The sequence below is a fragment of the Companilactobacillus huachuanensis genome (assembly GCF_005404815.1).
GTDB lineage: Bacteria > Bacillota > Bacilli > Lactobacillales > Lactobacillaceae > Companilactobacillus > Companilactobacillus huachuanensis.
In genome coordinates this window covers 115,769-156,320 of record NZ_BJDF01000005.1, presented here as the reverse complement: position 1 = coordinate 156,320, position 40,552 = coordinate 115,769, and the positions used below count along the sequence as shown (strand labels likewise).

The 40,552-nt window shown below is 36.1% G+C and carries 33 protein-coding genes; 20 read left to right on the top strand and 13 right to left on the bottom strand.

Annotation, left to right across the window (positions count from 1 at the left end; translation table 11 throughout):
* Positions 1–491 precede the first annotated feature (491 nt).
* From FFM71_RS04465 to FFM71_RS04445, 5 genes are read left to right on the top strand one after another with little or no spacing between them, the layout of a single operon-like run.
* Entirely contained in the window at positions 492–1,094 is a 603-nt protein-coding gene (locus FFM71_RS04465; RefSeq protein WP_137610987.1) for a DUF624 domain-containing protein, read from the top strand.
* 26 nt (positions 1,095–1,120) lie between these two features.
* A complete protein-coding gene (locus FFM71_RS04460; protein ID WP_137610986.1) occupies positions 1,121–2,821 on the top strand; it encodes a sensor histidine kinase in 1,701 nt (566 codons plus the stop codon).
* A gap of 3 nt (positions 2,822–2,824) precedes the next feature.
* Complete coding sequence (locus FFM71_RS04455; protein ID WP_137610985.1) at positions 2,825–4,294, top strand: response regulator transcription factor; 1,470 nt, start codon at positions 2,825–2,827, stop codon at positions 4,292–4,294.
* Positions 4,295–4,305: 11 nt separating this feature from the next.
* Positions 4,306–5,691 (top strand): glycoside hydrolase family 1 protein, encoded by a 1,386-nt coding sequence (locus FFM71_RS04450; protein ID WP_137610984.1) that lies wholly within the window; start codon positions 4,306–4,308, stop codon positions 5,689–5,691.
* A 1-nt stretch (position 5,692) separates the two neighbouring features.
* On the top strand, positions 5,693–6,562 hold the full coding sequence (locus tag FFM71_RS04445; RefSeq protein WP_137610983.1) for an ROK family protein: 870 nt from the start codon (positions 5,693–5,695) through the stop codon (positions 6,560–6,562).
* Positions 6,563–6,984: 422 nt separating this feature from the next.
* On the opposite strand, the gene FFM71_RS04440 is transcribed toward FFM71_RS04445, so the two are convergent.
* From FFM71_RS04440 to FFM71_RS04420, 5 genes are all read right to left on the bottom strand, one after another.
* Positions 6,985–8,907: an MBG domain-containing protein gene (locus tag FFM71_RS04440; RefSeq protein ID WP_137610982.1), complete on the bottom strand. Its 1,923-nt coding sequence runs from the start codon at positions 8,905–8,907 to the stop codon at positions 6,985–6,987.
* Positions 8,908–9,360: 453 nt separating this feature from the next.
* Complete coding sequence (gene scrK, locus FFM71_RS04435; RefSeq protein ID WP_137610981.1) at positions 9,361–10,233, bottom strand: fructokinase ScrK; 873 nt, start codon at positions 10,231–10,233, stop codon at positions 9,361–9,363.
* Between the two features lie 588 nt (positions 10,234–10,821).
* On the bottom strand, positions 10,822–11,313 hold the full coding sequence (locus tag FFM71_RS04430) for a GNAT family N-acetyltransferase (RefSeq protein ID WP_137610980.1): 492 nt from the start codon (positions 11,311–11,313) through the stop codon (positions 10,822–10,824).
* Between the two features lies 1 nt (position 11,314).
* Positions 11,315–12,712, bottom strand: a complete 1,398-nt coding sequence (brnQ, locus tag FFM71_RS04425; protein ID WP_137610979.1) for a branched-chain amino acid transport system II carrier protein — start codon at positions 12,710–12,712, stop codon at positions 11,315–11,317.
* A 461-nt stretch (positions 12,713–13,173) separates the two neighbouring features.
* Positions 13,174–14,892: a DUF6792 domain-containing protein gene (locus FFM71_RS04420; RefSeq protein ID WP_137610978.1), complete on the bottom strand. Its 1,719-nt coding sequence runs from the start codon at positions 14,890–14,892 to the stop codon at positions 13,174–13,176.
* A 514-nt stretch (positions 14,893–15,406) separates the two neighbouring features.
* On the opposite strand from FFM71_RS04420, the gene FFM71_RS04415 reads away from it, so the two are divergent.
* From FFM71_RS04415 to FFM71_RS04405, 3 genes are all read left to right on the top strand, one after another.
* Positions 15,407–15,628, top strand: a complete 222-nt coding sequence (locus FFM71_RS04415) for a hypothetical protein (RefSeq protein ID WP_041499243.1) — start codon at positions 15,407–15,409, stop codon at positions 15,626–15,628.
* Positions 15,629–15,640: 12 nt separating this feature from the next.
* A complete protein-coding gene (locus tag FFM71_RS04410) occupies positions 15,641–17,734 on the top strand; it encodes an AAA family ATPase (RefSeq protein ID WP_137610977.1) in 2,094 nt (697 codons plus the stop codon).
* Positions 17,735–18,219: 485 nt separating this feature from the next.
* Positions 18,220–19,962, top strand: a complete 1,743-nt coding sequence (locus FFM71_RS04405) for an SLAP domain-containing protein (RefSeq protein WP_137610976.1) — start codon at positions 18,220–18,222, stop codon at positions 19,960–19,962.
* 178 nt (positions 19,963–20,140) lie between these two features.
* On the opposite strand, the gene FFM71_RS04400 is transcribed toward FFM71_RS04405, so the two are convergent.
* From FFM71_RS04400 to FFM71_RS04385, 4 genes are all read right to left on the bottom strand, one after another.
* A complete protein-coding gene (locus tag FFM71_RS04400) occupies positions 20,141–21,004 on the bottom strand; it encodes an aldo/keto reductase (protein ID WP_137610975.1) in 864 nt (287 codons plus the stop codon).
* 16 nt (positions 21,005–21,020) lie between these two features.
* Entirely contained in the window at positions 21,021–21,878 is an 858-nt protein-coding gene (locus FFM71_RS04395; protein ID WP_137610974.1) for an aldo/keto reductase, read from the bottom strand.
* Positions 21,879–21,880: 2 nt separating this feature from the next.
* Entirely contained in the window at positions 21,881–22,207 is a 327-nt protein-coding gene (locus FFM71_RS04390) for a MerR family transcriptional regulator (protein WP_137610973.1), read from the bottom strand.
* A 492-nt stretch (positions 22,208–22,699) separates the two neighbouring features.
* Positions 22,700–23,566 (bottom strand): LysR family transcriptional regulator, encoded by an 867-nt coding sequence (locus tag FFM71_RS04385; RefSeq protein WP_137610972.1) that lies wholly within the window; start codon positions 23,564–23,566, stop codon positions 22,700–22,702.
* 512 nt (positions 23,567–24,078) lie between these two features.
* Here FFM71_RS04385 and FFM71_RS04380 point away from each other — a divergent pair.
* Positions 24,079–24,720: an NAD(P)-dependent oxidoreductase gene (locus FFM71_RS04380; protein ID WP_137610971.1), complete on the top strand. Its 642-nt coding sequence runs from the start codon at positions 24,079–24,081 to the stop codon at positions 24,718–24,720.
* A 24-nt stretch (positions 24,721–24,744) separates the two neighbouring features.
* Positions 24,745–25,566 carry an aldo/keto reductase gene (locus tag FFM71_RS04375; protein WP_137610970.1) on the top strand — a complete coding sequence of 274 codons (822 nt, stop codon included), beginning with the start codon at positions 24,745–24,747 and terminating at the stop codon, positions 25,564–25,566.
* Between the two features lie 197 nt (positions 25,567–25,763).
* Here the strand turns inward: FFM71_RS04375 and FFM71_RS04370 are convergent, their stop codons facing one another.
* Positions 25,764–27,443, bottom strand: coding sequence for an ABC transporter transmembrane domain-containing protein (locus FFM71_RS04370; RefSeq protein ID WP_137610969.1), 1,680 nt, complete (start codon positions 27,441–27,443; stop codon positions 25,764–25,766).
* A gap of 460 nt (positions 27,444–27,903) precedes the next feature.
* On the opposite strand from FFM71_RS04370, the gene FFM71_RS04365 reads away from it, so the two are divergent.
* Positions 27,904–29,268 carry an NCS2 family permease gene (locus tag FFM71_RS04365; RefSeq protein WP_373278787.1) on the top strand — a complete coding sequence of 455 codons (1,365 nt, stop codon included), beginning with the start codon at positions 27,904–27,906 and terminating at the stop codon, positions 29,266–29,268.
* Between the two features lie 66 nt (positions 29,269–29,334).
* Here the strand turns inward: FFM71_RS04365 and FFM71_RS04360 are convergent, their stop codons facing one another.
* The gene (locus FFM71_RS04360) at positions 29,335–30,162 is read right to left on the bottom strand and encodes a MurR/RpiR family transcriptional regulator (RefSeq protein ID WP_137610967.1); all 828 of its coding nucleotides are present in this window, start codon (positions 30,160–30,162) and stop codon (positions 29,335–29,337) included.
* A 155-nt stretch (positions 30,163–30,317) separates the two neighbouring features.
* Here FFM71_RS04360 and FFM71_RS04355 point away from each other — a divergent pair, with 155 nt between their 5' ends.
* From FFM71_RS04355 to FFM71_RS04330, 6 genes are all read left to right on the top strand, one after another.
* Positions 30,318–31,007, top strand: a complete 690-nt coding sequence (locus FFM71_RS04355) for an N-acetylmannosamine-6-phosphate 2-epimerase (RefSeq protein WP_137610966.1) — start codon at positions 30,318–30,320, stop codon at positions 31,005–31,007.
* Positions 31,008–31,027: 20 nt separating this feature from the next.
* Positions 31,028–32,551: a PTS transporter subunit EIIC gene (locus FFM71_RS04350; RefSeq protein ID WP_137610965.1), complete on the top strand. Its 1,524-nt coding sequence runs from the start codon at positions 31,028–31,030 to the stop codon at positions 32,549–32,551.
* 471 nt (positions 32,552–33,022) lie between these two features.
* Positions 33,023–34,015: a dihydroxyacetone kinase subunit DhaK gene (gene dhaK, locus FFM71_RS04345; protein ID WP_137610964.1), complete on the top strand. Its 993-nt coding sequence runs from the start codon at positions 33,023–33,025 to the stop codon at positions 34,013–34,015.
* Positions 34,016–34,028: 13 nt separating this feature from the next.
* Positions 34,029–34,616, top strand: coding sequence for a dihydroxyacetone kinase subunit DhaL (dhaL, locus tag FFM71_RS04340; RefSeq protein WP_137610963.1), 588 nt, complete (start codon positions 34,029–34,031; stop codon positions 34,614–34,616).
* A gap of 2 nt (positions 34,617–34,618) precedes the next feature.
* The gene (gene dhaM / locus FFM71_RS04335) at positions 34,619–34,987 is read left to right on the top strand and encodes a dihydroxyacetone kinase phosphoryl donor subunit DhaM (RefSeq protein WP_137610962.1); all 369 of its coding nucleotides are present in this window, start codon (positions 34,619–34,621) and stop codon (positions 34,985–34,987) included.
* Positions 34,988–35,074: 87 nt separating this feature from the next.
* Positions 35,075–35,863, top strand: coding sequence for a DUF2238 domain-containing protein (locus FFM71_RS04330; RefSeq protein WP_171000469.1), 789 nt, complete (start codon positions 35,075–35,077; stop codon positions 35,861–35,863).
* 821 nt (positions 35,864–36,684) lie between these two features.
* Here the strand turns inward: FFM71_RS04330 and FFM71_RS04325 are convergent.
* On the bottom strand, positions 36,685–37,065 hold the full coding sequence (locus FFM71_RS04325; RefSeq protein WP_137610961.1) for a DUF4430 domain-containing protein: 381 nt from the start codon (positions 37,063–37,065) through the stop codon (positions 36,685–36,687).
* Positions 37,066–37,237: 172 nt separating this feature from the next.
* Here FFM71_RS04325 and FFM71_RS04320 point away from each other — a divergent pair, with 172 nt between their 5' ends.
* Genes FFM71_RS04320 through FFM71_RS04310 form a run of 3 tightly spaced genes read left to right on the top strand, consistent with a single transcriptional unit; the run spans position 37,238 to position 40,345 of the window.
* The gene (locus FFM71_RS04320) at positions 37,238–38,167 is read left to right on the top strand and encodes an energy-coupling factor transporter transmembrane component T (protein WP_137610960.1); all 930 of its coding nucleotides are present in this window, start codon (positions 37,238–37,240) and stop codon (positions 38,165–38,167) included.
* Complete coding sequence (locus FFM71_RS04315) at positions 38,101–39,684, top strand: ABC transporter ATP-binding protein (RefSeq protein WP_137610959.1); 1,584 nt, start codon at positions 38,101–38,103, stop codon at positions 39,682–39,684. Before FFM71_RS04320 ends, FFM71_RS04315 begins: the two co-directional genes overlap by 67 nt.
* Positions 39,674–40,345, top strand: a complete 672-nt coding sequence (locus FFM71_RS04310; protein WP_137610958.1) for an ECF transporter S component — start codon at positions 39,674–39,676, stop codon at positions 40,343–40,345. The genes FFM71_RS04315 and FFM71_RS04310 overlap by 11 nt, the downstream gene beginning before the upstream one ends.
* Positions 40,346–40,354: 9 nt before the next feature.
* On the opposite strand, the gene FFM71_RS13600 is transcribed toward FFM71_RS04310, so the two are convergent.
* A partial coding sequence (locus FFM71_RS13600) for a hypothetical protein (RefSeq protein ID WP_223876477.1) occupies positions 40,355–40,552 on the bottom strand: 198 nt, incomplete at its 5' end.

Genomic DNA, 40,552 nt, shown 5'->3' with positions numbered 1-40,552 from the left:
AACTCATTTACTATTTTGACTTTGAAATCCAGATTGTACTTAATCATAGTGAACCCCTCCAGGTTTGGATCATGTGTCCAACCTCATGGGTTCACTCCACACGCCCGGTGGTGTAATTGCTAAAGCAATAACGCCACTTTCGCTGCAAATGAATACTCTCAGCTCTTCCAACTAGTTTATTTTTTTTAATGGCAGGAATAATAAAACGAAGACCCCTGATTATTTGAATAAATTAGTCATAAATTTAAAAGTTTAACAAAAATGAAGTGAAAAAATATCCTAGCCGGAGGTTGTCAGAAATATAGTCAGCAGTGAAGGTGGTGTTATGGCTTTAGCCATTACACCACAGGACGAGTTTTGAAATTCGCGGACTGTGCGAAGTTCAAAATCGAGGTTCGAGACCGTACTTTGGCTCGAACCGGTCCTCACAGCAGACTATATTTCTGACAACTGGAGGCGGCATACTTAATGAAGAAGACAGAGGTAGAGATATGGTTTCCCAAGCTGTTCAACAATTGTTTATTAAAGCGTATACGATCATTAAATTAAATCTATTGTTCTGGGCACTGAGCTTTGCCGGAGGACTCATTTTAGGAGTTGGACCGAGCCTAATGGTTATAAATGAGCTGTTCTATGATTATGGATATAATTATAGTCAAATGACTTGGAAAAAGGCGTGGGTAATGTTTAAACAGAAGTTTACCATCGGAAATAAGTTATTCTACTCATTTTTCACGGTAGCATTTATACTTAGTTATAGTTTGTTCTTATCAGTTCAAGTACCTGGTTTACCATTTCTAGTAATCGACTTCATCATTGGAATTGTGCTGTTAGCTATCATCTGTATTTATGGATACACATTGAATATTAAAGCTGGGTTTGATATCAATGTTATCAACAGTTTCAAATTGGCATGTGCTCATTATTTCTTCAATTTTTTCGACAACTTGAAACAAATCATTGGCTTGGTAGTTATTTTAGGGATCACTTACAAATTTCTGGGATTGATTCTCTTTGCAACGGTCAGTCTGATAGTAATTTATACACAATTTGTTGGTCAAAACTGGATTAAGCATGTGGATGAACTGAATTAATAGGGGAATTAATTGGGGTCTTAAATATGATTGATAATCATTACAATCTTCAAAAGTTAATGACGTTTTACATTAAGGTAATGGTGATCACCATTACCTTATTTGCGATTTTGATGTCAGCCTTTCGAATTGTCGATATTTATGTTGAAAAGGATCAAACGTTGAATGAAGGTATCAATCGAAGTTCATCTATTGTTGAGTCCCAACAAAACCAAGTTGATAATTTAACCAAGAATATCAATCAGAGTCAGGATCGTGTTGCTAACTTAGAGGCGTTTTTCCGAATGGATCCTGAAGCCTATCTGGATTATAGTCAGAGTCATTCTAGCAGCAGTTACTTCTACTATTTACCCAATCAAGTAGCTGACTTTCTGAGAAATAGTAAGGCTACCAAAGTGACTTTATCACTAAATCAGGAGTCAGAGTCAATCAGCATGAATCCCCAGAATCTCAGTGGCAGTCGGATCTCTGCAAAAAAAGTAGAATCCAAAGGTTTATATTATGGGACCTCTCTGATCAACGATTCAACTTATCAACCTTATGGTTCGGTCATTGTTAATTTCAGTCCAGAAAGATTAAATGCTTCATTGAAACAGGCACATAATAGTCAAGGAATGCAGATTTTCGTAGTCACGAGTGTTGGAAGAATTAGATATAGTTATAACTCCAACCTTATGCCAGTAGCGAAAAGGAGTCTGATTAATAATCCCAAGCAAGGTAAGAGCTTGATACATTCTTTAGAAAATGAGTATTTTGTGAAAACACAAAAAGCTGATAATCAGGATGATATTGTCGCTTTAGTCCCCAAGTTTGTGGTCTATCGAAAGATAGTTTTAACAATTTTATTCTTCATATTATTGGCGGCCGTGGTTGATACATTCTTGTGGTGGACATTGAAGTATGTTTTCCACAACTACACTTTACATTTGGAATCTATGACCAAGGCTATGGAAAAGGTTTCCGGTGGAGACTTGAAAACGAGAATACCCGTTCCCAGTGAAGAAGGGGAACTCAATACCTTGGCTACAGGAATCAACGATATGCTAGATGCTATTGATCAATATGTTTTGCAGATCTATCAATTGGAATTGGCGCAAAAAGATGCCAATATGAAGGCATTGCAATCACAAATAAATCCGCATTTCTTATATAATACACTTGAGTATATCCGCATGTATGCAATTAATGAGGGCCAGACGGAACTGGCCGATGTTGTGTTTAGTTTTGCTAGTTTGTTGAGGAATAATATCAGTCAGGAAAGTACGGTTACTCTGGAAAAAGAGTTTGAGTTTGCGGAAAAGTATATCTATCTTTACCAAATGCGTTTCCCAGATCAATTGGGATATCAGTTTAATTTGGCTGACGATTTGAAAGATTTGAGTGTCCCCAAATTTATCGTTCAACCATTGGTAGAAAATTATTTTAAGCATGGGATTGATTTGGAACGTTTCGACAATGCCATTCATATTAAGGCCAGAAAAAAAGCTAATACTGTAATTATTTCAGTATCCGATAACGGTACACCGTTAAGTGATGAGCAACTTGAGAAGTTGAATGATAAATTGTCTGCCCAAGGAAGCGGTCTCGTAAAAGGTGATGTATCAATTGGCTTGATGAATGTTAAGGCCAGAATGACAGGTGCATTTGGAAATGATTTTGAAATGAAAGTTATGAATAACAATTTTGGTGGGGTCACAGTAACGATGCAGATAATTTTGGAGGGATAAATTATGTACTCGATTCTGATTGTTGACGATGAATATATGATTTTAAAGGGATTGGAAAAAATCATTAAATGGTCGGATTATGGATTTAAGATTGTTAAGTCAGCTCGAAATTCGAAACAGGCTTTGGAGTTTTTAGAGGATAACGACGTTGATCTGATCATAACCGACGTTAATATGCCGAGAATTAGTGGACTGGATTTAATTAAAATGGCTCAGGAGTCAGGTAAAAAATTCGAATTTATGATTCTCTCTGGATATCAGGAGTTTGACTATGTGAGAACTGGATTGCAGCTCGGAGCGATTGATTATATTTTGAAACCGATTGATTCTAAGGCATTAGTCGCGTCATTAGCTAAAGTTAAGAATATTTTGGATTCACATAAGGCCATTCAAAAAGCTTCGGTAGTCTCGTTAAACGTCCAAATTCAGCGGTTATTTGAAAGCGATATTGATCAAGCAGATTTAAGTTTGCTATTTCATCAATTACGTATTACGCCCGATATTATAAAAAGTGGCATGACAGTTATTGCTTGTAATCGTCTCAATGATTTTTCGAAAGTCGAACAGCTATGCCAACAATATGGTCAAGTATTGAGTTTTGAGCATGATCGACATTTATTTATTGGATTCATTGGTGGTCGAGGTTTATTACTCAAGTTTGTTAGAGAGCTTGAGGATAAAGGGTATATCAATGGTGAGTCATTTATCACAGTTGGAGAAACGGTCTACGATTGGCAAAATATTAGTCAGAGTTATGAACAGGCTGCCCGGCTTGCAAAGATATATAAATTTTATGAAAAGAGCAATAAATTTAGTAATAATAACCTTCGTGTCGATTGGTTGAAACAGGCCACATTACCAAAAGTATCCCTAGTAAAAATAAAACAAGCGATTGCTTTGGGGGAATACGAGCAATTAATTGAGGAGTTGAAAAATATCTTTACTGATTTGACCAAACGAGGCGCCAGTCCATCATATGTTCGTCAAATTGCTTTTCTTATCTATTCGGAAGTGAATGTAAAAATAAATTTCGACGCCCAGACATATCAAGAATATGTAACTAGAATCAATAATGCTACTGATTTACAAAGTCTCATGGATATTTCTACAGAAGTAATCGAACAATTATCCAACAAAGTCGATGATCAGAAATATTCGGAAAATATTAAACAAGTTATGTCGCTGATTCATCGTGATTTTAATAACGATTTGAGTTTAAAAATTGTTTCCGACGAATTACATTTGAACCCAGATTACTTAGGTCAGCTATTTAAAAAAGAAGTTAAGATGAGCTTTTCAAAGTATCTCAATGAATATCGTATTCAACAAGCCCAAGAGTTTTTACGAAATAATAATCAAAGCATTGCTGAGATTGCAAATAATGTGGGCTATACAACAACGGCCTACTTCTATCGTAATTTCAAATCTATTTGTGGATTGTCACCAAAAGAGTATCGAAATAAATACATTTAAAGGAAAATATTATGCTGAAATTTCCCAAGGAATTCCTCTGGGGGGCTGCTGCCTCCGCTCCTCAGACTGAAGGACATAGTTTGATGAATGGCAAATCTGCTACAACGTGGGACAAGTGGTTTGAAATAAGTCCCGAAAAATTCAATGATAAACAAGGGCCTAGTGATACGTCTAATACGTATGAGTTGTATCGTGAAGATGTTGCAAATATGAAAAAAATTGGTATGAATTCATATCGAACCTCAATTTCATGGGCTCGTTTGTTACCAGACGGACAGCATCTAAATAATGAAGCTGTAGAATTTTATCGAGCATATTTCCAAGAAATGTTAGACAATGGAATTAAACCGATTATTAATCTTTTTCATTTCGATATGCCTTGGTGGCTAATGGAAAAAGGTGGCTGGGAAAATCGCGAATCCGTTGATGATTTTGCATTCTATGCTAAAACTGCTTTTGAACAGTTTGGCGACTTGATCACTGAGTGGACGACATTTAACGAACCAATGGTTCATATTGAGTGTGGCTATTTGTACAAATTCCATTATCCAGCAGTGGTCGATATGAAACGTGCGGTTCAAGTTGGATATCATACGCTGATGGCACATGTTTTAGCTGTGAAGGAATTCCGTAATAGTGGAATCAACGGTCGAATTGGTATTATTTTAAATGTTTTGCCAGCGTATGGTCGTAGCGATGAGAGTGCCGATCTGCAAGCTAAGAAGGCATCCGATTTAATTAATACGCAGAGTTTTTTGGATCCAGCAGTGTTGGGCAAAATACCTGCAGGATTGATTGAACTATTTAGACAAAATAATTTATTGCCAGTAACTGAAGTGGAAGATACCGAATTAATTAAAATGAACACAGTTGATTTTATCGGTATCAATTACTATCAACCAAGGCGTGTGAAGGCACCAACCAATCCCAAGGTTCCGGCAGAAATGCCCGAGGATCTGTATGAACCATATGATTGGCCAGATAAGAAAATCAATCCATATCGAGGCTGGGAGATTTATCCGCGTGCTTTATTCGATATTGCCATGATGATGAAGGACAAATATCGCAATATTCCATGGTATGTTAGTGAGAATGGCATGGGAGTTGCAGATGAGTCACGTTTTAAAGATGATTCTGGTATGATTAAGGATCAGTATCGAATTGATTTCATCAAGGAACATTTGGAACAATTACATCGTGGTATTGAAGCCGGCAGCAATTGCTTTGGCTATCATATGTGGACTTTTGTGGACTGTTGGTCATGGTTAAATGGCTATCGAAATCGTTATGGCTTTTACAGCGTTGATTTAGATAATAATTATCAACGAACAGTTAAGAAAAGTGGCTTGTGGTTTAAAGAATTAACAAAAAATAATGGCTTTGAACTGGAGAAATAGCATGGAACAAATAATATCGATCGACGTAGGTGGTACGAGTATCAAATATGGGCTTTGGAATGAGACCCAACAATTATTGACCTCAAAGGGAAAAGTCGCTACTCCTAAAAACTTAGCTGGATTTTACGATGCCATTCAAAACATTGTAGAAAAATTTGAGTCTGAACAGGTTGATGGTGTTGGATTTAGCATTCCTGGTGCTGTTAATCAGGAAACTGGTGTAATTGGTGGTATCAGTGCTCTGCCATATATTCATAATTTTCCGATTCAAGCAGAATTAGCAAGAATCTTGAATCTGACAGTAACGATGGAAAATGATGCTAATTGTGCTGCACTTGCCGAAGTTGCCGTCGGTGCGGCCTCAGATATGAGCGATGTTATTTTCATTATTATTGGAACGGGTATTGGTGGTGCGGTTGTTCTAAATCGTCAAGTTATTCATGGCAAACACTTGTTGGGCGGTGAATTTGGGATGATTCTTGATGACAAGAATGAACGTCTCAGTCTAAGAGGAACGGCAGTGCATATGGCTGAACGTTATAGCGCTGATTCAAGTCATAAATTTACTGGTCAAGAAGTTTTGGAATTAGCTGAGCAGGGTGATCCGGTGGCTCAACGATATACGGATGATATTTATCAAAATTTAGCACGGGCTATTTATAATTTACAATTTGTAGTTGATCCTGAAGCAGTTATTATTGGTGGCGGGGTGTCAGCTAACAGTGAATTCATTCAAAGACTTGATTCTGAAATTAAGAATTTGGTTAATGATGTTGATGATATAAAGATTGTTCCAACCTTGGTTGCAGCAGAATATCACAATGATGCTAACTTAATTGGTTCTGCTTATAACTTTTTTAATAGGAAGTAGGTGGGGTCGCCTCTGGTCATCAGTAATATAGTCCTGCTGTGGGGACCGGTCCGAGCCGAAGTGCGGTCTCGAACCTCGCTTTTGAGCCGGAAATCGCGTCTCAAAAGTCGTCCGGTGGTGTAAGAGCTAAAGCTCTAACGCCACCTCCACTGCTGGACTATATTACTGATGACCTCCGGCTGGTTTATTTTAAATATAAAAAATGGAAAAAGCTTTCAAATCTACATTTGAACATATAGATTTGAAAGCTTTTTTGAGTGAAATAATTAATGGATTTTTCAACATTTAATCAAATTTTTGAAAAATTTAAAAAAGGATTGTCTAGTGGCATTATCGATCCACTAGATAATCCTGCATATTAAAAATCGACGATCAAACATTTTTTAAATTGAATAAGTTAACGAATATTTTCCGCTTTATAATTAATGATTAACGTCAACATCTGAAGATTTAACGAATTCATCAGTTGCCACACGGTAATATTTGTCGCCGTTAATATAAGTAATACTATCGGTTTTCCAACTAGTATCGTTTCTCAAAGCTCTATTGTTAACTAGTTGACCTTTAGCGTTGTAAATGTTTGCGTAGGTATTAGAGTTGACAGTTACGATTAAACTAACGGGGGAGTACACATAAACATCATTGGCACTGACAAATTCATTGGTTGCAACGCGATAGTACTTAGAGTTGTTGATAACATAAGTTTTTCGGTCGGTGATCCAACTGCTACTTGGAGCCAATATTCTGTTAGCAATCAACTCATCCTCGGCTTTATAAAGCTCTTTTTCAGAATCATTGTAGGTTCTAATGTAAAGATTAAGGTCTTCATATGGATAAGCCTGACTCATTTTTGCCCACTCATTAGTAGCGACACGATAATAACCGACGTCATCAATCATCATAGTAGCATCGTTAAACCAGTCAGTTCCGGGAGCCAAGACACGGTTAGTAATAACTGACATGATGTTGTCGTTACTTAGTTTGTAAAGATCAACTGTTGGTTTATCAGCGTAAGTGGAGATTGTCTGATTCTTATAATTAATTTTGCTATTGTCCTTATTAGAATCTTTGGTACTGGAACCAGAACTACGATTAGTTGTCCATTGAGCATAAAGTTGAGTATTAGCCGATACTGTATAATCAGATCCTACTTTATATTCAACGCCGCTACCATCAGGATTTGTGTTCCAACCAATTAGTCTATAACCAGGTCGGGAGAATCCAGATTTAGGAAGGGTAATGAAACTTCCGACTGCGGCGTCTTGGTCCTTGGTAATTCCATTTCCATTAAAAGTTAAATTATTAGGTTTAATAGTAAAAATTCCATCAACAGTTTTAATAGAATAGTTTGGATTGTCGCCCAAAACTATCGAAATCTTATAGGTACCAGGTGTTTCGGCAGGTTCCCGTTTTAAAGTATAGTTGAGGGCCGCTTCATGGGTTTTATCGGTTGAATAATCAACTTTGGCAGTGAATTCTGGATCTTTTTCCCCCTCAAATTTTGAATTAGGGTTAGCAGTGATGGTTACAGGTTGTTTTGCAATGGTAAACGTTCCTAATTGAACCTTTGATGGGTCTATAGATAGATTCTGTGCATGTTCGTTGAAAGCTGTAATAAATTCTGAATTCATATATATTTGATAGGTACCGGCGTCAGTTCCGGGAGCACGAACTAATGCTAATGCTGGCATTTGGCTCTGATTTATGTATTGATCCTCGGTTTGGTAGAAATTCTTCCCTAAACCAGTATGTATTTCAGCTGAGTAGATATCACCATTGTTAAACGTCTTGACGATAAATACTACTTCATCATTTAACATTTCTTCTTCAATGGTTGAGTAATGAGTTGCATCAGGAGCTTGGGTATTTGTAATGGTGCCATCAGAATTAGTTGGAAGAGTATGAACCGACGTAGTATCCTTCGGATCAGTTTGATCTGAGTTATTTGCATCTAAAGCAGTAGTATCACCTTGAGAATCACCCTCAGTACTGCCACCCGTAACAGCGTTAAAATTGCCAGTTGAAGTACCGCCATCACCAGCAGCAGTAGAATAACCAGTTGAATTGCTGTCATTACCAACAGCTGAGGAACCACTACCATTTTGGATTAAAGGTCCAGATATACCTTTATTGTCAGTATTACTGCTAGTAGATTCAGTAACTGCATTTGAGTTGCTGCCATCTTCAGTTGAAGATTTACTATAAACAGATACTTCCTCAGTCGTATCTGCTAGGGCTGTTTTTTCCTGAACGGCCAGTAAGGCACCACTAATAGATACTGCAGAAATAATGGTGTACATCAGTTTCCTATTGTATTTATGTTGCTTATACTTTCTTAATTTCAATTTCAAATCCCCCCTAAATTAAGTCGGATTTCAATTATTTATTGAAATTCATGAAAACTTTCCTCAATAATCCAATAGTTCAATTGAAATATTTAAAAGAAACATTTCCAAATTTGAGTTTAGCACTTATATTTATATTTAATTATTATTTTAATAAAAAAATTAATAATATTCCGGATTTATTCATTAATTTCAATATGTTCACATAAATAGTTAAAGGTTAAATAACATACAATAGACATGGATGACTCATATATTCTCGGATTATAGATGAATTTTACCTGATATTACATTCGTTGATAAAACCGATAAATGGTTCAGTTGATAATTTCTGACAAATTAAAAAAAGGATTACCTGGTGGCCTTGTTGGGCTACCGGATAATCCTTCATATTGAAAAAAGACTAACTTTTTCACCACAATACAAGTGGCTCAAGAGATATGATTTAATTTCCTATTTTTGTAATTCTTCAATTGCCAAGGCAAAATTACCTAATGTTGCTGAGCCATTGTTTTTGACTACTGGCATTTGAATGTACTTCTCTAAATTTGGTACTTCGACGTAATCATTTAGTAATTCCTTGAATTGTTGTCTAACTTTTACTAAGAATGATTCACTCACGACGCCACCGCCAAAGACTATTTTATCTGGACGGAGGATCAATGTGGCTTGGATGGCTGCTTGAGCAACATAATAAGCCATGATGTCCCAGGTATGGTCGGATAACGGAACGTCTTTGCCTTTTTTGCCTAAGCGAGCATCAAATGTTGGTCCGGCTACTAATCCTTCCAAACAATCTTCGTGATATGGGCAAATGCCTTTAAAGGCTAGGTCATCTGGGTGGCGACGTAAAAATGTGTGTCCCATTTCGGGATGTCCAAGATCGCCAATAAATTTACCGTCCGAGATTGCTCCTGCACCGACTCCAGTACCAATCGTGTAATAAGTTAATGAGTTGATTTTTTCGTTGGCGAGGGTCGACATAACATACTCGCCATAGGCTGAGCCATTAACGTCAGTTGTCCAAAATATGGGAATATTGAAAGATTTTTTCATTTCACCTAGAAAATCAGTGTCATGCCAATTAGGCTTTGGTGTTGATGTGATGTAGCCATATTTGGATGAATTTTTTCTCAACTCAATCGGTCCAAACGAGGCAATACTTAAGGCTTTAATATCAAATTTTTTGAAGTAATCAATTGCCATTTGAATCGTTTCTTCTGGGGTGGTTGTTGGAAATTGTGTGAAATCTTGAATTCGATAATCTTCGTCCCCAATTGCACAGACAAATTTAGTTCCACCAGCTTCTATACTTCCTACTAACACATTCATCTCTCCTTAATTTTAAAAGTAATCGTTTTCAGAATTAAAGATTACTATCAAATTAGATGGTCTTCAATTTCGATATGTACAAAAAAATATCAATAATTTGGTCAATGTATATGAAGTTAACGTTACTAACTGAAGGTTTATTGAAGGATGCCGTTTCCAGAGCTGAGAGTATTCATCTGCTGCGCGGAACGGTCCGAGCCTGGGAAGCGGTCTCGAACCTCGGTTTGAAGCCTTACCAAAAATCGGTAAGGCTCCAAACACGTCCGGTGGTGTAATTTAAAGCACTAACGCCACTTTCGCTGCATATGAATACTCTCAGCTCTTCCAACTATTTTATTTTTTATAGTCTGAATAATTCAATTAGGACCGCTGATTGTTTAAATAAACTATATAAAATCCGTTAAATAAAAGACAATTAGTCGTAATAATTGGAAAATATTTGTGGGATACTTCGTACGATCTTCGAATTTTTGGCAGCTCTGGAGTTGAAATATTTAACTAGCACAACGTATAAAGTTAACATCAAAAGAGCCAAGAATATTTACCGCTAGATTAATCGGTGAACATCCTTGACTCTTTTTATTAATTTCTGATGTAAACAACTTCATGCAACATGCCATACTCTGTTTGATCGGCAATGAAATCTTCGGTAGCTTCAAAGTCAAACAGTTCATAAAAAGCACGTGAAGTGAAATTATTTTTTAAAACAATTAAATAAATGTTATCAAATTTTTTCTGCAAGATATCTAAAGCTGCTTGGAAAAGTTTTTGCCCGATACCTTGATGTTGAAATTGCGGCAATACGTATAATGAATATATTTCTCCGTAACCAAGGTATTTTTTTCTTCTGGCGGGTCCGTACGTGCAGACGCCGACGATTTGTTGATCTTTTGTTAATGCTACCAAAGTGTTGTTGATTCGATTTTCTGGATGCCAAGTGGTTTTTAAGTTGATATTATCCAACAAGGCTTGTGGTACGAGGCCAACATATGAGTAAGTCCATGTCTGATAGTAAACTTGACGGATACTGTCAAAATCAGTCTGTGAGTCAGTTTTAATTATTTGACAATCCATATTAATCACGACTTTCGACGGCTTCGTTGGCACTGGCAAAAACTCCGAGTTTGCTCAACAGCAATCCTAAGAAGAAACCAACAAATGTAGGTACGACCCAACCAAGTCCCATGCTAGCTAGAGGAACGTATTGATGATAGGCAGCTAACACTGTTTTGACGAAATTCACACTTGTAACGGCAGCTGGTGAGGCATTTAACATATCGAAGATAGCTGGCAATACAGTGAATGCAATGGTCATTTTATAAACAAGTCCCGCATATGGTTTGGCATGGACGGTCAATGAAACGAGGATTAAAGCAAGTGATAGTGGATAAAGTAGCATCAAAACTGGCAATGACCAAGCGATGATGTTGTCTAACCCAGCATTAGCAACGACGAATGACAAAGTGGTTGTTGTTCTTAACCAAGCTAAGTAGCTGATCTTGGGGAATAACTTGTGAAAGTCTTGTGAAAATGATGCAACTAATCCTAACGCAGTAGTGAAAACGCCTAGAGTAACCAAAACGCCTAAGAAAGCTGCACCAAATCTACCGAAGTAGAAATTGACGATTTGTGAAAGTGCCACACCACCATTAGCTGATAAGGTTAGTTTGCTTAAACTGAAAGCACCTAATAAAACTAATCCAAAGTAGACTAAGACTTCTAGGGCAATACTCAATGAACCGGCTTTAGCGGTTAAAACTGATAATTCACGATCCTTGTAACCAAGTCCTTTAACGGCATGAACGAATGTAACGCTCAGAGCAAGTAAGGCTACGGCATCGACAGTGTTATATCCTTCAAGTAAACCACTGACGGTTGAATTAGTTTGATATGCTTGAGTTGGCATATGGTTCAAGCCACCCATTGGATGTAAGAAAGCAACGACGAATACGACGGCTAATAATACCAAAAAGATAGTGTTGAGATATTTCCCAACGTATTTTAATAATTGATTTTGATGAACAGTTAAAGTATATGCGAGGCCAAAGAATACTGCGGTGAACAACAACATCCCGACGGTGTCATATTTTGCAGGTAAAAATGGTTGGACAGCCATTTGAAAAGCTGTTGCAGCAGTACGTGGGGTACCAAACAAGGGTCCAATCGTGAGGTGGACCAAAACTAGGAATAAGGCAGCGTAGAATTTGCCGACTGGACGAGCAAGGTCATATAAACCATCACTCTTAGTTACAACAACGGCCATGATTGCTAGTAATGGAAAGAGGGAACCGGAAATCGCGAAGCCAAATGCTGCTGATAGCCAATTGTTACCAGCTAATTGTCCTAAGTGGACTGGAAAAATCAAGTTACCAGAGCCAAAGAACATTCCAAAAATTAAGGAACTGACTACGAGTAAATGTAAAACTTTCTTTTTATTGTTTTTTTCTCCTGTTAATTCTAAATCGTCTTTCATAAGTAAATTTCCTCCTAAAAATGTTGTTTCTAATCTGTGTTGGGCCCTTAATACCACTAATGTCAGAATCCATTTTTACCACCTCTTTTTTTAATTAAAAACCGCTCTTAAGCAATTTTTATACAAACAACGTTGTTTTGGGTACAAAAAAAGCCCTCTTCCAGCTAAGGAAAAGGGCTCAAATAGAACGGTACCACCTTTTTTGGGTATTTGAAGAATACTCACTTTATTAACGGACTTATGATATCCGCTAGCCAAATAATGGTGGCAACCACGATAACCTACATATCGGCATCGAACTCAGAAATGATTTTCGAAATTCTCTTGACGGTCACTTTGCACTAAACATGACTCACTAAGCGTACTTGAGATTTCTACTTTTTTCTTCAACGTTTTGTTGGTTTGTATTATAGTCACCTAAAATTTGAATAGCAAGTATTTTTTTAATGAAATTATAATTTTTATAATTTATGTGGCGTGCGATTAAGGAAATGCTTGGCACCATCTATAACGTGGAAATAGGTTGCTAAGCTGAACATATCAGGGTTTAGACTCCGTAAGAAAGGCCACTCGCGTAACGAACCACGGAATAATGAGTTATTCTGTTCGATGAATTTTTTTCCGACTTTTTGTGGTTGGTCCGCAAATAATCCAGATTGATAAAGATAATTAGAATAATCAAAGAAATACTTTGCCGTTTTTTGTTCACCAATTGTTTCACGAAGGATTTTGGTCCGTGCGTTGATAAATCCCAAGCTGTTGCGGACCACTTGACGACTGTTATCTGAGTTTGATAAATAATTAAATAATTCTTCAAAAAACTTTTGGTAGGCATGGATCTCACCGCTGGATAAATAGGCACGGGGATGATTTTTGAAGGGGTACTTCCAATTACTGAGATTGTATTCCCACTTTTGCCCAATCCAGATGGTGAACGGCAATTCATAAAAGACCTGTGTCATATCTTGTTCAAAATATTCATTAATAATTTCTGAATAGTCTTTTGGCAGAAGTCTTCTGATTTCGTTATTCAATTCCGGGGTAATGAATTTGGTTCCATCAGCATCATCAGTTAGTTGCATGATTCTTTCCCATTTTTCAGGACTAAGCAGATCAGGCTTAATATTTTTAACTAATTTTAAGTTGATAGGAGCCGAATTTAACGTATATCCGGCATCAAAACTATTATCCATTAATTGTAATGTTTGAACGAAATGACCACCTAAAGAATGACCAATGCCATAAATCAATGATTGTGAAGCAATTTGACTGTGCAAGTAGCGGATAAAGTCACGCGCAACTAGCAGCTGACGGTTTTCTTTAGTACTACCAATCAAAATTGAGTTAACGTTATAATCCCAGTCGTTATAATTTTCAAGAATAGATTTTTCAAACCGCTTACTTCTTGATTTAATTGTTTGGTCCACATTGGCTTCAGTCCCTTTGAAGGTGACGTAGCACTCCTTTACACCATCAATAACTATTTCATAGGCAATACTTGAAAAACCACAGTCGGCTGCTTCAGGATTGATGTCACGAACGTCGTATGAACGAATGTAATCAGGCAAACGGTTAGTAAGGCTGTAAATCAAAAATTTTAAATAGTTTTCTGGACGAAATTCTTGATAAAGGTAACGATCATAATCGAATTGCAATAGTTTAGTTCGAAAGTCAGGGTTATGTAGTAGTTCACCGGCATGATATGGTTCTGAACGGATCTCTAGAGGCATCAAATCATTTAAAAGCAGAATGACATAGATTTGGTTCAGATAACCCCGGCAAGGATTAATTTGTTCATCTTCAATCATTGAAATCAATTGTTTTAGTTTATTGATTTTTCGATTACGTGATGGCAGTGAAAAATTGTTTTCACGATGAAGTTGATCAAGATTTTTAAGACGCAGAGCTTTGTCGATCAATTGAGGGTGAATAGTGGAATCGTTACTAAATTGGGAAACACGGAGATCAATAACTTGGTTTAATACTAAATTGGTCAGACGTGTTTTTTCTTTGTTCAAATAGGAGTAGCTAAAGTACAGACGCTTATTTTGTGGCAGCAACTGTTTGCTGTCTTCTTTGTTAAATGTTAAAGGAAAATTTTGATGAGCTCGAAAATTAAGCAAGTCGAGTTGATCATAAATGTGATTTAAACGATTTAGGTTTGTTAATAGTTCCCTCATAGGATCACCTCTCATTTATTATATTCTAACAAATTGTTGATATATAAGTAACGTATGGTGCTATTTAAATATGCCATCTACAGAGCTGGGAAATATTCACTGGCTGTGCGGAACGGTCCGAGCCTGGGAAGCGGACTCGAGCCTCGGTTTGAAGCCTTGACATAGTTCGTCAAGTCTCCAAACACGCCCGGTGTTGTAATGGCTAAAGCCATAACAACACTTCCACGGCACATAGATATTTCCCAGCTCTTCCGACTAGTTAATCGTTATTGATCGAATGTAAAAATATTCAACTGTTTTTATATACTTCCCGTTTTAAATTCCAAAATTTAATTTGGAAAATATAAATGATGCTAATATTTGTAATAAATTAACAACTAGCACTAGAGATGGCCGATTTTTTAATCAAGTTTAAGAAAGAACTATTTATTTTAATATAGTTCACAAAAGTGATACTCCACACTTGTACTATGTTACAAACGTGCTATACTATAAGTGTGGAGGTTGGAGAAAGATGCGAATAGATATTAAATCATACTTAGAAGATAACGGATTAACAATATATGTAATAGCAAAGAAAAGCGGGTATGGTTATACGACTCTGCATAAATCTTTCAACAAAAAACAATCTTCCGCCACATCAATAAATTTGCGCGATATAGAGGCAATTGCCAAAGCGCAGGATATCGAAATGTGGAGAGTTCTGCGTGAATTGGAGTTGCATTATCTAAAGTGAGGAGGTCTTTATATGGCAAGATCATTTTGGGATGAAGATCCATTTAACAACAATATGGACGAAATTTTTAATAGGTTAATGAGTCAACAAAAAGGTGATTCACAAGCTAAGTATTATGTGAATGGTCAAGAATTGACTCCAGAAGAATTAGCTAAATATCAAGAAGCTAGAACTGCTGGTCAAAATATTCCGGTTAGTGATAGCACTAAACAAAAAAATGGCACTATATTAGAGAAACTAGGACGTAACTTAACTCAAGAGGCTAAAGATGGCTTACTTGATCCAGTTATTGGCCGTGATAAAGAGATTCAAGAAACGGCTGAAGTTTTGAGCCGGAGAACGAAGAACAATCCTATTCTAGTAGGTGATGCTGGTGTTGGTAAGACTGCGGTTGTTGAGGGGTTAGCCCAAGCTATTGTCAAAGGCAACGTACCTGAAGCAATCAAAGACAAGCAAATAATTTCAATTGATTTGTCAGCGCTTGAAGCCGGAACACAGTATCGTGGTTCCTTTGAAGAGAATATTCAAAATTTGCTCAAAGAAGTCAAAAAGGCCGGCAATGTAGTACTATTCTTCGATGAGATTCATCAAATTATTGGTGCTGGATCATCTGGTTCAGACTCAGGTAGTAAAGGTTTAGCTGATATTATTAAACCTGCATTGAGTCGTGGTGAAATTTCAGTTATCGGTGCCACAACTCAGGATGAGTACCGTAATACGATTATGAAAGATGCTGCTTTAGCAAGAAGATTCAATGATGTAACAATTAACGAACCTAGTAAAGAAGCTACCTTGGCAATCTTGAAGGGCTTACGTAAGGCTTATGAAAATCACCATCACGTCGAATTACCTGATGATGTTTTGAAAGCGGCTGTTGATTATTCAGTTCAATATATCCCTCAGAGATCATTACCTGACAAGGCAATTGATTTGATCGACATGACAGCTGCTCACTTAGCTGCTAAAAATCCTGTAACTGATAAAGTTAGTTTGGAAAAGGATTTGAAACAGGCTGAAAAAAATAAAGCTACTGCCGCTGCTAAAGAAGACTATGAAAAAGCTGCTGATTTGAAACAGCAAATTGAAACTATTCAGACAAAATTAAATAAAGACGACACGACAACTGATGAGCCAGTCGCAACGATTAATGATATTGCCGAATCAGTCCAAAGATTAACTGGCGTTCCAGTTTCTCAAATGGGTGCTAGTGATATTGAAAGACTCAAGACAATGGGCAAGCGATTGAAGGACAAGGTCATTGGTCAAAATGAGGCTGTTGACATGGTTGTTCGGGCTATTCGTCGGAACCGGGCTGGCTTCGATGAAGGCAATCGTCCAATTGGTAGTTTCTTATTTGTAGGACCAACTGGTGTTGGTAAGACAGAGTTAGTGAAACAATTAGCCCAAGATATGTTTGGATCTAAAGATTCAATCATTCGTTTGGACATGAGTGAGTATTCTGATTTAACTGCGGTTTCTAAATTGATTGGTACTTCAGCTGGTTATGTTGGCTATGAAGATAACGGCAATACTTTGACTGAAAAAGTTCGTCGTAATCCATATTCCATCGTTCTACTTGATGAAATTGAAAAGGCTAATCCACAAGTTTTGACCTTGTTATTACAAGTAATGGATGATGGACGTTTGACCGATGGTCAAGGTAACGTAGTTGACTTCAAGAATACGATCATCATCGCTACATCAAATGCCGGATTTGGTCATGGCAACAAAGATGAGAAATTAATGGATAAATTAGCACCATACTTTACTCCAGAATTTCTGAATAGATTCAATGGTATCGTTGAATTTACACATCTATCTAAGAAAGACTTGAATCAAATCGTTGAATTGATGTTAAATGACGTCAACCGTAACTTAGCTAAGAAGGGTATTACTTTGGAAGTAACGCCTGAGGCAAAGGAATGGTTGATCGATGAAGGTTATGATGAAGCGATGGGTGCTAGACCATTACGTAGAATCATTGAACAACAAATTAGAGATAAAGTTGCTGAATTCTATCTTGATAATATTAAGGTCAAGAATTTGAAGGCCAATGTTGTTGATGGAACAATTAAAATTTCTGATAATTCAGTTGTAACAAATTAAGAATAATAAAAAATCCTAGAGAATAAAAAATTTCTCTAGGATTTTTTTGTTTAACTAAAGGTTGAAGGTTGAAGTAAGTATGACGTTTCCAGAGCTGAGAGTATTCAATTGCTGCGCGGAACGGCTCGAGCCTGAGGTGCGGTCTCGACCTTCGGTTGAAGCCTCGCAAAACCCGCGAGGCTTCAACACCCGGCGGTGTAAGGACTAAAGTCCTAACGCCACTTTCGCTGCAAATGAATACTCTCAGCTCTTCCAACTAGTTTATTTTTTTTGGCGGAAATAATAAAATTTGCCATAAAATTGTGATTTCTGATTACTTAAATAAATTAGCTCTAGGTCTGTAATAACGATAGGCAGACTAATTTTTCGACTTTCAACTTTTAGTTGTTTAAATTAAAAATCATTTTATTAAATTTTTAATTTTCTAATTTGACTCATACAGCTTCTTTGATATAATTATAACTGTAAATTGAGGGGTGTTTGATATGAAGAAGAGAACGGTGCTAATTGTTGCGGGATTATCTGCTGGAATGGCTTTGATGAGTTCGAATATTAATGTACCAACGTTACATGCTGCTACTGAAGATAGCAATAGTATGACAAAGGATACAAATGATATTTCAGACAGTTTAAAGACGATTGTAGCAACAAAAAATGGGGTATCTAAAGATGATGTCACACCAAAATATTTGGCAACATTAACAAGTTTAGATTTATCAAATTCTAATCTGACATATGAGGAGTTGTCCGGTCTAGAATATGCCACTTCCCTAACAAGTCTGAATTTAAGTGGAAATAAAATTGATCAAATGGGTGATTTATTAGTGAACATGCTTGATTTGGCTGATCTCAATTTAAGCAATAATAAAATTAACGATATAAGTTTTATTGGGTTGAATGGTGATGGTGAAGGAAATGATTTTGAGAACTTAACAACTTTAGATTTATCTGGAAACATGATAAGTAACTTCTCACCAATAGATCGACTAGTCAGTGTGAGTCCTGAGACTGTAAATCTTAAAAATCAGATAAGAAAATTAGGTCCTGGGACATTATCTTCTAATGATACTTCGCTAAATTTAAACAATATTGTAGGTGGTAGTAATATTTCAAATATTAAAGTAACAAGTGCTAAGATGCTTAATAGTACTACTACGAAGTTTGATTATTCTGACTTACCAAAGGTAACTATATCAGGCATAGATGCTGATGATACTGCTCTGATAGATGTAGATTTTACGTATACAACTAGTGATGGTTCCAAATATCAAGTTAGTAGCGTGCTGCAACAACCATTTGTAATAAACTTGCCAACGTTAGTTTTAAAAGAGGACCAAGTAACATTAAAACAAGGCGATACATGGGATTCCAAACAACTTGTTACTGGAATTACCTCTCCAAGTTCATTAGGAAGCTTAACGACTGATTGGGATAGTGCCGATGTACAGAAATCGATTGATGATAAATCACTTACAATTTCAGGAGATGTTGATACTTCTAAACCAGGTACATACAAGGTGGTCTACACATATACTAACCAAACCTTTACGCGTAAACAAACAGTCACGGTTACAGTAAAACCAAAATCAACTGGTTCAGGGTCAGGCGGCTCTAGTTCAAGTTCCTCAAATATTTCAACAATTGCTGAAAAAAACTTGTTAACCAAAAAAGCAGAGACAATTGCCATTTATAATCAAAATGGTCAAAAAACCTCAGAAAAAATATTAAACGAACTGACTGATTACAAAACGAATAAGAAAAATGTAATTGGTGATACAACTTATTACGAAATAGCTGATGGCCAATGGGTTAAAGCTAATGATGTGCGGGAATATACCGCTGAGTCAGGAGTGCTACAAACTAAATCAGATTCGTATAAGCGACTATTAAATTTGAATGGAGTAATTATATCAAATCGAGCTTTATCCCAGACTACGGATTGGTTGTATAGTGGTTATGCGGATTTTAATGGCACAAAATATTATCGTGTCGCAACTGATGAATGGATAAAAGCTGATGATGTTCTGGTGTTTACTAGAATAAACAATGGTATATTGACTGTAAATACACAAGCACAATTATATAATGACACTGGTTCGAAAGTGAACATTGCTTTAGCAAAAGATTCAAAATTCCGTACTGATAGGTTTGCAACAATTAATGGTGAAAAAATGTACCGTGTTGCTACAAATGAGTGGGTAAAAGCAAATGATGTCACTTTAGATTAAATAGGTTTCTGTTTTTAGTGTCAAAATATGTTATAAAAATAGACCAGATGAATTTCGTATAAATTTATCTGGTCTATTTTTGTAAGTTAAATCTATAACAAGAATTTATAATAAATTAGAGTTAGGCCTTTTAATACAATCAAGCTAGTTATATGTTGTTCAAAATTATTTATTGTAATTATGATTTTGCCGTGTCGGGATCAAATTGGAATCCACCACTATAGGGTGCCTTGTCAATTGTAGCTAGTTCACTATTAGTTAACTTAAAATCGAAATCACTGAGATTATCTTGCATATGACCGATACTTGTTGACTTAGTTAAGGGTATAATCTGTTTTTGAATCAGCCAGCGAAGAATTACTTGTGAAGGTTGTTTGCCATACTTTTTCGCAATTTTGTTAACAGTCACGTCCTTTAAAACATCACTTCCAGGTCCGCCAAAGGGACTCCAAGCTTCGACCTGAATATCTTGAGCTTGTGAGTATTCTGCTGCTTCTGTTTGGGCAAACCCGGGATGATATTCGATTTGATTGAGCATTGGTTTGATTGTACTATCTTCAACTAAGGCCTTTAAGTGGTGTGCTAAGAAGTTGGATACACCAATGGCTTTAATTTTACCAGCTTTATACAGGTCCTCCAAAGCTCGCCAAGTATCAGCATTTAATTCACGCCAATCATCATGCCACTTAGCATTAGCAGGCCAGTGAATCAAATAAATATCAACATAGTCTAGTCCAAGCTTTCTTAATGACTCATTGAAGGCGGCAGTTGTTTTTTCATAACCACGATGAGTATACCAAGCCTTGGTACTTACTAGGATGTCATCACGTTTAAGGTTGTTTTCGACCATAGCCTCCCGAATTCCTTGACCAACACTGATTTCATTGCCATAAATTTCAGCAGTGTCAATTAAACGATAGCCGCTCTTGATTGCATCTTTTACAGCTGAAACTGTTTGTTCTCCATCGGGAATAATTGTTCCAAATCCGACGACAGGAACCTCGTATCCATTATTTAGTGTGTATGTTGAAGTTTTATCCATTTTTTTACCTTTTCCTTTATTCAACTGAGAATTGATTTAACATATCTAACGTATTTTGAAATGACTGAGCATTTTCCGGTAAATTAAACCCATTGCCTGTATTTAAAGCTTTAATTTGATTCATTTCTTGATCACTTAATTCAAAGTCAAAAATATCAAGATTCTCTTTTAAACGATTTAAATGAACTGTTTTCGGAATTGCTACGATGTTTCTTTGGAGTAGCCAACGAAGAATAACCTGAGCACTCGATTTTCCGTGTCTTTGACCAATCTCGTTTAATAGTGGCACGTCAAAGACATTGTTATTACCTGAAGCAAAAGGAGCCCAAGCTTCCATTTGAACGTTATAGTCAATCATTGCTTCTTGATCTTCGTCACGCTGATTGAAAATGTTCGTTTCAATCATGTTAACAGCAGGGCGAACGTCGGTGAAATTAATCAGATCGACCAGTTTTTGTTGCGTAAAGTTGTCAACGCCGATTGCACGAATCTTGCCGGATTGATAGGCTTCACTTAGGTAACGCCAGGCACCGTAATAATCACCAACGGGTTGATGGATTAAATATAGGTCCAGGTAATCTAGTCCCAAATTATTTAGTGAACGTTCGAGTCCAATTTGAGCACCTTCGTAAGAATTATCAGTTAGCCATAATTTAGAAGTTATAAATAGTTCTGAACGGTCAATGGTGCTTCGTTTAATTGCTTGACCAACAGCTTTTTCATTACCATAAGCGGCCGCAGTATCGATTAGACGATATCCAAGCTTGATTGCTTGGTAGACAGTCTCTTCAGCTTGATTTAAATCATTAACACGAAAAATTCCTAATCCCAGTTTTGGCATTTTAATACCATTGTTTAAAGTAATGTATTCCATTTTTAGAAATCTCCTTTGTTTATTTGGAATTTCAAATAATCGATTGAGGTTATTTGCTTTTCAAAGTTATGAATTATGGTTAATCTTTCGCTTCTTTTTTTATTTAGAAGTTGTATTTTTTGTTTCGATTGATTGGAATTTAGATATTCTTCAATTTCAAAAAGATTGAAACCAATAATCCGTAATTGGGTAATTGTCTGTAAAATTGGTAAATCCTTTTGGAAATAGACATCGTTTCTAATATTGCAAGTATGTAATTGCCAAGTATGGAAATCATCTAAGACTTGCTGAGTAATTTGATATCTTGCTTGCAGATCATTTTTATTCACATATTTCACCTCGAAGTATAAAAATAAAGATAAATCGATTAATGATATTGTTTTGTTAATCGATATATGTAGTTTAAATACTGTTCACTGATATGTAAAATACTTATTATATGTCTTTAGTTATGCATATTATGAATTTCTTTAGAATGAGATTTAAAGAACTAAAGATTGAAAGTTTAGTTAAGCATGCCGTTTCCAGAGCTGAGAGTATTCAATTGCTACGCGGAACGCCCCGAGCCAGAAAGCGGTCTCTCACAAAACCCGCGAGTCTTCAACACGCCCGGTAATGTAATTTAAAGCACTAACGCTACTTTCGCTGCAAATGAATACTCTCAGCTCTTCCGACTAGAAAGGGACTCTAATTTCCCCTTAAAAAAATAAACAACCTAAGATTTGTTCAAGTTGGAAATTTAATCTCTACTCAGAACTAATCTTAGGTTGTTTGCTATAACTCTTTATATTTGAAGAAATCTAGTTTAATTATCTTAAAGCTTAACCTTTTGTCTCGCGAATAAAATCAATAAAGGAGTTCGTTACTTCTGAATGTGGCTGTTGTCCACGCCAGGCTAAAACGGAACTCAATTCTAATTTTGGTATTAGTGGAATGTATTTTAAATCATCAAAATGTTGGCTCGTTTTTAGGCAAATTACTACACCGTGATTTTGTTGAGCCAACATTGCAGCGCTGTATAGTAAATTATAACGGGCTTTGTTTTGCATTTGGATAGCGTATTTTCCGGACCAGTTGCCAAGTTCGTTTTGGACTACTCGATCGGAAATTGTAATTACCTTAGTGCCGACCAAATCACCAGGACGAATGGCTGAATAATTAGCAAATTTTGATTTTTCGTGGGCTAAGATGCCCCATTCTTCCTTACTATTCATATGAACAAAGTCATATTTGCCTATCTCAACTGGTTCAATTAAGAGTCCCATGTCTAAAACACCCTGTTCGATCCAACCTTTAATATCATTATTATTACCACTTCTTAAATTGAATTTCACTTGGGGATGTTCTTCTTGAAATTCATCAATTAGGTTTGCCAATTCTGCCATACTGTGTAGTTCACTACAGCCAATTTCAATAGTTCCAACTAATTCTTCAGTTGATTGCAATTCGTCACGTGTGTGCTCAAAAATGTTTACTATATCTTGGGCTCTTTGTCGGAATAATAATCCTTCCTTAGTTAGGTAAATACTGTGATTGCTACGATGAAAGAGTTCAACATTTAATTCTGTCTCTAAGCCTTTTAATTGCCGTGATAGAGTTGGTTGAGTTAAATGCAGTAGGGAAGCTGCTTTAGTAATATTTTCTTCACGTGCAGTAATCAAAAAATAGTTTAAAACACGAATATCCATTTTATTCACCGATCCACTATGTATTGTTTTATGAACCTAAAGGTTGAAAGTTTGATGAGTTATGCCGTTTCCAGAGCTGAAAGCATTCATATGCTGCGCGGTACGATTCGAGCCAAAAAGCGGTCTCGAATCTCGGTTGAAGCCTTACCAAAAAAACGGTAAGTCTCCAACATACCCGGTGGTGTAAGGAATAAAGTCCTAACGCCACTTTCGCGGCAAATGAATACTTTTAGCTCTTCCAACTAGTTTTTTAATAATACGAATGTCTAATTGTTATCTTTTGCTATTTAAATAAATTGATAAATAAATTTACTTTAGGACTATCAGAGCACTGTTTATATCACTTTTTCACCTTTCAACCTTCAGTTATGAACAAAGTTTAACACAAGATATTAGCCATACATTATTTACATGACTAATCATTTAAAATAAGCATTTTAAATTACTGGTGATTTCCATTAAACTAACCAACGAAAGTTAAAGATGATTTTAAAAACGAAGGAGAAAAATAAATGAAAATAGCTGTTATTGGAGCTTTTGGAAAAACTGGAAGGGCCGTGATTAAAGAAACTCAAAGTAGAGGCCATGAAGTTTTAGCCATTGCTCATAAGAATCATGAAGAAATTGATTTAAGTGTTGAACAATTGTTGATCAAGGACATTATGGATCTGACCACAAATGATTTAAAGGGTGTTGATGCTGTAGTTGATGCGATTAGTGCTTGGACCCCTGAAACATTTTATGTTCATACTGATGGGATATCTCATCTAGCTAATATCTTAAAAGGCACTAATATCCGTTATCTCAAAGTTGGTGGTGCTGGAACGTTATTCATTAACTCAGAACATACTAAAATGTTGAAAGATCGCTCAAATTATCCGAAAGATTGGTTGCCATTGGCTGATGTATTGGTTGAAAGTTTAAGACGTTTACGTTCCTATTCAGATATACGTTGGACATATGTAACACCAGCATTCAATTATGATCCAGAGGGAATTAGAACCGGTAAGTATCAAGTTGATGGTGAGGAATATCGTGCTAAAGATGATAGTAAAAACTATATTAGTTATGCAGATTATGCTGTAGGTATGCTGGATATTATTGAGCACGAATCTTATATCCGACAAAGAATTACACTTGTTGGCAATAAGTAAGATTACGAAAAAGGAGTGCTAAAAATGGAACAGGTAACTTTAAACAATGGAGTACAAATGCCAGTGATGGGCTTTGGAACTTTTCAAACACCGCCCGCATTGACTGAAGAAAGTGTTGAAAGGGCACTAAAAATTGGTTATCGCAGCATTGATACAGCTCAAGTTTATGAGAACGAAGCTGGTGTTGGAGCTGCAGTTAAAAACAGTGGTATTGTACGTCAGAATCTATTTATTACGACTAAGACTCAAACCGATGGATATGACGAAACAATTAAAGGTATCGACGAGTCATTGAAAAAGCTTCAAATGGGTTATATTGATTTAATGATTATTCATTGGCCAATGGGCAATAGTCTTGAAACATACCGTGCTATGGCTGATGCTTATAAGGCTGGAAAAATTCGTGCAATTGGTTTGAGCAATTTTAATCCTGCTCAGATTGATGCAATTCTAAAATACAGCGATGTTAAACCAGTAATTGATCAAATCGAAACTCATTTATATTGGCAACAAAGTAAGATTGCTCCATATTTAGCTGAACATGAAATTGTTCACGAAGCTTGGGCTCCCTTTGGTGAAGAATACGCTAAAGAGATGATTCAACTACCAGAAATTACTGAACTTGCTAAAAAATACAATGTTTCAGGAGCGCAAATATTGTTACGTGCCATGACTCAACAGAAGATTGTCGTGATTCCAAAGTCTAATAATGAAGCGCATTTGAAGTCAAATTTGGATATATTTAATTTCAAACTTACTGATGCCGAATTAGAAGGCTTGAAGAAGTTCGATAAGCACCGTTCGATTAAAGACTGGCCAGTTTCAATGCGAGAAACAAATTATTAAAGAGTGTGACAAAACATAGCTTTTAAGCGGAAAAAGCTATGTTTTGTTGTACTGGTTCTTACAAGCTCCCTACTCAGTGGGGAGTAATTGACTGAGCCGAATTCGAAAACGCAATTCTTGTTTATATCGTTGTCGTTGCCACATTTAAATACAAAAACCAGTTCGTGAACTCTTGATGATTTCATGAACTGGTTTTTTTAGTAAGTTAGTAAATTCAATCTATGTAACCAATCGTTTATCGTTACATCGCTATAATCCCCAGTGGCTTGAACCTCACCATTATCAAGGATAATAATCGAGTCGGCGTTATGGAATAATTGCTCGTCGTATTGATGAGTGACAATCAACCAACCGGAATCTAATTCGGTTAGGATTTGACTGATTTTTTGAGAGGTACGGGGATCAACACCTGTTAAAGGTTCGTCAAATAAGTTGAATTCAGTTTGTCTTAGCAATAAACGTCCCAGAGCTAAACGTCTTTTTTCACCGCCAGAAAGTAAACCACTGTGGGAATCAATATGTTGATTTAAGGCTTTGGGATTGGCATATTTCGTTAAACCAATCATTTGTAAAACGGCAAAGCACCGTTCAGTTGAATCTTCGGTGTTAAATAGTGTTAGATTGTCCTTCAAACTGGCATCAAAAATGTGTGCTTGCTGTTCCAATAATCCTAAATGTTGGAAAACATCGTTTAATGAATAGCTATTAATCGGTTGGTTATTAAGTGATATTTGTCCTTTAGCAACTTGGGAGTTAAAGGGAAGATTGATTAAAGTCGTTTTACCGCTACCACTTTTACCAACCAATAAATAGTGCTGCTGGGCTTTTAGAGTTAAGTTAAATTGCTTAAGAATTGATTTATTGTCCTGAGTGAACGAAACATCTTGATATGTCAGACTATCGAATTTTTGTAGGGATTGAGTTTTAAATTCTACATTAGAATCCTGAATTTTTTCTTCCAGTTTAGTAGCAGCTGTTTTTCCACCAATAATATTGCTGAAAATTTCTGAGGCCGTTTGAATTGGTTCGGAGATAAAAATCATCAATTGAGAAAATGCAACCAGTTGTCCTAGAGAGATTTCCTTTTTCAAAACAAAATAAATTCCTACAATCCAAGTTCCCAAATAAAGAAAGTCATTCATGAATTGACTGATTGTACCGACTTTCTTGCGTGTTAGTTGATCATTATTCTGGGCAATTAGTAAGTGTTGATTTTGAGATTGGAAAATATTGTGTAATTGTCTTTGGATGTTAAAGACTTGAATAGTTCTAAGACCATTAGTGGCATCTTGTAAAATACTAGTTGCTAGTTTTGATTCGTGAATTAAGTTCTGTTTATTTTTCTTGAGATTACTCTGTTGATAGAAGGGCAGAAAAATCCCGGGGATACATAGTAAAACGATAATTAAGGTCAATGCAGGTTTTATCATGATTGACAACGTTAAAGCAATAATTAACTGACAGATTTGTTTGTATGCGGTGAATGTCCCTTGAAGATAATCATCGCGCAGAACGGGAATGGTTTCCGAAAAGTCGTTATAATAATCATTCGTAATTTTTTGAACGTCATTACCAATACCAGTATTTTGTTTGAAAAGGTTCGTTAACAAGCGATTCCGAACGGTATTAATAATTTGATTGAGAGTAGTTTGTTGGAGATAAGATCCAATAAAGTAAACTGCTGTGTCAATCAAGATATAGCAAATGACAATGGCAATTAAGAGGCCGTATGATAATTGGCTTTTGCCAGTTGCTACGTCAGTAATTACTTGTAGTAGGTAAGAAACAGAGATTTCTACTCCTGAGGCGATGGGAATTAATAGTAAAAGAATCCATGTTTTCTTTTGTGCGAATTTTAAAAAGTGTAGTAGTGTCATAAAAGTTCCCCTAAGATTAAAAATAATTTAATTTAATTATAACTCTAGCAATTATTTATAGCTATATTTTTTTCTGAGCAAGGATGTTTTTTTGAATTAAGGATAATAACCTATATGGATTGTTCGTAATTTCAGTGGAGATAGATTTGATTTTAGTGAATAGTTGAACGAATAAGAGTTAAAATCTTTACATGATAAGGCTTACATTGAAAAAGATAGAATTTTATTTGAATGAATATTAAGCAAAAATCAGGCTGGGTTTAATATCAAAACGCGAACTTTAACTATCTTCATGGGCGATTTTGTCCTTGAATCACTCTAAAAATTAATTAAACTATAGTAAAACACGAACTATATTTATATTACGTCACATAAATGTTTCTAAAACCCTTGTAAAAATCCGAATAATTTGCAATACTAGATAAGTTCAAAAAAGAAATTACTTTTTTAAGGGGCGTTTATAGTGAATTCATTAGATAATAGAGGGAATTTAAGTTTTTTGGAACGTTTATTCCATCTCGAAGAAGCACAAACAAATGTTAAACGAGAAATCTTGGCCGGTTTAACGACATTTGTTTCAATGGCATATATTTTATTTGTTAATCCACAGGTTTTGGGAGATTCTGGGATGGACAAAGGATCACTGTTCACAGCAACGGCTTTGACAGCTGTGGTTGGTTCAGTATTGATGGGTGTTTTAGCAAATTACCCAATTGCAATTGCTCCAGGATTAGGTGACAATGCCTTTTTCAGTTACTCAGTTGTTATTGCCATGGGTATTCCTTGGCAAACAGCAATGGCTGGTGTATTTGTAGCCAGTTTGATTTTCTTAGTGCTTTCGTTAATGAAAATTCGTGAGGTTGTTATTAATGCGATTCCAAAAGATTTAAAACTAGCGGTTGCTGCTGGTTTGGGTATCTTCATTGCCTTCGTTGGTTTGCAAGGTGGGGGATTGATCACAGCTAGTAAATCATCACTTGTTGCTATCGGTTCATTTGCCAATCCAACGACTTGGTTAACAATTACCGGTTTACTAGTAACTGCAATTTTGATGGCACGAAAGATTCCTGGTTCAATTTTCATCGGAATGGTTTTCACAACTATTGTTGGTCTAGTAACTAAGTTGATTCCAGCTCCATCACATATTGTGTCTGGTATTCCCAGTTTGAAGCCAACTTTTGGTGTTGGTGTAGCACATATCGGTGATATTAGAGAACCACAGCTTTGGGCAGTAGTAATCATCTTCTTGCTAGTTGCTTTCTTTGATACTGCTGGTACTTTGATTGGTTTGGCTGAACAAGTCGACATTATGCAAGATAAAGACGGTAAGATGCCAAGAATTGGTCATGCCTTGATGGCCGATTCAATTTCAATGGTCAGTGGAGCTGTCTTTGGAACAACTCCTCCAACAGCTTATGTTGAATCATCTGCCGGTATTGCCGTTGGTGGTAGAACTGGTTTAACATCTATTACAGTTGGCGTTTTATTTGCATTATCAATGTTCTTCTCACCATTATTGACAGTCGTTACAAGTAATGTAACGGCTCCAGTGTTGATTATTGTTGGGACTTTAATGGCTCAATCAATGAAAGGCATTCAATGGGACAGATTTGAAATTGCATTACCAGCATTCTTAACAATCGTTGGTATGCCATTAACTTATAATATTTCTTATGGTATCGCCTTTGGATTCTTAGTTTATCCAATTACTATGCTTGCTGCTGGTAAGAGAAAAGAAATCAATCCAATTATGTACGGATTGTTCGTTGTCTTTGTAATCTTGCTATATATTATTAATATTTTACCTAAGGCTAGTTTGGCCTAAATTTAAAGCTTCCCAAATGAAAAAGTCTGCTTATGAAATTTTTAATTTCATAAGCAGACTTTTTTTTTAGTCCTTAATTTTCTTGTTCATAATTGAACGCAAACCTTTTTCTCTAATAGCTAAGACATCAATATTATTTTGTCGTTCATAACCACGAAGTAAAACTTCACATAGGTACAATTGCGATAACTGTCCGGCTAAGGAGCCACCATTCAAGAATTCTTCAATGGAAGTTTGTAACGTTATATCGCTGATTTGTGCAATGGCCGAGAGACTGCTATTTGTTATAGATATTATTTTTGCGCCACTCTTTTTGGCGATTGTCAGTGAATCATAAGTATCTTTGGTTTCACCGGATAAGGAGATACCAATCACTAAATTATTTTTAGTCATGATTGAAGCCATCTGAGCTTGAAAATGGGGGTCGGTTTCAGCCTGAACTATCAGACCAATTCTTAATAACATTTTAGAAAAATTCTTCCCGATTTCACCACTGTGTCCAACGCCAAATATATATAATTTTTGAGCATTACTAATTAGTTTCACCGCTGAGTCTACATTATCTTTATTGATCAAAGCATTAGTGTCTTTCAACGTTGTAATTAGAGTGTCTTCAATATCATCATAATATTCGTGTGTCGAATCATCGGAATTAGTATTATTTGCGGCAATTTCTGCTTTTGCTAAGGCAATTTTCAAATCATTGAAACCTGAAAAACCCAGCTTTTTAGAAAAACGAACAATTGTGGCATCACCAACGTCGATTCTTTCTTTGATTGTTTCCATTGTTCCGTAAATAACCGTTTTTTTGTTGTCAGTTATAAATTTGGCAACTTTTTTTTCAGACTTGGTGAGTTTTTGATAATTGTCTTGTATTAGTGCGTCAAAATCCATATTTATAGTCTCCGTATCTTATGTCAATTCCAATTATACAGTTTTCAAATGATTTTCCAAACTGAAAGAAAGGGTTTACAAAACATACAAAATGTTTTATATTGCTGTTGTGGAGAAAATTATCCAAAACTTAAATTGTTGGAGGAGAATATATAATGGACAAAGATACTTTTATTAAACAGGTTCACGATGGACTGATTATTTCATGCCAGGCTTTACCCGGAGAACCACTGTATACAGAAAAGGGTGGAATTATGCCACTGATGGCATTAGCCGCTAAAAGGGCTGGTGCGGTTGGTATTCGTGCCAATTCAGTGCGTGATATTAAAGAAATCCAGGCAGTAGTGGATTTGCCAATTATCGGCATTATTAAAAAAGACTATCTACCAGAGAAACCTTTCATTACTGCAACTATGAAAGAAATTGATGAATTACATGAGACAGGTGTTGCGGTTATTGCCTTTGACTGTACGTTGAGACCGAGACATGACGGTAAAACTGTTACTGAATTTATCAAGGAGATTAAATCCAAGTATCCTGATCAATTATTGATGGCCGATACCTCAACTTTTGAAGAAGGTAAGAATGCTTATGAGGCGGGAGTAGATTTTGTCGGTACCACTTTGAGCGGATATACAGATGAAAGTGTCAAAAAAGATGGTCCTGATACGGAATTGATTAAGAATTATATTGATGCCGGCTTTCCAGTAATTGCTGAAGGTAAGATTCATACTCCAGAACAAGCACGTGAAATCCAAGATATGGGTACAACTGGGATTGTTGTTGGAGGGGCAATAACAAGACCAATGGAAATTGCCGACCATTTTATTAAAGCGCTGAAATAAAAATAAAGGGATGATCTATTATGTTCAAAAAGTTTTCGCAACTTGGTAGGGCATTTATGTTACCAATAGCAATTCTACCAGCAGCTGGTCTATTACTTGGATTGGGTGGAGCTTTAACAAACGATGCCGCAGTTAAGGCATACCCATGGTTAGGAATGGCTTGGCTACAAACTATTTTGAAAGTTATGAGTTTTGCTGGTAATGCTGTTTTCTCAAATATTGCCTTGATATTTGCTGTCGGACTGGCCGTCGGATTAGCGAGTGGTGATAAAGGTACGGCCGGACTTTCTGGTGCTGTAGCATTTCTAGTATATACAGCAACGATTGCTGGTTTGATTCAGATGTTTTCACCCAAAGGAACAACTGTTGATACTGGTGTTGTTGGTTCAATCGTGATTGGTGGTATGGTTTCATATCTTCACAACAGGTATCGTAAAATTGAGTTGCCACAGTTTTTAGGATTCTTTGGTGGATCAAGATTTATTCCAATTGTTACATCTTTTGCAGCTATTTTTATCGGGGCTATTTTCTACATGATCTGGCCTCCAATTCAAAACGGAATGACTTCCGTTGGTACTGAAATTGCCAAAATGGGTAGTATTGGTACATTTTTATATGGATTCTTATTACGTTTGTTAGGTGCAGTTGGTTTGCATCATACTATTTATCCTTTATTCTGGTATACATCTCTTGGTGGAACTGCTCACGTTGCCGGCAAGACAATTGTTGGTGCTCAAAATATTTTCTTTGCACAATTAGCAGATCCAAATCATGTAGGACTATTTACATACGGAACGCGTTTCTTTGCTGGTAGATTTGCTACTATGATGTTTGGATTGCCAGCTGCAGCTTTGGCGATGTATCATTCAATTCCTAAGAAAAATAGAAAGAAAAACGGTGGTTTATATCTTTCAGGTGGTCTTACATCATTTTTGACAGGTATTACTGAACCACTAGAATATACATTCTTATTCGTTGCTCCATGGCTTTATGTAATTCATGCTTTTCTTGATGGATTATCTTTCTATTTTGCTGATATTTTAAATATTCGTATTGGTAATTCATTTTCAGGAGGTTTTATCGATTATTTACTCTTTGGTATCTTACAAGGAAAGGATAAGACAAATTGGCCAACAGTACTTTGGTTTGGATGTATCTGGGCTGTACTTTATTATGTAGTATTCAGATTTTGTATCTCCAAGTTCCACGTTGCTATCCCAGGAATGAATGATGACGACGATGATACAAGCGTTTCATCAGAAAAAGCAGATAATTCATCATCAACGAAGGAAACAAGTTTGCACGAACAATCAATCCAAATTATTAAAGCACTTGGTGGTGCAGAAAATGTTGAGAGTGTCGAAGCCTGTGCAACAAGATTACGTATTTCTGTTACCGATAATGGAAAAGTTGATAAAAAGACTTTAACAGATAACGGTGCGACCGCCGTATTAGACGTTAGTGGTGGCTTGCAAGCTATTTATGGTGGTAAATCGGATCTTTATGCCCAAGAAATTAATGATATTTTAGGAAATGACAATTAGAGGTGATCATATGGGAATCTTTTGATTTGGAAAGAGTCCAGTAATGGTTTAGGTAATGCCGTTTCCAGAGCTGAGAGTATTCAATTGCTGCGCGGAACGGCCCGAGCCAGAAAGCGGTCTCGAACCTCGGTTGAAACCTCGCAAAATCCGCGAGTCTTCAACACGCCCGGTGGTGTAATTGCTGAAGCAATAACGTCACTTTCGCTGCAAATGAATACTCTCAGCTCTTCCAACTAGTTTAATTTTTTAATAGCAGAACAATAAGACGAGGATTTCTGAGTATTTAAATAAAGTAGCTCTAGGTCTGTAATAACGATTGTTAGATTAATTTTTCAACTTTCAATCTTCAGTCTGTAACTAAAAATATAATCACTGAATGTCTTGTAAGCTTACCTCTAAACTGAAAGCGGAATTTAAAACGTAAATGTTATACAATAGGAAAGTAAGCGATTACAAGGAGGGCAAAAGGAAATGAAAAAGATTATTAATAATGTCGAGGATATCGTACCAGAAATGATTTCTGGGCTCGTAAGAACTAATGCGGATTTGGTCAAGCAGATTGATGGGACAACTGCTGTGGTTAGAAATGATTCGAAGTTCAAAGAAAATAAGCAAGTCGGAATTGTTTCTGGTGGTGGTAGTGGTCACGAGCCATTGCATGCCGGTTACGTTGGCGATGGGATGCTCAGTGCTGCTGTTGCCGGTGAGGTCTTTACTTCGCCAACTCCAGATCAAATTTACGAAGCTATTTCAGCAGTCAACCAAGGTCAAGGAGTTTTGTTAATTGTTAAGAATTACTCCGGTGATGTTATGAACTTTGACATGGCTAAGGAAATGGCCGAAGCTGACGATATTGAAATTAAGACAATTGTTGTTGATGATGATATTTCGGTGAAGAATAGTGAATTTACACAAGGTAAACGTGGGGTTGCCGGAACTGCTTTAGTTGAAAAGATTATTGGTGCTGCTGCTCGTTCAGGAATGAATTTGGCCGATTTGGCTGTCCTTGGTCAAAAAGTTATCGATAGTACGAAGACAATTGGAATTGCCTTACATGCGGCTACTGTACCAGCTGTCGGCCATCCTGGTTTTGAACTAGCCGATGATGAAATTGAATATGGTATTGGAATTCACAACGAACGTGGCTATGCAGTTGAAAAAATCAGACCAGCCAAGGAATTAGCTAATGAATTGATTGAGAAAATTATGAATGAATTTCCTGATCAAAATGGTGACTTTGCAATTCTCGTTAATGGAATGGGTGGTACGCCTTTAATGGAACAATACATTTTTGCTAACGACGTTTTAAATGAATTAGCCGCCAAAAAAGTTAAAGTTTCATTTAGTAAAGTCGGCAACTTGGTAACGTCTTTGGATATGGAAGGTATCTCATTGACAATTATGAAAGCTGATTCTGCTTGGATTAAATATCTAAATGAACCAGTGACAACAATTGCTTGGTAGAGAGGGGAAACTTATGAAATTAGAATTAGTAGATGCTAAAAAATGGATCAACTTATTCGTTGAAAAATTAGAGAAAAATCAGACGGATTTGAATGAATTAGATACTGCTATCGGTGACGGTGATCACGGTACAAATATGAAACGTGGAGCAGAAGCTATTACCGCTGCGTTTGAGAAAAAAGATCCGGAGAATTTGTCCGATTTATATAAGGCAACTGCTTTTGCCATGATTCAAAAAGTTGGTGGAGCTTCTGGACCTTTGTATGGAACTGCCTTTTTGGATATGTCAAAGGCTGTTAAAACCGATAATCTTGAATTAGGTGATTTGCTACAAATTGGTACAGATGGACTCAAGCGTCGTGGAGAATCTGACACTGGTATGAAGACGATGATTGACGTTTGGCAACCAGTTAGTGATGCTTTGAAGGTTAATAAATTTGATCAAAAAGTAATTGACAATGCTTTGGAAAATGTGAAGAATTTAGTTGCTACAAAAGGTAGGGCCAGTTATTTGGAAGAAAAATCCAAGGGTCATATTGATCCCGGTGCTCAATCAAGTGCCTATTTATTCGAGTCATTAATCGAAATCATGGGAGCTTAATTATGAAATATGGAATATTGATTGTTTCACATTCAGCCGATATTGCTAAAGGTGTCAAAGCTCTTATTTCTCAAGCTGCTCCAGACTTATCAATCACAATTGCTGGTGGAACGGACGAAAATGGTATTGGCTCATCACTAGAAAAAATTCAACAGGCTGTTGATGATAATACAGGTGATGAAATTTTGGCATTTTATGATCTTGGCAGTTCTAAGATGAATTTGGAAATGTTGATGGAAATGACTGACCGAACAATTCATAAGTATGATGTGGCTTTAGTTGAAGGGGCTTATATCGCAGCCACTTTGGCAGAGGTTGACTCACCATTAGCAACAATTGAAGATAATTTAAAGAGTCTGAAGATTAAATAACGTAGAAGTACTTTATAATTTAATTATTATAAGGTACTTTTTTTCCGACTGAATCTAAAAGAGTACGGAATTTTTGAGGGTGAAAAGATGATAATAATCAAATGGTTAACTAGTTCAACAAATGATGCCAGCAGATTTGTAAAAATAGTGTATGTCTTATATCGATTGATTGCTTTGATAATGTTGGGGAGTCAAATTTGGATGCGACAGGGTAATAAAATTATGATTGTCCTATTGACGTTAATTTTATTTGAAATTCCTGCCATTATTGAGAACAAATTCAAAATAATGATTCCCGATATTTTGGAGATTGTTATCATCTCATTCATCTTTAGCTCAACTATCTTAGGAGAACTGAGTGACCTCTATGGATACTTACCATTTTGGGACACTGGTTTGCATATATTGAATGGATTTCTGGCTGCTGGCGTTGGCTTTTCATCGATTTATTTACTGAATGAAGGGATGACATCAATTAAATTAACACCAATTTTTATTGCAATAACATCATTTTGTTTTTCGATGACAATTGGAATCATGTGGGAATTTGGCGAATTCACAGCTGATCAGTGGTTGAACACCGATATGCAAAAGGACCGAATTGTTCAAAAGGTGAACAGTGTGGAACTGTCGAATAAACCCAACACTGTTGGTCATGTAAAAAAGATTGATTATACAACGATTCATACAACCGATAATAAAAATGTCGTGATTAAAGGTGGCTATTTAGATATTGGTTTAATTGACACAATGAAGGATTTATTCGTTAATCTAATTGGTGCGATATTCTTCAGTGTTTTTGGTTATTTTTATTCGGCCAGTCATAGTCGCAGGTACAAGTTCATCCGCAATTTCATGGTTTATAAGGGAAAATAACTAAAAGATGAAAGTGTTTAAATAAGTATGCCGTTTCCAGAGCTGAGAGTATTCAATTGCTGGGCGGAACGGCCCGAGCCTGGAAAGCGGTCTCGAGCCTCGGTTGAAGCCTCGCAAAACCCGCGAGTCTTCAACACGTCCGGTGGTGTAATTGCTGAAGCAATAACGCCACTTTCGCTGCAATTGAATACTCTCAGCTCTTCCAACTAGTTTAATTTTTTTATGGTGGTAACAATAAAACGAAGACCTCTGTTATTTAAATAATTTAGATACAACTGTTTTGTTATTTCTAATATTAAATGACTGACAAAAATGTTTTAAAAATAATTATTGAAATACTTCTATAACCAAACTTAAAAAATTCCCCTAGTATTAAGGGAATTCTTTAAGTTTAGTTACGCAATTAATTCGGATACCTCCAGAGTTATATGATTACTTAGAGACCAAAAAAAGAAGTCATTTTGTACTTAGAAAACATTCATTCCAAGTGCAAAGCGACTTCTTTTTCATCAATTATTAATGAAGCAATCATAAATGATATTACAACATTATAAATTTGAGTTTGATTAGTATATCTAAATTATTTATCGAGTTAGTTTCTGAATAAAGAATAAATTAGTTGGAAGAACTGAGAGTATTAACCGGTTGTGGTTGTGGCGTTAGGACTTTACTATTAAACCACCGGGCGAGTTTGGATACTTGCGGTTTATGCAAGGATTCAAACCGAGGGTCGAGACCGATTCTCAGGCTCGGGCCGGTCCGCATAGCAGGTTAATACTCTCAGCTCTGGAAACGGCCTACTTAATCAACTTTCAATCTAATTAACCGTTATATTTAGAAAGTTTAAATTCAACGTGATCTTTGTTCTTTAATTTCTTCTTGTCAGCAGAAACATTAACTTGTTTGCCGTTAACAGTAAAAGTCCAGTAAATTTTCTTCTTATTATTTTGTTTGTGACCGTCGATTTTTGAAATAAAACCGCCTTTGTCAGTTACTTTCCAGCCTTTTTTCAGACCATCAGTAACAGTAGCGCCTTTTTTAACTGTGACAGTTTTCTTGGCAATTTGTTTCTTGTTCTTTTTCAAAGTGTAAGTCACTTTGATATTTTTAGTAGTACTAGCTTGAACAGTTGTTGTAGCAGCTGGAGCGAATACTCCTAACAACATCAACAATGAAGCTAAGAATGCAGCAAATTTTTTCATTGTTCTCCTCCTAATATTTATACAACGATTTTCATTATAGCAAATTTTTTCTACTTTGATGTGCTTGACTTTTGATATTTTGATTGAATCGTATGATAAAAATAATAAAAGATTTCGATTTTTACTTTTAGTAAGTTAGAATAGAAATATTGACTGTTAAGGAGGTGACGTAATGAATAAATGGATTAAGAATTTTCAGAAGAACTGCAATAGCATTACAATGTTCGTCTATTTGCTAAACGTTATTTTGATTACGTTACTGTATAACAATCCAATTATTTTGGTTGGAATATTGATTTCTTTGATAGCTATGGTCGTACTAACGCGGCCAGAAAAAGTTAAATCTTACTTAAAATTTTCCGGGATTATATTTTTAATAACGATATTATTTAACTTGATTTTGAATCAGCGTGGAACCAATTTATTGTTTGAGATGCCATTTGTGAGAGTTACGACTGAATCATTGCTTAACGCGGTTGTTTTAGGGATTTCATTTGTGAATTTATTGTGGGCATTTTATTTGTATGACTCATTGATACGTATCAAAACTATTTTTGAGCTGTTAGCTAATCTATTTAAAAGCATCGCTATAATTTTTATTCTAACGGTGAAATTTATTCCTCAAATTATTCGAATCTATACGGAAACTAAGGCTATTAGTAAATTTCGTGTAAATTATCAGAGTAATGAACAGGGGTTGTTGAAAAGAATCAAGCAAGCTGCTAGCTTGAATGAAATTGTTCTTAACAAAGCAGTGGCCAAGTTTATGAATATATCTGACACGCTGATTTTGAAAGGTTATGAACAGCGACATCGTAAATTGGGACACTTGGAATATAAAAAAAGTGACGTCATTATTTTAATTCTAGGATTAGTTTCCGTAATTTTTAATATAAGCATTTCAGCTCTGCACCTGGGGAAAATCAGATTTGGTTCTGCCAATTTGAAAGTTTCAACACACGGTGTAGCTTTAATTATAATTTTTAATTGTCTATTCATATTATTACCATTATTGACAGGAGGCATGAATTACTTATGGTGGAAATTTTACAATTCGAGAACTACAGCTTCCGATACAATAACAGTCAAAAATTATCGTTAAAACAAATTAACTTCTCACTTCAGAAGGGTGATTTTATAACCTTAATTGGCGACACTGGTAGTGGAAAAAGTACCTTTTTGAAACAGATGATGCCGGAATTAGCGACTGGGAAAATTACTAATGGACAATTGATCAAACAGACGGGGAGTTTCGCTTATGTTTCTCAATTTGTCGATAATCAGATGATCATGGAAACACCCCGGGATGAATTGAAATTCGTTTTGGATAACCAAGGTTATACGACGAATGATATTCAGCTACGAGTGACCGAAGTTGCCAGCTTTTTAGGTATCGTTGACTTGCTGGATCAAACAGCTGAACAGTTATCTGGTGGTCAAAAGCAACTCGTTAATTTAGCTAGTGCTTTGATTTTAAAACCGGAAGTTCTATTGTTAGACGAACCAACGGCACAGCTAGACCCCATTGCAGCAGAAAAATTATTGCAAATGGTTCATAAGGTCAATATTGAATTTAATATGACAATTATCTTAGTTGAACACGAATTGGAACAAGTGACCAAATTTACTAAGCGTCTGTTGGTAATGGAAGATGGAACTCTATTGATTGATTTACCAATTGAAAAAGGACTAAAGACAATCTTTCAGAATGAACATTATCGAAACTTTTTGCCACAAGTTGATCGATTGAGTCTGGAATTACAATTGGATGTATCAGTGCCTCTCGATAATCAAATGTTGAATAAGGCGGTTAAATTAAAACAGCAACAGTTGAAATGTCGAAGTAAAGGTCAGTTTTGGTGGTTGGATAAACCGGTATTAACAGCTGATAAAATCAGTTTTCGATTTAATTTTAATGGCCGACAGATTGTCGACAATGTTAGTTTGCAACTATGTCAGGGTCAATCATATTGTATTGTCGGGCCGAATGGCATGGGAAAAACTACTCTGTTAAAGATATTGACGCAACAACTGAAACAACAGTCGGGTAAATTACGTTATCGAGGCAAGAAATTGGATGATAGTTTGTTCACAAATGTCTTTATTTTGCCACAGAATCCCGCAACGATATTTATGAAAGATACAGTGGAAGCTGAAATTAATTATCAGATTACACAGAGTAATAGTAACAAAGTAATTAGTGATATTTTGGATAAATTCTCGTTGAATGGCTTAGAGAGTCAAAGTCCTTACGATTTGAGTGGAGGTCAGCAGGAATTCTTGGCACTTGCATTGGGATTCATCAAAAATCCAGAAGTTCTTTTGTTGGATGAGCCAACGAAGGGATTGGATCCTAACAAAAGAATGCAACTAGGGAGATTGTTGTATGACTTTAAAAAATGTGGTGGAACTCTGCTAGTTAATAGTCATGATTTACTTTTTGCGGCCAGTTCCTTTGACCATGTTGCGATGATGTTTGATGGAAAGTTGAGTGATTTTTCTGATCCAGTAAGCTTTTTCAGTGATAAGTTTTTTTATACAACAGAAATAAATAAAGCATTGCGGGATATTTTTCCACAGGCTTTGACATGGAAGGATATTACAAATCTTGAATCGTAAATCAGTTGCTTTATTAATCTTAGCAGTTGCCGTCCTAGTATTGATGGGGATTTTTGCTAGTAAAAATTATCTCTTATTCTCATTTGGATTTTTAATTGTAACTTTAGGTATTTATTTTTGGAAATTTGAGAAATCGAATCATAATTCACGTGAAGTTGTTTTTATTGCCATAATTTGTGCCTTGGCAGTTGTAGGTCGGATTATTTTTGCAGCTGTACCTGCTGTTAAACCAGAGTTATTTATCTTAATTATGGGTGCTATCGTCAGTGGACCAGAGACAGGATTTTTGATGGGGACAATTATTGCATTAACTTCAAACATGTATTTTGGTCAGGGAGTTTGGACGCCTTGGCAGATGTTTGGTTTAGGAGTTATTGGTTTGATTTCAGGTTTGATGATGAATAAAAATATTCCCACTTGGCTTTTAGTGGTCTGGGGATTTGCCAGTGGCTTCTTACTTGGATGGATCATGGATGTTTATTATATTATTGGTTTCGTTAATCCTATAACTATCAAGAGCATTGCTACGTCAATTATTGCTAGTTTTTACTTTGACTTTGTTCATGCGCTATTTACTGCAGTTTTATTATGGGTAGTCGGTAAACGTTGGATCAGACTGTTCAATAATTATAAGAAAAAGTATGATTTATTTAGGTTGTAAAACTAAGGTTTAATGAGATAGGCCGTTTCCAGAGCTGAGAGTATTCATTTGCTGCGCGGAACGGCCCGAGCCAAAGAGCGGTCTCGAACCTCGGTTGAAGCCTCGCAAAACCCGCGAGTCTTCAACACGTCCGGTGGTGTAATTGCTGAAGCAATAACGCCACTTTCGCTGCAATTGAATACTCTCAGCTCTTCCAACTAGTTTTTT

Bases quoted from the DNA above. Each gene is read 5' to 3' on its own strand.
- FFM71_RS04415 (WP_041499243.1), top strand. From the start codon at position 15,407: ATGCGAATAGATATTAAATCATACTTAGAAGATAACGGATTAACAATA.
- FFM71_RS04400 (WP_137610975.1), bottom strand. From the start codon at position 21,004: ATGGATAAAACTTCAACATACACACTAAATAATGGATACGAGGTTCCT.
- FFM71_RS04360 (WP_137610967.1), bottom strand. From the start codon at position 30,162: ATGGATTTTGACGCACTAATACAAGACAATTATCAAAAACTCACCAAG.
- FFM71_RS04420 (WP_137610978.1), bottom strand. From the start codon at position 14,892: ATGAGGGAACTATTAACAAACCTAAATCGTTTAAATCACATTTATGAT.
- FFM71_RS04460 (WP_137610986.1), top strand. From the start codon at position 1,121: ATGATTGATAATCATTACAATCTTCAAAAGTTAATGACGTTTTACATT.
- FFM71_RS04330 (WP_171000469.1), top strand. From the start codon at position 35,075: ATGATAATAATCAAATGGTTAACTAGTTCAACAAATGATGCCAGCAGA.
- FFM71_RS04465 (WP_137610987.1), top strand. From the start codon at position 492: ATGGTTTCCCAAGCTGTTCAACAATTGTTTATTAAAGCGTATACGATC.
- FFM71_RS04380 (WP_137610971.1), top strand. From the start codon at position 24,079: ATGAAAATAGCTGTTATTGGAGCTTTTGGAAAAACTGGAAGGGCCGTG.
- FFM71_RS04450 (WP_137610984.1), top strand. From the start codon at position 4,306: ATGCTGAAATTTCCCAAGGAATTCCTCTGGGGGGCTGCTGCCTCCGCT.
- FFM71_RS04370 (WP_137610969.1), bottom strand. From the start codon at position 27,443: ATGACACTACTACACTTTTTAAAATTCGCACAAAAGAAAACATGGATT.
- FFM71_RS04430 (WP_137610980.1), bottom strand. From the start codon at position 11,313: ATGGATTGTCAAATAATTAAAACTGACTCACAGACTGATTTTGACAGT.
- FFM71_RS04405 (WP_137610976.1), top strand. From the start codon at position 18,220: ATGAAGAAGAGAACGGTGCTAATTGTTGCGGGATTATCTGCTGGAATG.
- dhaL (WP_137610963.1), top strand. From the start codon at position 34,029: ATGAAATTAGAATTAGTAGATGCTAAAAAATGGATCAACTTATTCGTT.
- FFM71_RS04355 (WP_137610966.1), top strand. From the start codon at position 30,318: ATGGACAAAGATACTTTTATTAAACAGGTTCACGATGGACTGATTATT.
- FFM71_RS04320 (WP_137610960.1), top strand. From the start codon at position 37,238: ATGAATAAATGGATTAAGAATTTTCAGAAGAACTGCAATAGCATTACA.
- FFM71_RS04350 (WP_137610965.1), top strand. From the start codon at position 31,028: ATGTTCAAAAAGTTTTCGCAACTTGGTAGGGCATTTATGTTACCAATA.
- FFM71_RS04385 (WP_137610972.1), bottom strand. From the start codon at position 23,566: ATGGATATTCGTGTTTTAAACTATTTTTTGATTACTGCACGTGAAGAA.
- FFM71_RS04445 (WP_137610983.1), top strand. From the start codon at position 5,693: ATGGAACAAATAATATCGATCGACGTAGGTGGTACGAGTATCAAATAT.
- dhaM (WP_137610962.1), top strand. From the start codon at position 34,619: ATGAAATATGGAATATTGATTGTTTCACATTCAGCCGATATTGCTAAA.
- FFM71_RS04325 (WP_137610961.1), bottom strand. From the start codon at position 37,065: ATGAAAAAATTTGCTGCATTCTTAGCTTCATTGTTGATGTTGTTAGGA.
- FFM71_RS04315 (WP_137610959.1), top strand. From the start codon at position 38,101: ATGGTGGAAATTTTACAATTCGAGAACTACAGCTTCCGATACAATAAC.
- FFM71_RS04410 (WP_137610977.1), top strand. From the start codon at position 15,641: ATGGCAAGATCATTTTGGGATGAAGATCCATTTAACAACAATATGGAC.
- FFM71_RS04375 (WP_137610970.1), top strand. From the start codon at position 24,745: ATGGAACAGGTAACTTTAAACAATGGAGTACAAATGCCAGTGATGGGC.
- dhaK (WP_137610964.1), top strand. From the start codon at position 33,023: ATGAAAAAGATTATTAATAATGTCGAGGATATCGTACCAGAAATGATT.
- FFM71_RS04395 (WP_137610974.1), bottom strand. From the start codon at position 21,878: ATGGAATACATTACTTTAAACAATGGTATTAAAATGCCAAAACTGGGA.
- brnQ (WP_137610979.1), bottom strand. From the start codon at position 12,712: ATGAAAGACGATTTAGAATTAACAGGAGAAAAAAACAATAAAAAGAAA.
- FFM71_RS04455 (WP_137610985.1), top strand. From the start codon at position 2,825: ATGTACTCGATTCTGATTGTTGACGATGAATATATGATTTTAAAGGGA.